Consider the following 41,598-nt stretch of genomic DNA (forward strand, 5'->3'; position numbering starts at 1 on the left):
GTCGGCGCCGCCCGCGGCGAGCATCCGGTGCGGGTCGTCGGCCCGCTGCACCGGCTCGCCTTCACCGACCGGGCCCTCACCATCGAACCCGGCGCCACCGCCCGGACCGGCCTGACCGGCTACGACGCCGACGGCTTCGACGCCCCGGTGGCCGCCCGTGACGTCACCCTCGACCACGACGAGGCCGTCATCGGCGTGACCGCTCAGGCCGACGGCCGCCTCACCGTCACCGGCGCCGCGACGGCCGACGGCAAGGCGACCGTCCTCACCGCGACCGTGAACGGAATCACGGCCCGGCTCACGGTGACGGTCGGTCTGGCCGACGTACCCCTGGCGGAGTTCGAACCGGACGAGACATGGACGGCGGTGGCCGCCCGCGGCACCGCGTCGGCCGAGACCGTGGCCGCCCCCGACCGCCCCGGCGCCGACGCCGGCAACCACGCCCTGCGCCTGACCTACGACTTCACCGGACAGGCCGGTACCTCCGCGGCCTACGCGGTGGCGGGCGCCCCGATCACCCTGCCCGCCGGCACCAGACGGCTCGCGCTGTGGGTCAAGGGCGACGGACGCGGCCACTGGCTGCGCGCCATGCTCCGCTCCCAGGGCACGACCAACGTGCCCTTCACCTTCACCACCACGGTCGACTGGACGGGCTGGCGCCAGGTCGTCGGGGAACTGCCCGACGGTTTCTCCGGGCCGGTCACCCTGCTGCGCCTCTACATCGCGGAGACCTCACAGACCGACAAGAACGCCGGCGCGCTGGAGTTCGACGCCCTCGCCGCACAGGTCGGACAGCAGCCGCAGCCCGCCGAGCCACCGCTGCCCGACCCTTACGTGGCCGGACAGTCCGGGCTGCCGCGCGGCCGGTGGACCTTCGCCGTCCTGTCCGACCTGCACATCAGCGCGGCGGCCGGCCCCGACTCCTTCGCCGGACGGCAGGCGGCCACCGCCCTGGCCCAGGCGGTCGCCGCCGATCCCGACTTCATCCTGGTCAACGGGGACTTCGTCGACGACAACGGCCCGGCCGACTTCGCCCTCGCCGACACCCTGCTGCGCGACCACGTACCGGCCTCGCTGCCCGTGTACTGGACCCCCGGCAACCACGAGGCCGGCCTGTCGGCCACCGGCGGCCTGGACGCCTTCAGGGCCGCCACCGGACGCCCCAACCGGCAGGTCTTCGACCACAAGGGCACCCGGTTCGTGCTGCTGGACTCGCACACCGGCGACATCCGGACCTCCGACTGGGACCAGGTCCCGGCGCTGCGGGACGCACTGGACAAGGCCGCTGAGGACACCCGGGTCACCGGTGTCGTCGTCGCCTTCCACCACCCCCTGACCGACCCCTCCGGCGCCGGTTCCTCCCAGCTCTCCGACCGGCTCTCCGCCGCTCTCCTCCAGCGCTGGCTGGCCGGCTTCCGGGAGACCTCGGGCAAACCCGTCGCCCTGTTCACCGGCCACGCCCACACCGCCTCCGTCACCCGTGCCGACGGCGTCCTGGAGGTGACCACCCCGGCCGTCGGCAAGACGCCGTACAGCTCTCCCGACCAGGGCGGCTTCTTCGGCTGGATGCACGTCGCCGTCGACCCGCGCCCGGCCCGGATCCGGAGCGGCCTGCCCAGCCCGGGCACCCGCGACTGGCTCCGGGCTGAGAGCCGCCCGCTGATCGACGCCGTCGAACTGTCGGCCCCCGCCGAACTGGCCGCCGGCGCCTCGGCCGCCGTCGCGGCCACCGGCGTCACCAGCGAGTACGGTCTCCGCTTCCCGCTGCGCCACCCCGCCAGTGTCGTCTGGTCCGGCTCCCCGGGGCTGGCCGTCGCCGTCTCGGCCGCCGACGCGAAGAGGGCCGCGGCGAACCGCCGGACCCTGGCCGTCCTCGACCTGACCACGCACACCCTCACGGCACTCCGCACGGGGCGGGTCACCCTGACGGCCACCGCCGGCGGCCGGTCCGGCTCGGCGACCGTCGGACTGACCGGCTGACGCCCGGGCCCCGGACATCCGTCGGGGCGCCGGGTTCCGCGCGCGGGCGTGCCGGCGCCCTCGAATCCGGCCACTCCGCGCCGGGGGCACCGGGCCCCCACAGGGCGCCGAGGTCCGGGCCGTGGGCGGTCCCGTCACCGGCGGGGACAGCCGCCCCGGCGCCCGGCGGGCCGCCTCGGCCCGTCGACGGCGATCACGGAACCCGCCGCCGGGAGACACACGGGTCGGCCCCCGAACCGGCGAGGCCGTCCTCGCGGTAGTCGCGCGGGGCCACGCCGGTCACCCTGCGGAAGGCCCGGCTGAAGTGGGAACGGTCGCGGAACCCCACCGCGCGGGCCACGCTCTGGACGCTGTCCTCGCTCGTCCGCAGCCGTTCGGCCGCCCTGCGCACCCGCAGCCGGGTGAGGTACTCCCACATCGTCAGGCCGTAGCGCCGGTGGAAGAGCTTGCCGAGGTGGTCCTCGCTGACCCCGGCCGCCTGCGCGAGCTGCCAGCGGGAGACGGGCCGCCGGTAGTGCTCGTAGAGGTAGACCAGGGCCTCGTCCAGGACGGCCCGCACCCGCGGCGGCAGCCGGCCGTCGCGGCCCGTCAGCTCCCGTACCAGTGCCGCCGCCTCGTGCGGCGCGAACACGTCCAGGTCCAGCAGGAGCAGCGCCGGGTGCGGACGGGCCCGCCGGGCGTCGGCCGCCGTGATCCCCTCGTGCCCGGCGACGACCGCGGGGCACAGCGCCCGGCCGCTCCCGTCGTGCAGCCGTTCCACGACGTCCAGGCCGTGCAGGTCGGCGAGAGAGGACTCCAGGACGACGAGCCGGGGTGTCTCCTCCGCGATCAGCGCCAGCACGGTCGCCGCGTCGGCCACCACCCGGGTCGGGTGGTCGGGCAGCGCGGCCTCCGCGATCCGCCGCAGCTCCTCCCGTGACTCCTGCGAGCGGCCCGCCACCACCACCGGTTCGGCCAGGCCGCTCGGCCGCAGCGCCCGCAGGGCGTCCCCCAGGTCGGTGCCGCGGGCGCCGAAGAGCACGAACGGCGTGTGCCGCAGGGCGGGGTGGTCGTGCAGCCGCTGCACGACCCGCCACTCCTGCGGCCGGTCGGGCAGCGCCTCCCACACCACCGCCCCGGGCCCGCGGTCCGCCGGTAACGGCACCGTGTCGTGGCCGCCGTCGGCGCGATGGACCATCACCCCGTGCCGCTCGGCCGAGTGCCGTACGTCCTCGGCCACCTCCCCGGGTGTGACGACGAGCAGCGGCCCGGTGCCGGAAGGGGGCCGGTGCGCGTGCCCGTCGGGGGACGGGAGGGGGAGTTCCAGGACGTACTCGGCGCGGTCCGGCCCCCCGGCGGGCCGCAGCGAGCCGCCGTGCATCATGGCCAGCCGGCGGGCCGTGGTCAGCGCCACGTCGAACCGGTGCGCCTCGCCGGCCGGGGCCGGTACCGAGGGCACGGCGACGACGACCCGCACCCCGGCGGGCGACCAGCCGGCCGACACCTCCACCGTGCCGCCCCGGGCCAGATCCGCGGCGGCGGTCAGGACGTTGCCGAGGACCTGCCGCAGCCGGGCGGCGTCGGCCGGGACCGACGGCAGCCGGTCCGGCAGCGCGACCGACCAGCGCGGCCGCGCCGGCAGCCGGCGCCCCGCGGCCGCCTCGGCACAGGCCCGTCGCAGCAACGGCAGCGGATCGAGCAGCCGACGGGTCAGTACGAGGTCGCCGGCCTCCGAGTGGGCGAGGTCGAGCAGGTTGGCGCTGAGGTGCAGCAGCCGGGCGGCGTCCCGGTGCACCTCCGTCAGGACCGCCTCCGGGTCGTCGCCGTCCCGCGCGAGCATGGCCTCCAGCGGCTCACGCAGTTCGGCGACGACATGGGTGAGCAGCCGGGTCTGGAACCGGTTGGCCTGCTCGGCCGCGTCCCGTGCCCTGCGCACCTCGTCGAACAGCCCGATGCCCTTCAGCGCCGCGCTGATCTGATCGCCCAGCTCCCGGTAGAGCGCCCCGTCCTGGTCGGCCGCCGTCTCCCCGGCGGTGGCGTCGAACACGGCCAGCCCCAGTTGCTGTTCACCGATGTGCAGGGGTTCGAGGACCAGCCGGGAACGCCGCCCGGCGCCGGGCATCAGACTGTCGGGGAGCAGCAGCGCGGCCGAGAAGGGCGGGCTGTCCAGCACCCCCGCGTGCCCGAGCCGCCGCGCCTGCGCCCGGGTGAGCAGCGGCCGGGCGATACCGCGCACCGGCGCCGTCGCCCCGGGCGCGGCCTGCTCGTACAGCACGATCCGGCAGGCCGGCACGCCGGGCTGGGCGAGGTGGCGCTCCAGGACGTCGCAGAGCCCGTCGAGGTCGACCACCGTGGTCAGCGCGGTACCGAACTCCCGCAGCCGCCGGGCCCGTACGGCCTGGGTCCAGCGTCCGTACTCCAGCAGCGCGCGCGACCGCTCCGCGACGATCAGCCGGGCCCGTCCGAACAGCGCCTCGGCCGGCCCGCGCAACTCGGCCGGGAGCGGGTCGACGGCACCGAGGCGGGCGCGCTCCAGCGCCTGGTGCCAGCGCTCGGCCTCGGCCTGGGTGCGGGCCCGGCCGCGCAGCAGCCGCTCCACCAGCGGCAGGAAGCCGCCCACGCCGTCGCCGCCGGAGCCCGCGCTCCGCGTCGTCTCCGCGGACTCCGCGGCGCCGGGCACGAGGTCGGCGTGGAAGGCCTCCGCGAGCCGGGTGCCGGCGGACGGTGCCAGCGCGTCCAGCGCGGCCCAGCCCCGCGGTTCCTCGGCCGCCCGGGGCACCGCCCGCGGTCGTACGGCGTACCGCGCCGTCGGGTAGGGGCATCCGCAGGAGCGGCGCGCGACGAGGGTGGCCGGGATGGTCGTACGGTCCGGCGGTCTGCCGCCCCGCAGCCTGGCCACCAGCGTGTCCACGGCCAGCGCGCCGAGTTCCGCGAACGGCAGGGCCACCGAGGTCAGCGGGGGATCGCCGAGCCGCGCCTCCGGCGAGTCGTTGAACCCGACGACGGCCACGTCCTCCGGCACCCGCACGCCCCGCCCGGTCAGCAGCCGCAGCGCGTCCGCGGCCAGCACGTCGCTGCACGCCAGCACCGCGTCGAAGTCCACCCCCGGCCGCAGCCCCCGCGCGTCGAGCAGCACCCGCATCGCCGAGGCGCCGCCCGCCGCGTCGAAGTCCACCGCCGCGCACACGTGCGTGGTCTCCAGCCCGATGCCGTGGTGGCGCAGGGCGTCGACGCAGGCGCGGTAGCGGTCCTCGGAGACCGGGTTGGCGACCGGGCCGCGGATGCACACCGGCCGTCGGCAGCCGTGCCGGGCGACGAGGTGCCCGACCAGTTTGCGCATGCCCGCGTGGCTGTCCACGGACAGGACGTCGGCCTGGTCGCCCAGCGGCTGGTTGAGACTGATCACCGGCAGGTGCGCCAGCCGCCGCAGCAGCCGCCGGGCCCGGTCCCCCGAGGAGGGCAGGCCGATGGTCGAGCTCCAGCAGACGACGCCGTCCAGCCGGGCGGGGCCCACGAGTTCGTACAAGGCGCTGCGGGGAGCGTCGCCGCCGCGCAGATCACCGCCGGGGAAGCAGACCAGGCCGACACCGTCGCGCTCGGCGGCGGCGCGGACACCGGACCACAGGGTGGCACCGACGCCGAGGTGGATGTTGGCGGTGAGCAGCCCGATGGTGAGCGGCCGGCGCGGGCCGCCGTCCGCCCTGCCGTGCGGGTCCGCGGCCATCGGCGCTCCCTCGGTCGGTTCCGGCCGGCATCTCCGGGGGGTGGAGAACCTAGACGAGGCGGTCGCACCCGGCAAGAGCCGTGACGGAACGGGCCCGCGGGGCCTGCGGGAAACCGAGCAGGACCGGTGGCGTGGGGGGGCCACCGGTCCTGCCTGTGCGCGGTGTGCGGTGTGCGGTGTGCGGTGGGCGGGGGCAGGTCAGATCTTGCCGACGCCCGCCCCGGCGGTCACGGTCGCCTTCACGGAGGACGCCGACTGCGCGGTGTAGCTGTACGGGATCGAGGCCACGCTGCCGCCGGTCTGCCCCGAGCCGGAGTTGACGAAGTGGTTGTTCCTCGCCACCAGCGAGCCCTCGTCGGAGTCGCCCTCACCGAGGTGGTACGGGTCCTCGGTGTTCTCGAAGTAGTTGGCCTCCACCAGGACGCCCGCGTTCTCGGTGGACGCGACGCCGTAGGAGCCGATGTCGCTGAAGTAGTTGTTCAGCACGTGCACCGGGTTGCCGAAGCGGACCCGCGGGTTGCGCTGGTTGGTGCCGTCGAACCAGTTGTTGACGTAGGTCACCTTCAACTTGCCGGTGTCCTCCGAGGAGTTGCTGTCGGAGTGGCCCAGCAGCATGTTCTTGTCCTGGTCGTGGGTGCGGTTCCAGGACACGGTGATGTTGGTCGAGGCCCGCTTGATGTCAACCGCGCCGTCACTGGCGCCGGAGATGTCGTTGTGGTCGATCCAGACGTTGGTGGAGTACTGGACGTTGATCGCGTCGTCGTTGGACCCCGTGAACGTCAGGTTCTGGATGATGACGTTGTTCACCTCGGAGACGTTCAGGCCGCTCCCGGTGATCCTGCCTGAGGTGCCGACACCGACGATGGTCTTGTTCGAGGCGACCTTCGTCATCGACGACAGCGCGATCGTGCCGTTGACCCGTACGGTCTGGGCGCTGCTGCTCTGTACGGCGCTGATGAAGGCGGAGGCGGTGGAGACGGTGACCGTGCCGCCGCCGGCGCCGCCGGTGGTGGCGGCGCCGAAACCGACGGGAGTGGTGGCGGCTGCGGCCAGCGGCTCGGCCGGGGCGGACCCGCTCGCCGTACCGACGCCTGTCGCGACCATGACAACGGCGGTCGCCGCGGCTCCGGCCAGGGTGAACCGTGCGCTCGTCCTGCGCATGTGGATCTCCGTCCGTGGGGGGATTCGGGGAGAGGGTGCTGAGGGGGAGTGCTGTACGACGTTCTGTGCGGACGTTCTGTGCGGACGCGCTGTGCGAATGTGCTGTGCGGATCTGCTGGGGTGCACCACCAGGGCCTCGAGGCCGGCTCTTGCCGAGGCTCACTGCGAGCGTAGGCAGACCGCTGTGGACTATGACGTGCCCTGTGTGGACTATTGCGTTCCGTCACGGCGGCCCTCCGGACACGCGCCTGTCCCCGGCACGCGCGGTGCCGGGGACAGGGTGGGCCGCCTTCCGGTGGGTCAGGAGGCGACGAAGCGGGCGATCCGGCCCAGGACGACCGTGTCGGCCAGGTAGCCGATGTGGGTCTGGCACAGCACGTCGTTGTTGGTCGCGCCGCTCAGCCGGGTGCTCGTGTACGGCAGGATGATCCCGTCGCACGTTGCTGTGGCCGCCCAGCACCTTCAGGTAGTACTGGCTGACCAGGCCGCCCATCGAGTGGTTGACGATCACGACCTTGCTCGCGCCGGTACGGGCCTTCACGGTGTTGACGAAGGACGCGAGGCCCTGGGCGTTGGTGACGTTGTCGCCGTAGGAGTTGTACTCGTAGGCGAACAGGGCGGAGCCGGACCAGCCGTTGAGCCGGAAGACGCTCATGGCGGTGACCCAGTTGGAGGCGTTGCCGGTGTAGCCGTGCACGAAGACCACCGGTATGCCGGTCGACAGCGGCTGGGCGGCGGTCCCGGCGGACCGCGCGGTGGCGGCGGGGGCGGTCGCGGTGCCGGTCGCACCGGCTGTCGAGGCCGAGGAGAACAGGGTGAGCGCGGCGGTGGCGGCCACGAGCACGCCGAGGAGCCGACGTGGGGGACGACGACGCATGGACCCTCCTGCGAGGACGCGGGGAAGCGGGTGCCTGACCCGCCCGGCGTCATGGCGTGAGGTGCCGGTGCCATCGGTGAGATCACCTGTGGACGCGACGGCGCCGGGCCCCGCCCCGCGCCCTTGCCGGGGGAGGGCCGTCACCGCACCGGCGGCTCATCCCCCGGAGGGCAGCCGCTACGCCCGTCCGGGCGAGGCGAGCCGGCCGAGCGCCTGCTCCAGGGTGAGCTGGGCGTCGTCCTTGCTGTCGTGCCACCGCCCCAGCGTGGTCGCCGCCGCCCGCAGCAACTCGGGCGGGAGCTTCGCCGCTTCGAGCGTGTCGGCGATCTCGTCCATCTCCGGCCCCCACCGCCAGGCCCGCGCCGCGGCCGAGGCCACGTACTCCGGCTCGGCCAGGTACGTGTCCGAGCGGCGCTTGGCGACCTCGCGCAGTTCCCCCTCGACGCCGTGCTCATGGGCCAGCGCGTAGGACAGGCCGACCAGGACCCGGCTGACCTTCTGGAAACCGGCGTAGGCGAGCTTCAGCGCCGAGGCCTGTCCGATACGGGGGCCCAGGACCTCGGCGTGTACGGCGGTGCCGTCGAACAGCCGGGCCACGGCGGTGGTCTGCGCTTCCGGTCCCGACAAGTACAGAGCGGGGTTGCCGCCGTTGACGGGCGGAGGGCCGATGACCCCGCCGTCCACGACGGTGGCCGGCGGCGCGAACAGCGCGGCGATCCGTGCCGTGCGCTCGGGGTTGACGGCGTTCGCCTCCACGTACACGCCGGTGTAGCCGTGCCCGGCGACCTCGCGGGCCAGCTCCTCGGCCGCGGCCGGCGGGCACAGGCTGATCACGATGTCGGCCCGGCCGGTCAGCTCCCGCAGGGCGGGCACGGGTTCGAGGCCGAACCGTTCGGCGCGGCGCGCGCTGGCCGGGCTCCGTCCGTCCGCGCACCACAGGACGGCGGCAGCGTTGGCCGCCGCGCAGGCGGCGACGGCGGCGCCCATGCTGCCGGGGTGGAGGATGCCTACGACGGGCTGCTGGGACACGTGCTACTCCAGGGAGTGGGCGAGCAGGTGGTCGACGGCCTCGGTGACGTCGTCGACGGCGTGGTGGCGCGCGGTCAGGCCCTCGGGCCAGGGCCGGCCGCGTACCCAGATGGCACGCAGACCGGCCGCCGTGCCGCCGGCGATGTCGGTCTCCGGGTTGTCCCCGGTCATCCAGTCACCCGCGGTCAGCTGGGTACCGCAGCGGGCCGCGGCCAGTTCGAACAGCCGCGGGTCGGGTTTGCGGACGTCTATGTCGCCGGAGGCGGCGATGCCGTCGATGAGTTCGGCGAGTCCGGTGGCGCGGACCTTGGCGCGCTGGACGTCACTGGCCCCGTTGGTGGCGACGCCGATGCTCCAGCCCGCCTCCCTGAGCCTGGCCAGGCTGTCCAGGACGGCGGGGCGGCAGGTGACGGCGGACGCCATCCGGTCGACGTAGACGCGCCAGAGATGGCCGGGGTCCTCGTCGAGCCCGAAGACGTCGCGGAGGCGGACGAAGTCCTCGCGGCCGGCCGTGTCGGCGAGTTCGGTCCGCAGCCACCGCTCGATCTCCGGACCGTAGGCGTGATCGTGGACGAGGTCGGTGACGGCGTCCGCGAAGGCGGCGCTGCGGTCGACCAGGGTGCCGTCCAGGTCGAAGAGGGCGAGGCGCATGGGGACGACCTTAACGCCGGGGCCCCGCCGCCCTCACCCGGTGCTCACCGCGCCCGGCCCGGGGCCGGCCCGAGGACGCCCGCCAAGTGCTCCGTTTCCCGGAACGGCGGGCCGTGCAGGGACAGTGGCGGTCTGTGAGCCTCCACCAACTTGAAGTCGCTGGTCAAGAGGCTGGTGTGCCAGCCTGTCTGGGTACTCACGCAGGTCCTGGGCGGCAGTATGCGGTGTAGATCATCTGCCTCTGCGGAGGGGTGAGATGTGGTTGGTCGGCCGTCAGCCGAATCGGATGGCGATATTCGGTGGCGGACGGAGTCGATGCGCACCACGATGCGATCATGGACTCAGGCGAGCGCAACAACGAAGCAGCGGTGACTCGGTGGACCCCTTCCACCATCTACCCCGACATGTGGGTCGATCCTGATGACGACCCGCGCGAGGCGGAAGTCGAGACGGTCGACGAGCGCGGCACGCTGCTGGAGAGCCTGCGCCGCTTCCGGCTCACCATCGAGATGAAGTGTGTGGGCCTGGACGCCGAACAGATGGCCCGGCGCTCCGTACCGCCGTCCACGATGTCCCTGCTCGGGCTGGTGCGGCACATGGCCGAGGACGAACGGCACTTCCGCCGGATGGCCGGCGAGCATTCGCCGAGGATCTATCGCACCGCTGAAGACGGTGACGGGGACTGGAACGGGGCGATCGCCGACCCCGCGGTCGTGGAGGACGCCTGGCGGCAGTGGCGGGCTGAGAGCGAGGTGACCGACCGCTTCATCGCCGGCTTCGCCGACCTCGGCACGCGAGCGGGGGAGGCGCCGCTTCGCGAGATCCTGGTCATGCAGATCACCGAGTACGCGCGGCACTGCGGCCACGCCGACCTCCTGCGCGAGCGGATCGACGGCCGAGTAGGCCAGTGATCACATCCCACCGTACGGATCCGGGAGGCAGGCTAAGTCAGCCAGTCTTGGCGGGTGTCCGGGCCGGACCCCTGTGTCGGCGAGATGGTAGGAACCGGGGCCGCTCTCCATGACCGTGCCGCGTGAAGGGGAGCTGACTGTCCGATTCTTACTCGCTGTGGCCGGTCGGCTTCTACGATCGGGTGCATGCTGGATCCCGAGCTGCTGGAACGGATCACCGTGCGACGCGCGGAACTGGACGAACTCGAAGAACAGCTGGCCAAGCAGTTGGCCGAGGTGCGGGCTGAGCGGGACGAATTGGCCGTCGCCGAACGTGTCCTTGAGCGGGTGAGTGCGCAGCTCGCCGACGAACGCGCCTCGGCTGCGCCGGCGCCCGGGCAGGTGGGCGGTCGGGCAGTGATGCTGATCCCACACCGCGAGTCGGGAGTGGAGGAGAACACGCTCCCGCCGGAATACCAGCGCATCCTGTCTGCCGTGCGGCAGGCCGCTGGGCCGGTCATGGCCCGGGAGGTCGGCGAGATGCTGGCGGTGGACGTCAGCGTAAAGAGCGAACTGGAACCTCTGCGAGGGAAGCTGGTCAGACTGACCGACCGCGGCTGGCTGCGCCAAACTGCCCGACGGCAGGTTCACCACCCGCATCTAAGCAGGGACGCAGCCGCCCGGGGAACGCGGGCGTAACCGGGTTGCCCCCGGCGGCCGTTGGAATTGTGTGACGAATACCAAAGAACGCGCCGAGGACACCTGCCCGCTGGTCTACCAGTGCCGTCTGCCGCTGTCCACGCGCACCGTCAACCACCTCGCCGATCTCCTCAAGCGCCACCTGAAGGCAATTCGGTCCCGATGGCGGATCCTGCCGCCTGGGAGGATCGCGGTGATCGTCCTGGCTGTACTGCGCCACGACCAGCGGTTGGCCGACATGGCCGGCGGAAATGACGTGTCCGAGTCCACCGTTCGCCGCTGGCGGGACGAGCTGATCGGACTGCTCGCCGCCCAGGCACCGCGCCTGGACCGCGCACTGAAGAAGGTCGCCAGGCAGGGTGGAGAATTGGTCCTGATCGACGGCACCCTCATCCGCACCAGGCGTCGCACCGGCAAGGCCGACCGACAGAACTACTCCGGCAAGCACCGCAGCCATGGCCTGCACTTCCTCGCCCTGACCGACGAGAGGGGCCGCCTGATCTGGATATCCGCTGCCCGGCCCGGCCGCACCCACGACAACACCGCCGCCCGCCACGACCACATCCTGGCCCACCTGCGCGCCGCCGGCCTCGGAACCCTGGCCGACCTCGGCTTCCGCGGCCTGGACAACGACATCCTCAACCCCGTGATCGTCACCGGATACACCGCCACCCGCACCCACAAGCTCACCCCGGGCCAGAAGAAGGCCAACAGGGTCCTCGCCATCGGACGCGCACCGGTCGAGCACGGCTTCGCCCACCTCAAGAACTGGCGGATCCTCACCAAACTCCGCACCGACACCGCACACGCCACCCGACTCCTGCGCGCTCTGCTCGTCCTGACGAACCTCGAAGTCAACCGCTGACGGATGATCTTCTCCGTGGACTCCCGCCCACGAGCAGCAAGAGTGCCCCGGAGACGAATCACACCAGCCCTTTGACCTGGGACTTCAGGTTGGCGGCAACTCTGTCAGCGCCACAGCCCGGCGGTGGCGAGGCCGACGGCGAACACGGCCAGGACACCCACGGGCTGGAACGACGCCTGGTTGAACACCGCCAGCGCGACCGGTGGCTCCGCGCGGCGCAGCAGGAGGAGGCCCGGGCGGACCACGGTGACGGCCGTGACCAGCACCGTGCCGACCAGACCCGGCGGGCCGAAGGACCGCAGCGCCACGCAGGCCAGGAGGCAGCTCGCCGCGCCGGCCACGAGGAGGAAGCCGAAGGCGACCGCCGCACCGGTTCGCGGGCCGAGGGCCACGGGCAGGGTGCGGACGCCGAGGTGGCGGTCCTCGTCGATGTCGGCGAGATCGTTGGGGATGTTGCGGCCGCCGATCTCCCACGCCGCCATCCACACCAGGAACAGGCCCAGCCGCAGCGGGTCGACGGAGGCGGACACCGCGAACCAGCCGGCCGCGGCGCCGACCGCCACCATCACCCCGCTGACCATGAACTTGAGCGGCGTCACCGTGGCCAGCCGGCAGTACAGGACCTGAAGGAGGGCGGCCCCGGCGAACAGCGCCAGACACCGCGGGCCGAGCAGCGCGGCGACGACGGCGGCGATCAGGCCCAGCCCGCCGATCCAGGCGAGCGCCGCCCGGCGGGACAGCCGGCCCCGGGCCAGCGGATGCCGTCCGCCGACACTGTCCAGGTCGGCTCCCTCGTAGGGCCGCACATGGGCGAAGCGCCGCCGGTCGACGTCGATGTCGAGTACGTCATTGGCGGCGAAGACGGCGAAGAAGGCGGCGAACGCGGCGAGGGTGGCCGCCGCCAGACGCGGCGGTGAGGGGCGGTCGTCGGCGAGGAGAGCCGCGATCAGGGGCTGGGCGACACTCAGAGATGCCTGGGTGCCGCGCGAGAGCGCGAAGAGCGCCTTGGCCGGGGCGGCCACGAAGGTCATGGCAGAAGTCCTGGTGTGTGGGGCGGGGGAGTGCCCGCGGGGTGGACCGGCACAGAGGAAGGGGACTGGCACAGGGAAAGGGGACCGCGCGCCCCCGCTCACGCCGGGGCCACGCCGGGTGCCGCCCACCGGTCCCGGCGGTCCCGGGTGGCCACGGCCACCAGATACCCCGGCGGGACGAAACGCGTGCGCACCACGACGGTCGGCGTACACGCGCCGGCCAGGGCGTGCAGCGCCTTCGCGCCGTAGAGCCTGCGCAGGCTGATCAGGCCGTCGTGGAGATGCGGCAGGCCACCGGTCAGCCAGAGCAGCGGCGCGACGGCGAGATAGGCGGGATGGCGCCAGCCGTCGATGATCAGCAGCCGTCGCGCGACGCGGGTGCCCTCCTCCAGCAGGGCCACGACGCCCGGCGCCGGCAGATGGTGCAGCGCCATGGTCAGCACCGCCACGTCGAAGGCGCCGTCGGGGGCCTCGATCGACGTGGCGTCCAGCACCGCGGGCGTCACCCGGGGGTGCGAGCCCACCGGGCCGCGCCGGATCCGCTCGACCACGTCGGGGTCGACGTCGCTCACGGTCACCCGGGCCGTGGGGTGCCGGTCCGTGAGGTACCGGGCGAGCCGGCCCAGTCCCGCTCCGAGTTCGAGCAGGCGCGGGTCGGGAATGCCGCGGGCCTCCGCGAGGGTCAGGCGGCAGAAGGTCCGGTAGCCGCCCGTCAGCCGCTGGAAGCGGTCCAGCGCGCGCAGCACCCGCCGCCCCTTCTCCGGGGTGTCGGGCCGGTCGATGTACTCCGCACGGCTCGTTTCGAACCTGCGGTCCCAGCGTGCCGCGTCAGGGCCACCACGGGGCATGTCGGCGATCATCGGACTCCGAGTCGGTCGCGGGCCGGGCCGGGGCCGTCGGGCACGGCACACGGCGTTCGCCGACAACAACGAGCAGCCGCCGCATCCGGCACCGGGCAGTGTCGCCCGCGGCACCGCCGGGCCCCGGCAACCGCACCACCCGGAGGTCAGGGTGCCAGGAACACCCGGTCCAGGTGGTGGCGCAGGACCGCGGCAGCCGACTCCGGGCCGCGCTGGCCGACCAGGACACCGGTGCCGAGCCCCGCGGACATGGCGAGCAGTCCGGCCGCCTCCATCCCCGGGTCCACGTCCGGCCGGAGCAGACCGTCCTCCCGCGCCCGCCGCAGCAGCCCGGCGAGCGCCTCCTGAGCCGCGTCGGGTTCCTTGATGAAGGGCTGGGCGGCAAGAGCCCGGTCCTTCACGGCCAGCACGGCGTAGGAGGTGTAGACGAAGTGGAACGTACGGCTCTCCTCGTCCGTGGGCAGGGCCGCCATCAGCAGCGCCTCGACGGCGGCGCGCGGCCCGGGGCTCTCCCCGGCGTCCCTGAACCGGGCGGCGACCCGCTCCCGGAACCGCTCCGTCAGCTGCTCCAGGCCGAACAGCAGCAGCTTCTCCTTGGTCTCGAAGTAGTACTGCACCAGCCGCAGCGACACACCCGCCTCCGCCGCCACGTCGCGCATTCCGACCGCGTGCAGCCCCTGCCGCCCGGCGACCCGGACGAGGGCCCGGGCGATCTGGGCGCGCCGCTCCGCGTGATCCACCTGCTTGGGCATCGGCCGTCTCTCCCGCTCGTCGTCCGCGCCGCCATGTCGTTGCCGGTCCCGGTGATGATACAGCCGTACCACGATGATGGTACGGTCGTATCACAACGCACACGAACCTGGAGGTGCCCGTGTCACAGACCGCTTCCCGTCCGCAGGCGACCGTCGGCCGCTATACGGACGATGCCCGGCGTGAGCGCTACTTCGCGGCCTGCGACGCGGTCTACGCCCTGGGCGCGCCCGCGCGGGGCGAGCAGACGGTGGAGACCTTCGCCGGTACCACCCACGTCTACCGGTACGGCCCCGACGACCCCGCCGCCCGGTCCCGCACCCCCGTCGTCCTGGTGCACGGGGCCGGCTCCTGCTCCGCCATGTGGTACCCCAACACACCGGCGCTCAGCGCCGAACGTCCCGTCTACGCCATAGACACCCCGGGCGATCCCGGGCGCAGCGTGCAGCGCGAACCCATCCACCGGCCCGAGGACGCCGCGCGGTGGCTGGAGGAGACCCTCGCGGGGCTGGGGCTCGACCGGGTCCACCTCGTCGGCACTTCGTACGGCGGCTGGCTCGTCCTCAACCAGGCGCACCGCGCCCCCGGCCGCCTCGCGTCGGTCACGCTCCTCGACCCCGGCGGCCTGGAGAAGGTGGGACTGCGTTTCTTCTTCTGGATCTTCGTGAGTCTCTTCGCGACCTTCGCGCCCCGGGCGCTGCGGCCACGGCTCGCGGCCTGGCTGGACCAGCCGGTCCTCGTCGTGCCGGAACTGCGCACGATGATCAGAGCGGCCACCCGCGCCTACCGCATCCGCCGTCCGGCCCCCGCGCCCCTGACCGACGACGAACTGGCCACCATCCGCGTCCCGCTCTACCTGGTGCTCGGCGAGCGCAGCCTGCTCGTGCACCCGCGGCGGCAGGCGGAGCGGGTGCCCAGGCTGGTGCCGGGCGCCCGCGCCGAGATCGTCGCCGGCACGGGTCACGGCCCGCAGATCGACCACGCGGACGCGGTCAACCGCCGGATGCTGGACTTCATGGACTCCGTCGACTGACGAAAACGATGTGGGGGGGCCGGTCCGACGCCGTCGGACCGGCCCCCCCACGCGGTAACAGGTCAGTCGGTGCCGGACTCCATCGCCGCGCGGTCCAGCAGCTCGTCCTCCCCGGAGACCTGGCCGCGGGAGGCGATCGCCTCGGCGCCGCCCTCCGGCATGGTGCCGATCAGACCGGTCGCGGCCGCCTGCGCCGCGCCGATGGCGGGACCGCCGGTGCCGATCAGGCCGATGCCCGCGTACTGCTCCAGCTTGGAACGGGAGTCGGCGATGTCGAGGTTGCGCATGGTGAGCTGGCCGATCCGGTCCACCGGTCCGAACGCCGAGTCCTCGGTGCGCTCCATGGACAGCTTGTCGGGGTGGTAGCTGAACGCCGGGCCCGTGGTGTCCAGGATCGAGTAGTCCTCACCGCGCCGCAGCCGCAGGGTGACCTCGCCGGTGACGGCCGCGCCGACCCAGCGCTGCAGCGACTCGCGCACCATCAGCGCCTGCGGGTCCAGCCAGCGGCCCTCGTACATCAGCCGGCCCAGCCGCCGGCCCTCGTTGTGGTAGTGGGCGAGAGTGTCCTCGTTATGGATCGCGTTGACCAGCCGCTCGTACGCCGCGTGCAGCAGCGCCATGCCGGGGGCCTCGTAGATGCCCCGGCTCTTGGCCTCGATGATCCGGTTCTCGATCTGGTCCGACATGCCCAGGCCGTGCCGGCCGCCGATGGCGTTGGCCTCCATCACCAGGTCGACGGCGGAGGCGAACTCCTTGCCGTTGATCGTCACGGGGCGGCCCTGCTCGAAGCCGATCGTCACGTCCTCGGTGGCGATCTCGACCGACGGGTCCCAGAACCGCACCCCCATGATCGGCTCGACGGTCTCCACGCCCGTGTCCAGGTGCTCCAGCGTCTTGGCCTCGTGGGTGGCGCCCCAGATGTTGGCGTCGGTGGAGTACGCCTTCTCCGTGCTGTCGCGGTAGGGCAGGTCGTGGGCGACCAGCCACTCCGACATCTCCTTGCGGCCGCCCAGCTCGGACACGAAGTCGGCGTCCAGCCACGGCTTGTAGATCCGCAGGTTCGGGTTGGCCAGCAGGCCGTACCGGTAGAACCGCTCGATGTCGTTGCCCTTGAACGTCGAGCCGTCGCCCCAGATCTGGACGTCGTCCTCAAGCATCGCCCGGACCAGCAGGGTGCCCGTGACGGCACGGCCGAGCGGCGTGGTGTTGAAGTACGCCCGCCCGCCCGAGCGGATGTGGAACGCCCCGCACGCGAGCGCGGCCAGGCCCTCCTCGACGAGCGCGGCGCGGCAGTCGACCAGACGCGCGACCTCGGCGCCGTAGGTCTTGGCGCGGCCCGGCACCGAGGCGATGTCGGGCTCGTCGTACTGGCCGATGTCGGCGGTGTAGGTGCAGGGGACGGCACCCTTGTCGCGCATCCACGCGACCGCGACCGAGGTGTCGAGACCGCCGGAGAAGGCGATGCCGACGCGCTCGCCGGCCGGGAGGGAAGTGAGGACCTTGGACATGTATTGATTATGCAGGGCTACGTATGAACATGCAAAGTCGCCCGGTCGGCGCGCACGCTAATCTGCGTACTCATGATGCGCGCCTGGATCCTGCCGTCGCTGCTGATGCTGAGCGGCTCGGCCGTCGCGACGGGGCTGGTCCTGAACGGGGACGCCGGTGAAGCCGCCGTACTCCTCCCGTTGTTCCTCCTGCTCGCCGGCGTCAACTCGCCGCTGGCCTTCCCGAGGCACATCGGCGCGCTGGAGGCGCGGCGCCGCAGCGAGACCGACGGCCGGCCGGTCGTCTACTGGCGGTCGGGCTGCAGGTACTGTCTGCGGCTGCGCCTCCGGCTGGGCCGTGACGCCCGTCGGCTGCACTGGGTCGACATCTGGCGCGACCCGGAGGCGGCGGCAGCGGTACGGGCGGCCAACGACGGCGACGAGACCGTGCCGACGGTCGTCGTCGCGGGCCGGCCGCACGTCAACCCCGACCCCGAATGGGTGCGCGCCCAGCTCGCCTCTTCCGCACCGGCCTGACCCCTCAGGACACGTCGGACGTCACCGGCGCCGCGTGCCGTCCTCCGGCACGCCGAGGATCTCGGCGAGGCTTCGGCGCTTGCAGAGCGCCGGCTGGACGGGGCCCGGCTCACCGGCGGCGGACTCGACGTACCTCCCGCCGAAACTCTTCGCCAGGGTCGGGCCCTGCTCGACGTGGAACCGCGTGCTCACCTTGACGTCGTCGGCCCCCAGCAGGAGGACGAGTGCGCCGATCTCCCGGGAGGCGGGCCCGGTGTTCTTCTGCGACGAGGTCGCGATCTTCCAGATCGTCCCGTCCGGGGCCCGTGCGACGGCGCCGCAGCCCCACAGGGACTTCTCGGCGGGCTGGGCCACGGTGATCGACAGCGAGAAGCCGCGGAAGCCGGTCGTCGGTGCCGGGGAGGGCCGGAAGAGAACCCGCGGTCCCGGTCCGAAGGCGACGCTGCGCAGGCGCTCGGCGGGCGCGGCGGCAGCACGGTCGCTCTCGGCTCCTGCGGCGACGCGGGCGACCTGGAGGCAGGACGCGTCCGTTGACATGCGATGCTCGTTCCCTGAACGTCAGAAAGGCCCCTGTCATGATCTTCATCACCGCCAAGTTCCGCGTCCGGCCCGAGGACGCCGACGCCTGGCCCGAGATCACCCGGGAGTTCACCGAGGCGACCCGCGCCGAGCCGGGCTGCCTCTGGTTCGACTGGTCCCGCAGCCTCGACGATCCCACCGAGTACGTACTCGTCGAGGCGTTCCGCGACGACGCGGCCGGCGCCGCGCACGTCGGCTCCGACCACTTCGCAGAGGCCCGCAGGACGCTGCCGCCGCACCTGGTGGAGACGCCGCGGATCGTCAACACGACCGTCCCGCAGGACGACTGGTCCGAGCTGGGCGAGATGGCGGTCCCGGCCGCGGACTGAGCCGGCCCGTGGGTCAGGGCGTCCGGTGCTCTCTCGTTCCGGACGCCCGACGGCCGGCGCTCAGCGCGCCGGCCGCCCCGCCCCGGTACCCGCGCACCACCTCGGCGTAGGCCCGCGCGCTGGGCTTGGGCCGGCGTTCGAAGGTGACGCGGTCGACCTCGTGCAGCCCGAGCTGCGCGCCGTACCCGAAGATCCACTCGAAGTTGTCCATGAGTGTCCAGTGGCAGTAGCCCAGCACGGGGGTGCCCGCGCCGGCCTCGGCGGCGAGCCCGTGGACCGCGGCCGGGACGAACGCGGCGCGTTGCCTGTCGTCCGGGGTCTGGATGCCGTGCTCGGTGACGAGGACCGGCACCCCCGACACCTCGTGGGCGTACCGGACCGCGCCGGCGAGGGACTCGGGCGCGATGACGGTGCCCATGCCGTTGAGTTCCCCCTCGGGCGTCACCTCGCCGTCGGGGCCGTGCACGATGCGCTCGTAGTTCTGTACGCCGATGAAGTCGTCGTCGCGCGCCTCGCGCAGCCAGTGCTCGTACACGGCGGCACGCTTGGCGTCCCGGCGTTCCTCGCCGCCGGGCAGGGCGACCTCGTCGGCGACGGCGATGGAGACACCGACCGGGAGGTCGCCGCGGCGCGCCTTGATCGCCTCGCGGGCGGCGCGGTGGGCGCGGGTGAAGGCATCCTGGAACTCCTCCTGCCGGTCGGCGGGGATGACGTTCGCGCTGGCGTAGGAGTCGCTCCCGGCGGCCCGCGCCGCGGCGGCGAGCATCCGCGTCTTCAGCGCCTCCGCCTCGGCCGGCAGTTTCGCGCCCGCCTGCAGCAGCTGTTCCAGGTTGGGTTCGTTGAGGGTGACGCCGTACGCGATCCGGTCGCCGAAGCGGGCCATGACGCGGTCGCACTGCTCGGCGAACCGGTCCGGGGCGTCCACGGCGGTCCAGGAACCGGCCGCCGCGAACCAGTGCGGGGAGGTGAAGTGGCAGAACGTCACGAGGGGCGCGAGGCCCCGGGCGAGGCAGCCGTCGACCATCCGCTCGTAGTGGTCGAGGGCCTCGGCCCGCACGAGACCGCGCTCGGGCTCGATCCGGGCCCATTCGACGGAGAAGCGGAAGGCGTTGAGGCCCAGTCCGGCGACCAGGTCGAGGTCCGTCTCCCACTGCTCGTAGCCCCGGCACGCAGGTCCGCTGGGTTCGCGGAACAGCGAGGGAGTGGTGTGCTCCAGGAACCAGGTGTCGGCGGCGAGGTTGTCGCCCTCGTTCTGGTGCCCCGCGGTGGCGACGCCCCACAGGAAGCCGTCGGGCAGGCTGATGTGTTCCATAGGTGTAGGTGTTCCTCGTAGTGGTGCGGTGGGCGGATCGGGACAGGTGGCCGGGTCGGCGGGTGTCACCGTGGGTCCGGCGGGAACGGGGTGTCGAAGGAATGCCGGCCGGGGCCCACCTCCACGGGCTGCGCGCCCGGGAGTTCGACCCGTGCGGTGGCCCCCGGCGGCACGAGGAGGTCGACCCGCAGCGTCCCGGCATCGAGGCGCCAGCCGGTCTCGGCCCGGCCGTGCGGAGTGTCGTGCGCGGCCCGCGCCCAGGTGAGGCCGGCGCCGGGACGGGGCCGGACCAGGAGCCGCCGGTAACCCGGTGCGGCGGGTGCCAGGCCGGCCACGGTGCGGTGGATCCAGTCGGCGACGGCGCCGAACGCGTAGTGGTTGAAGGAGGTCATCTCACCGGGGTTGACGCTGCCGTCGGGGAGCATGCTGTCCCAGCGCTCCCAGACGGTGGTGGCGCCCATGTCGACCTGGTACAGCCAGGACGGGCAGGCCCGCTGGGTCAGCAGCCGGTAGGCGGTGTCCACGTGTCCGGTGTCGGTGAGCGCCTCGCACACCAGCGGGGTGCCGAGGAACCCGGTGCCGATGCGGTGGTCGCCCTCGGCCACGAGGCCGGCCAGCCGGCGTCCGGCCTCGGCGCGCTCTGCGTCGTCCTCCAGCAGCCGGAAGCACAGGGCGAGGGCGTAGGCGGTCTGGGTCTCCTCCGTCAGCCGTCCGCCGCCGGCGTGGAAGCGGCCGCGGAAGGCGTCGCGGACGGAGTCGGCCAGGGCGTGGTAGTGCTCGGCGTCCTCCGGCTTCGCCAGCAGGTGCGCGGTGCGCGCCAGCAGCCGGCAGGAGTGCGCGAAGTAGGCCGTGGCGACCAGGGCGGAGGGGGTCATCGCCCGCCCGGGATCGTCCGCCGGGGCGGTGGGGTCCAGCCAGTCACCGAACTGGAAGCCCTCGCCCCAGATCCGGCCGGGGCCGGCCAGGCGGTCGACCGCGTCGATCCAGGCGCGCATCGAGGGGTACTGGGTGCGCAGCACCTCGGTGTCCCCGTAACGCTCGTACAGGACCCAGGGCACGATCACGGCGGCGTCGCACCAGCCGGTCATCGGGGGATTACCCGGCGGCAGCGGCACGGGAGTGATCACCGGGATGTCGGGGCTGAACACCGGCGGCACCCCCCGCGGGTCGTCGCCCTGGTCGGCGGCCAGGTCGCGCAGCCAGGAGCGCAGCAGGCCGCGGACGTCGTAGAGGAAGGCCGCGGTGGGGGCGAAGACCTGGACGTCGCCGGTCCAGCCGAGCCGCTCGTCGCGCTGCGGGCAGTCGGTGGGCACATCGACGAAGTTGCCGCGCATCCCCCACACCACGTTCTCGTGCAGCCGGTCCAAGGAGGCGTCGGAGCAGGAGAACCACCCCGTGCGGCGCAGGTCGCTGTGGAGCACCACGGCGGTGACGTCGGCCGGGTCCAGTGGGCCCGGCCAGCCGTCGATCTCGGCGTAGCGGAAGCCGTGGAAGGTGAAGCGGGGTTCCCACTCCTCGCCCTCCGGGGCGCCGCACAGGGTGTAGCGGTCGGTGGCGGTGGCGTGCCGCAGCGGGCGTGTGCACAGTTCGCCGTCCTCCAGGACCTCGGCGTGGCGCAGCGTGACGGTGCGGCCGGCCTCGCCGCGGACCCGGACGCGCAGCCGGCCGACGAGGTTCTGCCCGAAGTCGACGACGGTACGGCCGGCCGGCGAGGTGGTGACGGCGACGGGGGCGACGGACTCGATGCGCCGCACCGGCGGGCTGTCGGCGGGGAAGAGCGCGGCCGTGTCGAACTCCAGGACGCGCACCGGCTCCCAGGCCGAGTCGTCGAAGCCCGCTTCGCTGAAGCCGGCCTGCTCGCGGCGGGCGTCGTACTCCTCGCCCTCGTACAGACCGGCGGCGACGACGGGGGAGGGACCGCAGCGCCAGTGCTCCCCGGTCGTGAGGGTCTCGGCGGTGCCGTCGGCGTACTCGACGCGCAACTCGGCGAGCAGGCCCGTGTCCTTGCCGTAGATGTCCCGGGTGCCGCCGTTGAAGCCGAGCAGGCCCCGGTACCAGCCGTCCGCCAGGTGGGCGCCCCAGCCGTTGCGGCCCTCGTGGACCAGGTCGGTCACGTCGAAGACCTGGTAGCGGTGACGGTGGCGGTAACTGGTCCAGCCGGGGGCGAGCACGTGGTCGCCGACCACGGTGCCGTTGAGTTCCACCTCGTACACGCCGAGCGCGGTGACGCGGAGGCGGGCGGCGGCGACCGCGCCGCGCGCGGTGAACTCGGTGCGCAGCAGAGCGGCCGGCCGGGCGGCCGTGGCGGGCGGCTCCGGCTGTCGGCGAGGGGTGATGACGCGGGCGGTCCAGGGATGCGGCATGTCGAGTCCTCAGCGCGTGGGCGCCGGTGTCAGATGGGCGGCTCCGTGGGACGGAGATGAGCAGGCTCGATCATGCGCGCTAAAACCTAGTGAACGCTAGGTCTTCCCTTGTGTGATGTGGGTCACTGAATGCTCATCGCTCGCGGGGTGTGGCGTTCTCCCGGCCAACGCGGGATTTTTATAGTCATGAGCATGACAAGCGGTGAGAACGTGCTCGCGTCCTGCCGGCCTGACGGCTGCCGCTACAACCCCCGGCCGTCGGCGGAGACGGAGCGCATCAGCCGGTCGAGGTGGGCCCGCATCACCGCGACGAGGTCGAAGGACCGGCCGCAGGCGAGCCACTGCTGGCGCAGGCCGGCGTCCAGGGCCGCGCACTCGCGGGCGATGCAGTCGTGATCCAGGTCCGGTACGAGTTCGCCGTTGTGGCTGCCGGCGCGCAGCCGCTCCGCCAGCTCCTTCACGCCCTTCTCCTGCCAGCGGGCGAAGAACTCGTGGGCCGGATGGTCGGGAGCGGTCGCCTCGGCGGCGATCACCACGGCCAGTTCCACCATGCCCGGCATGGTGAGGGTCTCGGCGGTGTCCTCCAGGTGGCAGCGGAAGGCGTCCCGCACCGACTCCGAGACCCGCTGCCACTGGACGTCCATGCGTTCGTGCCAGTACTCGACGACGGCCAGCAGGAGTTGCTGCTTGTCGCGGAAGTGGTGCAGCAGCCCGGCGTCGGTGATCTCCGCGTCCCGGGCGATGCGGGCCAGGGAGGTCTTGCGGTAGCCGTCCTGTCCGAAGCGGAGCAGTGCCGCCTCGAGGATCTGGACGCGCCGGGCCCGGCCTGCCGTGTAGCCGCCGCGCGGCCCCCTGGGTGTCGCCATGACTGAACGGTACCGGGGGCGGTGCGGGGCGCCGGCGACAGGTCATCCACAGGCTCGGTCGGGTGACGTGGGTCACACTTCTAAAACCTAGCGTGCGCTAAGTGTTCGGGTCATCATCAACGTCACGCGACGACGGATCGCCGCCCGGTGACCTCCCCCGTGAACGCCGTCCGAACGGCGGCCGGTCTCTTCGCCCCCCTCCCCCCCACAGCGCCTCATCTTTCCTCTTCGGCACCTCCGTGAAAGGAGGGCTGGCATGACATCGACGTCGCCAAGCCCCTCACTCGACACCGCGCCCCCTGCCGAGCCGGGTGGACGATGGAACCTCCGCCTGGTCGCGGTGCTGATCGCGCTCGCCTGGCCCACCCAGTTGCTGGCCGCGGGCGGGATCCTCGGTGCCAACGCCACCGCGAGCGTCGCCCAGAGCTTCCACACCACCCAGGTCGCGTGGTTCGGTCTGACCCTCACGCTGGCGTCCACCCTCCTCACGCCGTTCGCCATCAAACTGGGCGACCTGTACGGCAGGAAGCGCGTCATGCTCGTCATGATGGCGCTGGGCGCCGGCGGTGAGGCCCTGGCGGCCTTGGCCGGGGAGTTCTGGCTGGTGCTGGTCGGCCGGGCCGTCGCCGGGTTCTACGGTCCCTTCGGCGCCCTCTCCTTCGCCGCGGTCCGGGACATCTTCCCGTCCCGGCTGGTCAAGTCGGCCAGCGGCATCATGGGCAGCAGCGTCGGCCTGGTGGCCCTCGGCACACCGTTCCTGGCGGGCTGGCTCGTCGACAACTGGGGTTACCGGGGCGCCCTCTGGTTCCTCGCCATCGCCACCGCCGTCGCCTTCCTGCTGGTCGCGCTGCTGGTGCCGCGGACACCGCGGTACGCCTCCGCGGCGGGCTTCGACTGGCTCGGCGGCCTGGTGCTGGGCGGCGGTCTGACCGCCGTGGTCTACGCCGTCGGCCAGGGGCAGAGCTGGGGCTGGGCCGACGCCAGGACGCTCGGCTGGCTCGCCGCCGGAACCGCGGCCCTGGTCGCCTTCCTGTTCGTCGAGCGGGCCCACGCCCACCCGATCCTGGACCTGCGGGTGCTGCGCCGCCGCCCCGTGGCTCTGGCGCTCACGGCGGGTGGTCTCGCCCAGACGGTCGCGTTCACCCTGCCGGGCCTGGCCATCCTGCTCGCCCTCTTCCCGCACATCCCCGGTGTCTCCGCCGGCCTGGGCTGGACGGCCCAGCACAACGCCGTGGTCAGCGTCAGCTGGAACCTGGTGATGTTCGCCACCGGTCTCCTGGTCAGCCGCTTGCTGCGGCACCTGGACCCGCGCAAGGTGTGGATCGCCGGGCTCGTGGTCATGGCGTTCGGCTACACGCTCGTGGGCTTCTTCCACGGCAACGAACTCGAACTGGCCCTGACGTCCTGCGTCGCCAACATCGGCTCGGGCGTCGTGGTCGCGGGAGCGCCGGTGCTCGTGGTCGGTGTCGTCTCGCCCGAGGAACAGGGGCTGGGCAGCGGCATGCTCAACATGCTCATCAGCCTGTTCGGCGCCATCGTCACCGCGGGCGCGTACGCCCTGCTCAACGCGCACAGCACCGTGGTCGACGGCACCGCCTTCTACCAGGACGCCGGGTACGCGTGGGTCTTCTGGCTCGGCGCCCTCGTCACCCTCCTGGCCCTGGCCCTCTCCTTGCTCATCCCCCCGCTGCGCGACCCGGAGGCCGACGACGCGGTTCCCGCCTGAGCGGAGCGGCCCCGACGGGACCGGCCGGCCCGGGAAGGGGTGGCCAGGCGCCACGGTGCCTGGCAACCCCGCGGGGACCGCTCCCGGCCGCCCGGCAGGGCGACGTCGTCCCGGTTCTCGGGGCTGATGTCGCCTCAGTCCCCGGGGCTGATGAGGAGGAGAGCGATGTCGTCGCCCGGGGTGGGGGCGTGCCGGACGAGGGAGTCGGCCATGACGTCGAGGTCGGTGGGGTCGGCCTGTTCCAGCAGGCCGGCCAGGGCCGCGGTCGCGTCGTCGGGATCGACACCGGGGGCCTCGACGAGACCGTCGGTGTAGAGGGCGAGCACACAGCCCGGCGGCAGGGGGAACTCCCGGGTCGGGTACTGGGAGTCCGGTTCGACCCCGAGCAGGAGACCGGGGGGAACGCGCAGGAGTTCGGTGCGCCCGTCGCTGTGGCGCAGCAGGGGCGGTGGGTGGCCGGCGGTGGCCAGGCACGCCCGCTGGGCGGCGAGATCCAGGTGGACGTAGACACAACTGGTGAACAGGCCGGGGTCGAGGTCCGTGAGCAGCCGGTTGGTGCGCGCCAGCACGCTGTCGGGGGAGACGCCCACGGTGGCGTGGGCGTGGACTGCGGTGCGGACCTGCCCCATGAGGGCGGCGGCGTCGACGTTGTGTCCCTGTACGTCGCCGATGGTGGCGCCGGCGGTGTGGGTGTCGAGGTGGATGAGGTCGTAGAAGTCGCCGCCGACGCCCACCCCTCGGGCAGCCGGAAGATAGCGGGCGGCGACTCGCAGACCGGGGACCCGGGGCAGCGTGTGCGGCAGCAGGGCGGACTGCAGGCGGTGGGCGAGGCGGTGTTTGGCGTCGTAGAGCCGGGCGCGGTCCAGGGCCTGGCCGACCAGTCCGGCCAGTGACATCAGCACGGCGCGTTCGCCGGGCGGGAAGACATGGCGCCGCCGGTAGGCGAGGAGGAGCGAGCCGATGGGACGGCCGGAGGCGATCAGCGGGAGAAAGGCCCACGACGCCATCCCGTCCTCGTGCACGGTGGACGGATGGGCGTTCCGGATCTCCTCGAAGCTCGTGAAGAACTCCGGTAGACCGGTGGCCAGGACCTTGGCGCCGGGAACGTCCGAGCCCAGGGGAAGGGCGTCGTAGCGGTCCATCAGCTCGGCACGGAAGCCGCGGTGCCCGACGATCCTGAGCCGGCCCTCCTCGCCGGTCATCAGCACCATGCCCTGCGCTCCGAGGGCGGGCAGCAGCTGGTCGGCGGCCTGCTCGGCCACGTCCCGCACCCCGACGGCCTCGGTGAGGGTGGAGGCCAGGTGCATCAGGTGGTACAGCACAGCGGCACGGCTGGGACCCGCGGTCGGCACGGGCCGTGCGGAGGCGGGGTCCTCGGACGGTCCGCTGCGCGTGATGCGGACGCTGACGCCGGAGGCGTCCGGATACAGCTCGAAGGCCAGCCACACATCCGGGGGGCGCAGGGCGGTGAACGCCTGTGGCTGCCGGCTGACCAGCGCGGCCCGGTAGCGGTCCTCCACCTGGGGGACGTCCATCCACGGCAGCGCTTCCCAGGGCAGGGAACCCACCAGATCGTCGGCGTCGCCGCCGAGGAGACCGGCGGCGGCCGGGGTGACGAAGGTGAAACGGCCGTGCATGTCCAGCGCGCAGGATCCTCCCGGCAGCCGGTCGAGGAAGGCCGCGACCGCCGACACCTCGGCGGGGGAGGGGGCGCGCCCGGCCGGGGGCGGCAGCAGGCGCGGCCGGTCGACGGGGAGCACCGGGTCACCGCGCTCCGCGGCCTGTCGCAGGAGGTCCCCCAGACGGTCGCTGCCGCTACGGACGGCGTCGCGCTCGTCCCGGCTCAGCCGCGGCGGGTGGTTACCGGAGAAGAGCAGCACCAGCCCGCCCTGGATCGCGGCGCCGGAGGCGACCGGAGTGGCGGCCAGCGCGAACTTGTACGGCAGGACGAGCGCGGGCCGGGGGTAGCGGCGTGCCATCTCCTCCTGACCGCCGACCCAGACCAGACGCCGTTCGCGTACCGCGTCCGCCACCGGCATGGGATCGGTCAGCGCGATCCGCCTCCACGGGGTGGTGATCTCATGCGGAGCCCCCGCCACCATCACCAGCCACAGCGCCTCCCCGTCCGGCGGCAGCACGTACAGCAGCCCGCCGAACGCGCCGCTCTCCTGGAGCACGGCTGTCATCGCGGTGTCCATCAGTTCCCCACCCGCCCCCGCACGCGTGGTGACGCGAAGGTCCGGACGGCGCGTACGGCATGCCGACGGCGCCGTACCGGCCGGCGCGCTGGACAGCGGCGGCGACGGCGGCCGCCGAGCCCGGCCGACTCTGGCAGGGCCGCACCGCACCAGCCGCACCGAACATCGCCCATATGCGGACACTACGCCCGAATCACTGCGGCGGCACATCACCTGGGACGGGGTCGAACGAGGCGGCGCGGGGCCGGCGGCTCGATGCTTCGCGACCGACGCCGTCCCTCCCCCGTGGTCGTCCGTGGTCGATCGCAACCGCCACTTCGCTTTCACCGCGCGAGGAGAAAGAATAAAGTAAAGGAAAAGGTGCGTTCTCTGATCTTCCCGACTCTTCCGGCCTTCATGGGCCGACGCCGGCAGTTGTCGAGTCGCACGGACACCCCGACCGGTGAGGGGCGCGTCATGGATCCCTGGCTGATCTGGTTGATCATCGCGGCGGGGCTGGTCGTCGTGGAGATCTTCACTCTCACCGCCGCGCTCGGAATGCTGGGCGTGGCCGCGCTGGTCACCGCTGGAATCGCGGCGACCGGGCTGCCGCTGCCTTTCCAGTTTCTGGCGTTCGGCATTCTGTCCGCAGCCACCTTGCTGTTCGTCCGCCCCGTCGCGCTGCGCCACGTTCGCCAGCCGCAACCGGCACGGTTCGGCACCGACGCGCTGGTCGGCAGGCCCGCCCATGTCCTGTCGGAGGTGACGGGGGCCGACGGCCGGGTGCGCATCGACGGTGAGGAGTGGACGGCCCGCTCCTACGACGAGACGCTGGTGATCTCGGCCGGAACGACCGTCGATGTCATCGAGATCAGAGGCGCCACGGCGCTCGTCTACCCCCGGGACTGAAGCGATGGATATCTCAGCTGCTCTTGTCGTCGGCCTGATCGTCGCCATCGTCGTGATCTTCACTTTGGTCCGGGCGGTACGTATCGTGCCGCAGGCGCGGGCCCGTAACGTCGAGCGGCTCGGCCGTTATCACCGGACCCTGAATCCCGGGCTCAGCGTCGTCATTCCCTATATCGACCGGGTGCACCCGTTGATCGATCTGCGGGAACAGGTCGTCTCGTTCAGACCGCAGCCGGTCATCACCGAGGACAACCTGGTGGTCGAGATCGACACCGTCCTTTACTTCCAGGTCACCGATCCGCGCGCGGCGTTCTACGAGATCGCCAATTTCCTGCAAGGCGTCGAGCAGCTCACGGTCACCACCCTGCGCAATGTCGTCGGATCCATGGATCTCGAAAAAACCCTCACGTCCCGCGACACGATCAACAGTCAGCTCCGCGGGGTCCTGGACGAGGCCACGGGCAAGTGGGGGCTGCGGGTCAACCGGGTGGAGATCAAGGCCATCGATCCCCCGCAGTCGATCAAGGACGCGATGCAGAAGCAGATGCGTGCCGAGCGGGACAAGCGGGCCGCGATTCTCGGTGCCGAGGGGCAGCGCCAGTCGCAGATCCTGACGGCGGAGGGTGACAAACAGGCCGCCGTCCTGCGGGCGGAGGGCAACCGGACGGCCGCGATCCTCCAGGCCGAGGGCCAGTCCCGGGCCGTCGACGAGGTGTTCCAGGCCGTGCACCGCAACGATCCCGACCCGAAACTCCTCGCCTACCAGTACCTCCAGGCCCTGCCGCAGCTCGCGCAGGGACAGGGCAACAACTTCTGGGTGATCCCCAGCGAGATCACCTCCGCGCTGCACGGGGTGTCCCGGGCCTTCAGCGAGGTGCTGCCGCCGTCCGCGGCCACCCGTGACAAGCCCTCCGACGGTGACACGTCCGCTCAGGCCGCGAACGACACGGCGCGGGCGGCGGAGGCCGCCGCCGAGGCTCTCGCCGACGCGGCCGAGGCCGATGGCGCCACACCGGCGGAGAGCTTCTCGTCCGGTCGCCCGCGGACGTCATGAGGAGGCCGGGGCGTACGGGTCGGGATCGGTGCCCAGGGCGCGGAAACCCTTGCAACCCTTGAACGGGTCGCTCTTGTGCACCGTGTGGCTGCCGGTGTGCTTCGAGTACGGCTCCAGGGCGAAGATCTCCTGCGCGATGCCGTCGTCGAAGAACCACGGGCCGGTGAAGTCGACCTTTCCGCTCGTGGCCCCGGGCGTCGTGGAGCCAGATCTCCACGGCTTCGGTGACACTGATCATCCATTGCACGCAGGCGCTGCCGGCCGAGGCCGAGGGCGCCGAGCCCGGCGTAGTAGCCGACGAGCGTGGACAGTTCGGGTGCGGACGGCCGACCAGGCGGCGTGTTCGAAGACATCGGTGGACCAGGGGCACCGCCCTCGCGCAGAACCCGCAGCTCCGCTTCGGTGAGCCCCACGGCCGTGCCCACCGCCTTATGGGCATACCGTTCGAAAGCGCTGTCCCATACGGCGGCGATCACCGGCATCGGTGGTCTCGCGCACCCGGGGCGGCGGCCCGGAGCCGAAGCGGATGGCCGAGCCCAGGGGCTGGAGCGCACCGCCCGGCCGGGGGCTGGTCAGCATGGCGTTGCGGCGCCGTGCGGGGAGCGCTGTTCGGGGAAGAGCCGGTCCAGGCGGAACAGGGCCGGCCGACCTGGGGGTGTCCAGTGACGTCACGACCGCGTTCCCGTCCCGTCGGCCACCTCGCGGGCCGGTGACGCCAGGTCCGCTTCGGTGAGCAGTCGGCCTTCGTGTGACATGAGCGCGCGGGCCCGCCGCGGTACCTCGTCCACCTGCCCGACCGCGGTGTCGCCCCGAGCGCGGGTGAAGGCGTTCGTGCCGGTCACAGGGTGGTTCACAGGCCAGGTGACATACCGTCAGCACTTCGCCCGTGCGGGCGAGCTACTGCGGGGGACCCGGCAACGCCGACCTGACCGCACCACGATGGCGTTCGAAACGCTGTACGACCGCCCTGAGCGCCCCACGTGGCGGTGGGACGCTCGAACCGGGACGTCAGGTGGGGGCCGCACACCGGTCACGGCCGCCGCCGGTCAGATCAGTCCCGTCCAGGTGCAACCCCATCCCGGCTGGCACTGCCAGCCTCTGGCGTCGCGGCCCGCGGCCGGGCCGGGATCACCGGTGACGGTTCCGTCGTAGCCGTACTGTGGCGGAGGGTCGCCGTAGAGAATGCCGGGAGCACCGGTCTGGGGGTTGGTGTACTCGCCCAGTTTGTGCAGGTAGGGCTCGTAGAAGTTCCACCTGCCGCGTTCGATCGCCGCTCCCTGGATCGGCAAGGTGAGTGACATGGTTGCTCCATCGTCATCGTCGTGTCGGAGGCGCCACGCGGTCCTTCTGGGTATCGCCCCTGACTCCTGACAGCCGTCACGGGACAGGCGGTGCCTGCGTCCGCCTCGTCTCGCGCGATCGCGTACCCACCGGTCGGAGGCGCCGGCGACGCGGCACAGGCTCTGTCGCCGACGCGCGACGATCCCGAAGGAGCACCTCGGAGGACGCCTGGGGGGAGTTCTCAGAGGAACAGCGACGCCAGACCCGCCAGGAGCGGGAGGACGTCTGCCTCGACCCCGGGGGTGTCCGTGTCGGCACTCGCGGGCACGGTCGCTGTGCGGTCGATCGGGGGGTTCTGCTGCGGCATCTGCAGCATGGCGGACGCCGGCTGGACCCCGTCTCGCGTGATCTGCTCATTCATGTGCTTCTCCTTCCATCGTAGGCGTGCCGGCCGGAAGGCAGAAGGGACGCTGTGCGCCCGGTGCCGCTGCGAGCAGAGGCACCGTCGCCCAGGGGTGTCCTTTTCGTTTCCCGGCGGGACACCGAGGTCACCGGGACGCCGGCGGTCCGGGAAGGACCCGAGGCCGCCGACGCACGACAACCTCACTTACCGGAGGCGAGCCTCACTACAGGAAGCTCTTGATGATGTCGAGCAGGCTGGCTGCCTCGACGCCTGCGGTGTCCGTGTCGGCACTCGCGGGCACGGCCGCTGTGCGGTCGATCGGGGGGTTCTGCTGCGGCATCTGCAGCATGGCGGACGCCGGCTGAACCTCGTCCTGCGTGATCTGCTCATTCATCGTGTTCTCCTTTCACCTTCTCCATGCCGGCGGGGAAGTCCCCCGCCCGCATGCTCATGAGCGGGCGGCACCGCGCTGGTTCGTCGTCCCGGGCCGCTACGCCACGATCATGGGGAACAGGCCGCCGGGCTTCCCCCATGGAGGCGTGCCGAAGCCGCTCCACGGGTCGTCCCAGAAGGGGTTGGCCACGATGTCGGCCTCGACGCCCCGGGTGTCGCCGCCGGCGCCCGGGGGCATGGCCGCCCGGTCGATCGGGGGTACCTGTGCGGGCATCTGCAGCATGGCCGGGACCGCCGTGTTCTCCAGGGGTTGGTATGTCATGGACCTTTCCTCTCGCCGTCAGGTCAGCAGGTGCGACCGTTGACCAGGAGGGGCGGACACGTTCCTCGTCGGGGTGTGCCGCCGTCATCGGCGCGTCGAGCGCCCTCAGAACCACCCCAGGAAGCTGGGCACGGCTTCGATGAGCTGACCGACCGAACTGCCGATCACTTCGTCGAGGGTTCCGCCCAGCGCCCCGAAGAGGTCGAAGTCCGCCTCGATGCCGGCGGTGACGCCGAGCGCGCCGACGGCCGCGGCTGTGGTGCGGACCACCGGAGGTTTCTGCGGGGGCAGCTGGAGAGCGGCCGGGCCGGTGGTGTCCGCCGGGGGCTGGTTGATCGTCATGGGAGTCTCCTCCCTGTGTCCGGAGGGGTGGGCCTGCTGTCAGGTGGTCAGCCCGTGCTGCTGGAGGTAGCACATCTGCCGGGCCGGCCCGGTCAGACTGCCGCAGCCCGAAGCGGCGCTTTCCACGCCGGCTCCGGCGGGCCGGGCCGCCTGTTCGGAACGGTCGTCCCGGTACACGGGCGGTACCTGCACCGGAGGGGTGATCGTTGGCCAGTTGTTCGAGTCCATGGTGTGACCTCCTTGTTCTCACTGCTCGGCGTTGGCGCACTGCTCGGCCGCGTTGGCCGGCCGCGTGCCTCAGGAGCCGATGAAGTGGTGCACGGGACCGAGGCTGACAGGGTCGTCGCTGACGTCGAAGGTGAACAGGTACGAGACCCTCGCTCGCCGGTCGTCCTCGGGGTCGAAGAAGTGGAGCGTGACGTCGTAGCACTCCGAATTGGGTCGGCAGTACGGACTCTTGGCGACGGTGATGGTGTCGAGGGTGTAGAAGTTCCCGGTCGAACCCGGAACGTGCTGAGCGGACATGATGCCCTCTTGGATCTGGGCTCCGACGAGGAACGCGTTGGTGCCGGCGGCGTTCAGGGCCCGGTCGGCGGCGCTCTGGCCGAGGTTGCGGAACTGCCAGTAGATCTTGTCCAGGAGAGCACGCACGGTTGTCCTGAGATCGGCCTCCCTGACCGCTGTCTCGGACTTCTTCTCGGCGTAGACCGTCTTGACCGCCCCGGCCACCGCGTCGACGAGCGCGGCCTCGTTCCAGGTGGCCAGTTGGTCGGTCGCCCGTACCCTGACCAGCGGAACCACCTGCCCGGAGTACAGACGCGTCGTGCGGCCCGTCAGCTCTCCGGGGATCGACACGCGTGAGACGTAGTTCGGGTCGTCCGGTGGCTGTATCTGACCCAGGATCGCGTCCCGGAAGATCCGGTGCACGTGCGAGACCGGCGGGTACATGAGTGTCTCGAGGGTCTGGGCGAGACCGGCAGTGTTCTCGGCGGTGGTCTTCGCCGCGGCTCCGACCTGGTCCGGCGTCGCCTTCGGGTTGCTGATCAGAGGTTGGTGCCAGTCCATGCCCATGGGCGTCTCCGCCTCGAGCGCGTAGATGGCCGTGCTGTCCAGCATCAGCGTCCAGGTCAGCTTGTCGCACATCCACGGCTTCTTCGCGAGGAAGGCGTACAACTGCCGTGGGTCGTAGATGTTCGGCGGGTTCTCGGTCTCCTTGCCGTCCCTGTTCGGCCCCGGGACCGCGGGCATCTGCTGGCGGAAGAAGTCCCTGCGGGCCTCGGTCTGGTAGTCGAAACCGATCGTGCCGATCGCGTAGATCAACTGGCGGCGCGTACCGTTGCCGCTTCCGCCGCACTGACAGCCGGATGCTGTAGTGCCCCCGCAGCCGCAGTCCGACGCGGGAGGCCTCTCCTGCACCTGGGCGTGTCCCACGGGCGCCGCGGTGGTGGGCGTCTCGGCCGCGTCGGCGGTTGCGCCGGAAGCGGCGGCGGTTGCGGGAGGGATGTCCATGGCATTGCTTCCTTCGCTCACGTGTGGCTCGGGAGACGGATCCTGGGGCGCGGACGTCTCGGTGGTGTGGCTGTCCGGCCGGGGTGACGCGGGTTCCGCCTCACTCGCGAGGAGCGCCCCGAGCGGTCGGCCGGTCGGTGCGTCGTCAGCGCTGCGGACCGTTTCACCCGCGCTGTCGACGCCCTCGCTCATGTCTGCTTGATCGGTGTGCATGGCACTGGTTCCCTCGTTCGGTACGGACCGGGGCAGGCCGGGCGACGAGGACTCGCCGGCGGCGTTCACCCCCGGCTCAGCGGAGACGGACCCGGCGTGCCACGCCGCAGGCCGCACGGTGCGGGGCGGGATCGGAGCCGGGTCGGGATCGTTCGCGCTCGCGCCTCGCGTGACGAGGCGGTAGGCGCCGGCGGCGTCGAGACGGCCGCCGAGGTACCGGCGGCACTCGGGTGAGTCGCCGGGGGAACAGGACGGGCTCGTCGCCGTGTCGAGGATGGCCTGTCCGGCCTCGAGCGGGGCGGCACCGCGTTGGGCCCGGAGTTGGGCCGCGACCAACAGCGCGGCGACCCCCGAGACCGCGGGAGTGGCGAAGCTGCTGCCGGTCAGCGTCCGCTGCCGCCCGCCCGGTGCCGCGCCCTCGATGTCCAGGCCGGGGGCGAGAACGCCGTTCTTGCCGTACGCGGCACCCCAGTTGTTGCTCTTGAGGGGTTCCCCCGTCGGCCCCGCCGCCCCGACGGCGAGTACGGACGGCGCCGCGGCGGGTGCCTGCAGACAGTCGCACCCGTCGTTTCCCACAGCGGCGACGACGAGGACCCCGTTGTCCTCACACAGCCGCAGCGCTCGCTCCAACATGCTCTCGGCGCGACCGTCGGGAGTACGCTCCCCGCCGCTGACATTGATGATGTGCGCGCCTTCCTGCACGGCTCGCTCTATGGCGCGCGCCAAGTCGAGCTGTGGCACCCGCCAGTCCTCGGAGTCCCGGAACACCGGGAGGATCAGTCCCCGGCACCGTGGGGCGACACCTGTCACAGGGCTGTTGGGCTGTCCGAAGAGCAGGCTCGCCACATGCGTGCCGTGCACGGACATCGGCCCCGCACCGGCCGGGTCCTGCACCAGGGTGTCCAGCCGTGTGAGGTCGGCGCCCGCGAAGCAGGGGTGCGAGAGGTCCACCGGTCCGTCGAGCACGGCGATGCACACCTCGGGGTCACCGAGGAGTTCCTGCTGTTGAGCGAGACCGTTGAGCACGGACCGGATGCGCATTACAGGTTTCCCTTCAATCTCCCGGAGCCCGGTCGCCGGTCACTCTTCGGCAACTGCGGCACGACCGGGACGAGACCGACTCGGGACAAGAGTCCCCCGCGTCCGTCTCCGTGGCGTGCCGCGCGATGTCGCGGGTGCGTCTTTCTGGCGTCGCCGGTGCGTTGCTCACGCGTTTGTGCACGCCAGAAGCGGTGCGGCAGTACCCGGCAAGGGTGCGTTGCGGGTGCGGTCGGCAGGTGCCGGTTGCACAGTGGTGGGTGTGTCCTGGAATGGCATCCACCTCGAACTCCTGAGGCCCTTCGAGCTGCTCCGCGCCGGCCGCAGGCTTTCCGTTCCCTCGGGGGCGCAGCGCCTGCTGGCGTACCTCGCGCTGCAGGAAGACGGAGCGCACCGGATGACGGCGGCTGAGCGGCTGTGGCCCGACTGCACTCCCGCTCGTGCGTCGGCGAACCTGCGGTCGGCGCTGTGCCACGCGCGGCGGATAGACTCGGTCGCCTCGATCGAAAGTGTCGGGCAGCGCTTGTCCCTGGCCCCGTCGATACAGGTCGATCTGCACCTGGTGCAGGATGCCGCTCGTCAGGTCATCGCCGGTCTGAGCCCGTTGCCGGCCGGGCCGGACCATCTCATCGGTGATCTGAGCCGGGAACTGCTGCCGGGCTGGGCCGAGGAGTGGCTGTCCCTGGAGCGGGAGCGCTGGGACCAGACCAGGGTGTACGCGCTGGAGAGTCTGGCCCAGCAGTTCCAGAGTGCGGACCGTTACCTCCCCGCTCTCCAGGCCGCGCTGGCGGCCATCGCCGTCGATCCCTTCCGGGAGACTCCTCATCGCATCGCCATAGAGGTGCACATAGACGAGGGCAACATCGCCAGTGCCGTCAAGCGCTATCAGGACTACCGGGCGTTCCTGCACAGGGAACTGAGGGTCGCGCCTTCTCAGCAGATGGCCCAGCTGATACGGGACTTGATGCCCACCTAAGTGCCGCGCCGTGGCGCCGGTGACCTTCCCGGCCCCATGCGGGACGAGCAGCGCCGTTCGCCACTGAGCGGCCGGGGACCTGCGACGGTGTGGCCACATGACACCGACGACGGGGAAGGGGCAGGGGAACCGGATGCGGTGCCCGTTGGCCGAGACCACCACAAAGACGGCCACAGGTCATCGCGCAACTGTCCGAAGCCAACGGGCGGTTCGCAACCCCAGGGCCTGCACGACGGCCTTGTCGCAGCGTGACCGGCTTCGCTGACTGCCAGGGCACACGGGGTCTCGCCGTGGTTCCACCGGACCGGAGCGGTGATCGCCTCTCGGCGACGTGGATCGGGCAGACCAGAAACGGGCGCGGAACCAGGCCTTGCGCGTGGTGTGGTACGTGTAGGCGCGCGTGCTGTGGGTCCGCCACCGTCACCGCTTCACCGGCCGCGGCGGGCCGGCAGGAAAGCCGGTCGCACTCCCCGCGCTTGACGAACCGTCCGTCTCACGGGACAAGGCCGGAGGCGCGCCGGACCACGAAGTACTGGGTTCAGGGCGGCCCCGAGGACTGGGAAGGACGGCTGCGTTGTCGCCACACATGGCCGGCACGCTGCTGGTGACCGCCGACGCGGCAGGGCGCGATCCTGTCCGACGCCACCGGACACCCGCCCTGCTTCCGGGGCTGCTGCGGCGACCGGCCCTCCGGCGTGGCGGCGGTCAGACCGGATCGAGCAGGGTGAGCCGTTCCATCGGTACGTAGTCGAGCAGGGTGGAGTCCCAGTGGGTCGCCCACACCGAGCCGTCGCGTGCCACGGCGAGCACCTCGACGTCGCCGGTGCCCTGGCAGCACGCGGTGACGACATGCGCGAGCTTCGGCGGCGTCCCGCCTATTCGCCGGAGCGCGGTCCACACGCCCGTCGCCGTCGACAGGAACGTGTTGTAGAGCATGCCGTCGAGGCCGATCACGAACACGTCGAGGAACGCGGACGACCGGCTCGTGGCGGCGATCCGGGACGAGGGTTCCAACGCCACCGCCCCGCCGCCGATCTCGCGCGTGGCGCCCCACAGCGACGCCGTGGTCCACGGAGTGCTGTAGAGCCGGAGCTTCGGATCGCCGTCGCGGCGCCCGATGAACGGGACCTCGATGAGGTCGGGACCGGGGCTGCACGCCGCGAGGTTCGTCATCGTGTGTGCGCGGACGAGAGGGTCGCCGATGGCGAAGGAATTGCTCCAGTTGCCTGGTCCCAGAGAGAAAGACGTGCGCGGCACGGAGTCGCTGCCCACCCAGAACAGGTCCAGGAGGCCGGTCTTGCGGCTCAGTGCGGCAAGACCGTTCGTACGGAGCACGAAGGGCGCGGCGGGCCCGGCCGGAGCCTGGAGGTGGTCGAGGACGGTCCAGGTCTGGGTGGTCCCGTCCCACCGGCTGCCCGCGATGTTGTCGGCCTGCCGGTCGTGAGCGAACACCTCGGGCGCCCCGCCCTTGCGCCGGGCGATCACGACACCCGCGAGCGGGTCGATGATCACCGTGTCGCTCTCGGGCACGTTGAACTCCTGCCAGGCCCCGGACGCGACGTGCCGGAAGGTGTGCACGTGCCAGGTGCGGTCGTCACCGCTGTCCCACAGGGCGAGCCCGGCGAGCCAGTCGGTCAGTGCCGACATCGGCGCGAAGGGGTTGAGGGAGGCCGCCGAGACGGGCCCGTCGAGATCGGCGTCGAGCGTGGCCGCGCCCGGCGACCAGGTCACCCGGGCGGCCTTGCCCCGGCGCACCGCGAACGCCCCGAGCCAGTCGGTCGTGCCGGGCGCGCCGACGACGGGCCCGCCGCGCACCTCGCCGGGCTGGCTGCCGCTCTCGGGGAAGGCGGGGTTGCGTACGACGGCGACATTGGCGTCGATGTTCGGGAACCCGGTGACGGGGCCTCCGGCGGGCTGCCCGATTCCGAACCGCCACTGCCGGGCGATGGCGTCCCGGTCCGGCGCCTCGCCGCCCGTGCTGTTGATCGGCGGCGTCGCGAGCTTCACGTTGCCGTCCACGAGCGTGATGCCGCCGGCGGACGCCGGAAGCAGGTTGACGTTCCACACGTAAAGGCCCGGGTACTCCTTGCGGAAGGCCAACGAGGACGGGGGGTGGCAGTAGACGCCGGGCCGGTACCCGAGTTCGGCGAGCCGGTGGAACCAGGCCGTGCAGTACTTCCTGCCCGTGTCCGCCGGCGGGCCGCCCGCCTCCCAGTCCAGATAGATCACCGACCCCTGCGGGAGTCCCGCGCTCGTCGCCTTCACGGCGGCGTCCTCGGCGTTCGCCACGGCGATCTGTACCCGGACATCGATCGGCCCGTCCTGGTTGTTCGGGTCCTGCTGCCCCCAGTAGATCGGCAGGAGCCCCCACACCGGCCGCAGGTCGAACCATCCGTTCATCCAGCCGCCCACGGGATTGGTGCCGATACCGCCCATCCGGTTGTGGCCGTTCACCGGCTTCGTGACCGGGATCTCGCCGACAGCCGGCGCAGGCGAATCGAGGTACATGCCCGTCCAGTAGATGTTGGAGAAGTCCCAGATCGCGTCCATCACGGACTTCCCCGGATACTTGCCCGTGTCCATTCCGGCGTAGAGCATGGCGGTGCCCTTTCCCCGCCCGGCCGTCCTGGGCGCGTGCGCCCGTGGCGCCAGGGCGCGTTGTGCTGTCTCCCCTTTCCAGCATGGCCCTGGGCTCACGCTCCTGCCATCGGAGGCACGCTCCGGCCCGGATCGCGGGTGCCGCCCCGCCCGCTCGGGCCGCGGGCCGGTGCCGACGCTGAACTGCCGTACGCAGCGGCCGGTTCGCCGGGGGACGACACTGACGGCCGGCGGGACGGGACGCCTCGCCCGGGAGAAGAGTGAAACCTTTCAGGGCATTACATGGGGAACCGGAGAGTCCCGGGTGAAGGGCTCGGGCAAGCTCACTGCTGCTCCGCCCGGTGCCGCGGACGCGGCGGCCGCAGAGCATCGTCCACGTGCCGCTGAGGAAGGGCCTCACCGTCGGCTTCCCCAGGGTGACACGGAGGACGGAGAGCCGGCACTGCCGGGCGGGGCTCCGAGATGGGGAACCTCACGCAGCAGGACGTCGACACCACTGCTCGGCGAACAGACCGACTGCGCGGGCGAGATCGCTGTCCTCTCCGCGGCGAAGAGTGCGACGAACCAGAACACCCGTATCGACATGAGGAACGAACCGGAGGCCCGCGGTACAACGACATGACGCTCGTCGAGACCGCCCACGGCGACGACAACGCCGAGAACATCGACGACTACGACTTCTGAGGCCCTCCGGACACCGGTTCGGCGCTCATGCCCGGGGTGTGCGAGCCGTCAGGAGCCCACCACGTCCACGAAGACCGGGTTGGAGTAGAACCAGGTGTCGGTCCACGGATCGCCGTCACCGGGGGTGTGCGCCACCGGCCCGTGCGGGTCGACGGCGGCGCCGAGCGGACCCGCCGCGTGCCGGTTGCCGTCACTGCCGCGCAGCCGGACGTAGAACGGCTCGGCACCGGCGGTCAGCGGGACCCGCAGGGTGTAGGTCCCCGTGCGGCCGGTGACGTCCTCGGTGCGTATCACCCGGGTGTCGGGTGCCCGCCAGTCGTCCCGGTCGGCGACCGGCCCGCGTACCGCACCCCGGACGACGTCCACGTGGGCGAGGTTCGGCAGTACCCCGTGCGGGTTGGGGCGTGAGGCGCTGGTCACGGTGATGTCGAGGACGAGCCGCTCACCGCGGCGCACCCGCAGCCGGCCGCCCAGGGTCACCCCGCGCCCGTGGTCCCCGGCCCGCCGTACCCGTACCTCCAGGCCGTCCAGCAGGTGCCCGTGGTCCACCCAGACCCGCCCGGCGCGCAGCCCCGCCATCACCGGCCGGTACCCGTAACGGCTCACACCGACGTGGGTACGGCTGAACTGGCCCGGCCAGAAGTCGCTGCCCGCCTGTGCCGTGCCCGTCTCGACCGGGTCGGGCAGCTTTCCGGTGTTGTCGAAGGTCTGGCCGGGAGCCCAGTCGCCGTTGCGCAGGGTGTCGTGGACGACGCGGTGGGCGTCGGAGTTGGCGGTGACCGAGAACAGCCGGCCCTCGGCCAGCATCGAGTCCCACAGCCCGCCGACGGTCGCGGTCGCCCAGTCGAAACCGCCGTAGGTGACATAGGCACTGGCGGGGTAGCCGGACCAGGACTGCGCCGACGGCTTGTTCTCGTACTCGCCGCGCACCGACGCCGCTCCGCGCAGGCCGGGGATGGCCGCGCCCTGGGCGCCGGGGGACCCCTCCATGCCGACCATGATCCCCTCGGCGGCGTCCCGCCAGGCGCGCAACTCGTGCGGGGAGTCGATGCCGAGGCGCAGCGGGTGGTTGGCGAAGGCCAGTACGTCGTCGACGTAGCCGGAACGGCGCTGCCGGGCCAGCCACTTCAGCGCCGCGACGGCGTGCGCCTCGTTGCGGGCGGTGTCGGTGTCGGCGGCGCCGCCCTTGTCGTAGCCGAGCAGTTTGCCGTCGTAGCGCCGTTCGAACCGGGTGAGCAGGTCGGCCTCGTGCCGACCCGGGGCGACGAAGACGGTGGCGTGCTCGGCGGCCGGGATGTACCACTCCAGGCCCTGGAAGATCAGCTGTCGCGGGTTCTCGGCCCGTGCCGCGAGGATCTCCCGGTGTTCCAGTGCCGCCCCGTACTCGGCGTGACCGGTGTTGGAGTGTTCGGTGAACACCATCCAGTCCAGGCCGTACCGGGCGCCCGCGGCGGCCAGTTGGGAGAACGTGTACTTGGCGTCATGGCTGTAGACGGAGTGGACGTGGTGGTCGCCGACCAGGTAGGCCAGGCGCGGATCCTCGCCGCCGAGCCGGCCCCGTCCGCCGCCGGCGGCCAGGGCGGGCGCGGCCGGCGCGAGGGCGAACGCGGTGCCGAACAGGCCCGCCCGCCGCAGGAGCCGACGCCGGGAGATGCCCTGCGCGTCGAGTCCGGCGGGGGAGACGGACGGGTCGGCCCAGGAGGGCAACTGCTGCTCGGTCATGAGGTCCTCTGCTGTTCGGATGTGCCGGTGCGGCGACGAAGGGGCGGGCCGGGCGCGGCCCCGCGTCCCGCGCGGGTGGCGGCGTTCCGCACCCGCTACGGCCGGGCACCCGCACACCCGGCCGGGCTCGCGTCGCGCACCCGCTGGACGATGCCGGGACCGTGGTACGGCCACGGGAAGCCGTCATGACGAACCGGCGTACACCAGATGGCCGGGCCATCCCCCTGAGCGTCCTCCGGCGGAGCCGTGCCCGGACCAGGGCGGCGGCACCCGCACCGCGGGGCATGCCCGCACCGTCCTCCACCGCGGGACGCGAAAGCCGGGCACCCCGTGCACGCAGCGGAACGCTGGAGGCCGCGCCTCGTCCCGGGCCCGCCCCGCTCAGGCACCGCCGGACGGACGGCCTCCTCCCCGCCCGTCCTCTCTACCCTTGGCCCCGGCCCCGGCCGGAGACATTGGCCGTGAGCAGTCGCAGCAGTTGCTTGGCCGTGGCGTCCTGTTCGGGCGTCAGCCCCATGGCGTCGCCGATGGCGAGCGGGACGTCGGCGGCCCGGTCCCGGAGGGCGGCCCCGGCGTCGGTGAGGCGGATGGCGACGGAGCGTTCGTCGTCGGTGCGGCGCTCGCGGCGCAGCAGACCGCCCGCCTCCAGGCGCTTCAGCAGCGGGGAGAGGGTGCTGGACTCCAGTTGCAGTGCCGCGCCCAGGTCCCGGACGGAGATCGAGTCCCGTTCCCACAGCACCAGCAGGACGAGGTACTGCGGGTAGGTCAGGCCGAGAGCGTCGAGCAGCGGGCGGTAGCGCGCGGTGACCGCGCGGGAGGCGGCGTACAGGGCGAAGCACAGCTGGTCGTCCAGGAGGAGGGACCCCTGCGGGGACGAGGGCGGTTCGGTCGGGGTCGTGCGCACGGTGCGGCTCCCGGGTCGGGCACGGTTCACAGCACGGACATCTTATCGGGTTTCTGTCGACCGCCAATGAGTTGCGCGCGACTAAATAGCGCGCTACTTTCCTGGGGTGCCGCCGCTTCCCGGTAAACCGCCGACGAGGCCCCGACGGCACACCTGAACCGAGGAGTCCGCCATGAGCGACGCCACCCCCGTCCGCCCCGTCCTGGAGCCCGCCGCCCAGGCCTTCGCCGAGGCGACCGCGAACCCGCCCTACCTGTTCGACCTTGCGCCGGCCGAGGGCCGCAAGGCGGTGGACGAGGTGCAGTCCGGTGACATCGCCAAGCCGGCGGTGGACGAGGAGTGGAT

The 41,598-nt window shown here is 72.3% G+C and carries 37 protein-coding genes and 1 pseudogene (1 of these 38 cut by a window edge); 13 read left to right on the forward strand and 25 right to left on the reverse strand.

What is annotated here, in order from left to right; genetic code table 11:
- A protein-coding gene (locus ACZ3IG_RS25405; protein WP_467434880.1) for a phosphodiester glycosidase family protein crosses the window boundary here: on the forward strand, positions 1-1,980 show its 3' portion. Its footprint begins 1,485 nt before the window's first position; only the last 1,980 of its 3,465 coding nucleotides appear in the window; its start codon lies beyond the left edge, outside the window; the stop codon is at positions 1,978-1,980.
- A 193-nt stretch (positions 1,981-2,173) separates the two neighbouring features.
- Here the strand turns inward: ACZ3IG_RS25405 and ACZ3IG_RS25410 are convergent, their stop codons facing one another.
- The 5 genes from ACZ3IG_RS25410 to ACZ3IG_RS25430 form a co-directional block, all read right to left on the reverse strand.
- Positions 2,174-5,683 carry a substrate-binding domain-containing protein gene (locus tag ACZ3IG_RS25410; protein WP_467434881.1) on the reverse strand — a complete coding sequence of 1,170 codons (3,510 nt, stop codon included), beginning with the start codon at positions 5,681-5,683 and terminating at the stop codon, positions 2,174-2,176.
- Between the two features lie 198 nt (positions 5,684-5,881).
- Positions 5,882-6,844: a pectate lyase family protein gene (locus tag ACZ3IG_RS25415; protein WP_467434882.1), complete on the reverse strand. Its 963-nt coding sequence runs from the start codon at positions 6,842-6,844 to the stop codon at positions 5,882-5,884.
- A 223-nt stretch (positions 6,845-7,067) separates the two neighbouring features.
- The gene (locus ACZ3IG_RS25420) at positions 7,068-7,721 is read right to left on the reverse strand and encodes an esterase/lipase family protein (RefSeq protein WP_467434883.1); all 654 of its coding nucleotides are present in this window, start codon (positions 7,719-7,721) and stop codon (positions 7,068-7,070) included.
- A gap of 177 nt (positions 7,722-7,898) precedes the next feature.
- Entirely contained in the window at positions 7,899-8,750 is an 852-nt protein-coding gene (locus ACZ3IG_RS25425) for an NAD(P)-dependent oxidoreductase (RefSeq protein WP_467434885.1), read from the reverse strand.
- A 3-nt stretch (positions 8,751-8,753) separates the two neighbouring features.
- Entirely contained in the window at positions 8,754-9,401 is a 648-nt protein-coding gene (locus ACZ3IG_RS25430; RefSeq protein ID WP_467434886.1) for an HAD family hydrolase, read from the reverse strand.
- Between the two features lie 335 nt (positions 9,402-9,736).
- Here ACZ3IG_RS25430 and ACZ3IG_RS25435 point away from each other — a divergent pair, with 335 nt between their 5' ends.
- From ACZ3IG_RS25435 to ACZ3IG_RS25445, 3 genes are all read left to right on the forward strand, one after another.
- Complete coding sequence (locus ACZ3IG_RS25435; RefSeq protein WP_467434887.1) at positions 9,737-10,312, forward strand: DinB family protein; 576 nt, start codon at positions 9,737-9,739, stop codon at positions 10,310-10,312.
- 186 nt (positions 10,313-10,498) lie between these two features.
- Complete coding sequence (locus ACZ3IG_RS25440; RefSeq protein WP_467434889.1) at positions 10,499-10,990, forward strand: hypothetical protein; 492 nt, start codon at positions 10,499-10,501, stop codon at positions 10,988-10,990.
- Positions 10,991-11,021: 31 nt separating this feature from the next.
- Positions 11,022-11,855 (forward strand): transposase family protein, encoded by an 834-nt coding sequence (locus ACZ3IG_RS25445; RefSeq protein ID WP_467434890.1) that lies wholly within the window; start codon positions 11,022-11,024, stop codon positions 11,853-11,855.
- Positions 11,856-11,959: 104 nt separating this feature from the next.
- Here the strand turns inward: ACZ3IG_RS25445 and ACZ3IG_RS25450 are convergent, their stop codons facing one another.
- From ACZ3IG_RS25450 to ACZ3IG_RS25460, 3 genes are all read right to left on the reverse strand, one after another.
- Positions 11,960-12,886, reverse strand: coding sequence for a UbiA prenyltransferase family protein (locus tag ACZ3IG_RS25450; protein ID WP_467434891.1), 927 nt, complete (start codon positions 12,884-12,886; stop codon positions 11,960-11,962).
- A 98-nt stretch (positions 12,887-12,984) separates the two neighbouring features.
- Positions 12,985-13,734, reverse strand: a complete 750-nt coding sequence (locus ACZ3IG_RS25455; protein WP_467434892.1) for a class I SAM-dependent methyltransferase — start codon at positions 13,732-13,734, stop codon at positions 12,985-12,987.
- Between the two features lie 158 nt (positions 13,735-13,892).
- Entirely contained in the window at positions 13,893-14,498 is a 606-nt protein-coding gene (locus tag ACZ3IG_RS25460) for a TetR/AcrR family transcriptional regulator (protein ID WP_467434893.1), read from the reverse strand.
- Positions 14,499-14,617: 119 nt separating this feature from the next.
- Between ACZ3IG_RS25460 and ACZ3IG_RS25465 the strand changes: the two genes are divergently transcribed.
- On the forward strand, positions 14,618-15,529 hold the full coding sequence (locus ACZ3IG_RS25465; RefSeq protein ID WP_467434895.1) for an alpha/beta fold hydrolase: 912 nt from the start codon (positions 14,618-14,620) through the stop codon (positions 15,527-15,529).
- Between the two features lie 62 nt (positions 15,530-15,591).
- Here ACZ3IG_RS25465 and argG read toward each other — a convergent pair whose 3' ends face one another.
- A complete protein-coding gene (gene argG, locus ACZ3IG_RS25470) occupies positions 15,592-17,037 on the reverse strand; it encodes an argininosuccinate synthase (RefSeq protein ID WP_467434896.1) in 1,446 nt (481 codons plus the stop codon).
- A gap of 72 nt (positions 17,038-17,109) precedes the next feature.
- On the opposite strand from argG, the gene ACZ3IG_RS25475 reads away from it, so the two are divergent.
- Positions 17,110-17,553 (forward strand): glutaredoxin domain-containing protein, encoded by a 444-nt coding sequence (locus tag ACZ3IG_RS25475; RefSeq protein WP_467434898.1) that lies wholly within the window; start codon positions 17,110-17,112, stop codon positions 17,551-17,553.
- Positions 17,554-17,574: 21 nt separating this feature from the next.
- On the opposite strand, the gene ACZ3IG_RS25480 is transcribed toward ACZ3IG_RS25475, so the two are convergent.
- Positions 17,575-18,090, reverse strand: a complete 516-nt coding sequence (locus ACZ3IG_RS25480; RefSeq protein ID WP_467434899.1) for an immunoglobulin domain-containing family protein — start codon at positions 18,088-18,090, stop codon at positions 17,575-17,577.
- A 38-nt stretch (positions 18,091-18,128) separates the two neighbouring features.
- Here ACZ3IG_RS25480 and ACZ3IG_RS25485 point away from each other — a divergent pair, with 38 nt between their 5' ends.
- Positions 18,129-18,461: a putative quinol monooxygenase gene (locus ACZ3IG_RS25485; RefSeq protein WP_467434900.1), complete on the forward strand. Its 333-nt coding sequence runs from the start codon at positions 18,129-18,131 to the stop codon at positions 18,459-18,461.
- A 13-nt stretch (positions 18,462-18,474) separates the two neighbouring features.
- Here ACZ3IG_RS25485 and ACZ3IG_RS25490 read toward each other — a convergent pair whose 3' ends face one another.
- The 3 genes from ACZ3IG_RS25490 to ACZ3IG_RS25500 all read right to left on the reverse strand — a co-directional run bounded on the left by ACZ3IG_RS25490 (position 18,475) and on the right by ACZ3IG_RS25500 (position 23,002).
- Complete coding sequence (locus ACZ3IG_RS25490; protein WP_467434901.1) at positions 18,475-19,773, reverse strand: family 1 glycosylhydrolase; 1,299 nt, start codon at positions 19,771-19,773, stop codon at positions 18,475-18,477.
- A gap of 65 nt (positions 19,774-19,838) precedes the next feature.
- The gene (locus ACZ3IG_RS25495) at positions 19,839-22,136 is read right to left on the reverse strand and encodes a family 78 glycoside hydrolase catalytic domain (protein WP_467434902.1); all 2,298 of its coding nucleotides are present in this window, start codon (positions 22,134-22,136) and stop codon (positions 19,839-19,841) included.
- A gap of 242 nt (positions 22,137-22,378) precedes the next feature.
- The gene (locus tag ACZ3IG_RS25500; RefSeq protein WP_467434903.1) at positions 22,379-23,002 is read right to left on the reverse strand and encodes a TetR/AcrR family transcriptional regulator; all 624 of its coding nucleotides are present in this window, start codon (positions 23,000-23,002) and stop codon (positions 22,379-22,381) included.
- A 256-nt stretch (positions 23,003-23,258) separates the two neighbouring features.
- Here ACZ3IG_RS25500 and ACZ3IG_RS25505 point away from each other — a divergent pair, with 256 nt between their 5' ends.
- Entirely contained in the window at positions 23,259-24,728 is a 1,470-nt protein-coding gene (locus ACZ3IG_RS25505; protein ID WP_467434905.1) for an MFS transporter, read from the forward strand.
- Between the two features lie 134 nt (positions 24,729-24,862).
- Here ACZ3IG_RS25505 and ACZ3IG_RS25510 read toward each other — a convergent pair whose 3' ends face one another.
- On the reverse strand, positions 24,863-26,926 hold the full coding sequence (locus ACZ3IG_RS25510; protein WP_467434906.1) for a SpoIIE family protein phosphatase: 2,064 nt from the start codon (positions 26,924-26,926) through the stop codon (positions 24,863-24,865).
- Positions 26,927-27,382: 456 nt separating this feature from the next.
- On the opposite strand from ACZ3IG_RS25510, the gene ACZ3IG_RS25515 reads away from it, so the two are divergent.
- Together ACZ3IG_RS25515 and ACZ3IG_RS25520 are read left to right on the forward strand one after the other, a co-directional pair.
- On the forward strand, positions 27,383-27,814 hold the full coding sequence (locus ACZ3IG_RS25515; RefSeq protein ID WP_467434907.1) for an NfeD family protein: 432 nt from the start codon (positions 27,383-27,385) through the stop codon (positions 27,812-27,814).
- Between the two features lie 4 nt (positions 27,815-27,818).
- Positions 27,819-28,868 (forward strand): SPFH domain-containing protein, encoded by a 1,050-nt coding sequence (locus tag ACZ3IG_RS25520; protein ID WP_467434909.1) that lies wholly within the window; start codon positions 27,819-27,821, stop codon positions 28,866-28,868.
- Here ACZ3IG_RS25520 and ACZ3IG_RS25525 read toward each other — a convergent pair.
- The 8 genes from ACZ3IG_RS25525 to ACZ3IG_RS25560 form a co-directional block, all read right to left on the reverse strand.
- Positions 28,863-29,099: a hypothetical protein gene (locus ACZ3IG_RS25525; RefSeq protein ID WP_467434910.1), complete on the reverse strand. Its 237-nt coding sequence runs from the start codon at positions 29,097-29,099 to the stop codon at positions 28,863-28,865. The genes ACZ3IG_RS25520 and ACZ3IG_RS25525 overlap by 6 nt on opposite strands.
- Positions 29,100-29,914: 815 nt before the next feature.
- Positions 29,915-30,169: a hypothetical protein gene (locus tag ACZ3IG_RS25530; RefSeq protein ID WP_467434911.1), complete on the reverse strand. Its 255-nt coding sequence runs from the start codon at positions 30,167-30,169 to the stop codon at positions 29,915-29,917.
- A 221-nt stretch (positions 30,170-30,390) separates the two neighbouring features.
- Positions 30,391-30,570, reverse strand: a complete 180-nt coding sequence (locus ACZ3IG_RS25535; protein WP_467434913.1) for a hypothetical protein — start codon at positions 30,568-30,570, stop codon at positions 30,391-30,393.
- A gap of 205 nt (positions 30,571-30,775) precedes the next feature.
- Positions 30,776-30,946, reverse strand: coding sequence for a hypothetical protein (locus tag ACZ3IG_RS25540; protein WP_467434914.1), 171 nt, complete (start codon positions 30,944-30,946; stop codon positions 30,776-30,778).
- 96 nt (positions 30,947-31,042) lie between these two features.
- Complete coding sequence (locus ACZ3IG_RS25545) at positions 31,043-31,267, reverse strand: hypothetical protein (RefSeq protein WP_467434915.1); 225 nt, start codon at positions 31,265-31,267, stop codon at positions 31,043-31,045.
- A gap of 105 nt (positions 31,268-31,372) precedes the next feature.
- A complete protein-coding gene (locus ACZ3IG_RS25550; RefSeq protein WP_467434916.1) occupies positions 31,373-31,609 on the reverse strand; it encodes a hypothetical protein in 237 nt (78 codons plus the stop codon).
- Positions 31,610-31,648: 39 nt separating this feature from the next.
- Positions 31,649-31,837, reverse strand: coding sequence for a hypothetical protein (locus ACZ3IG_RS25555; protein WP_467434918.1), 189 nt, complete (start codon positions 31,835-31,837; stop codon positions 31,649-31,651).
- Positions 31,838-31,906: 69 nt separating this feature from the next.
- Positions 31,907-34,372, reverse strand: a complete 2,466-nt coding sequence (locus ACZ3IG_RS25560) for a S8 family serine peptidase (RefSeq protein WP_467434919.1) — start codon at positions 34,370-34,372, stop codon at positions 31,907-31,909.
- 259 nt (positions 34,373-34,631) lie between these two features.
- Here ACZ3IG_RS25560 and ACZ3IG_RS25565 point away from each other — a divergent pair, with 259 nt between their 5' ends.
- Positions 34,632-35,345: an AfsR/SARP family transcriptional regulator gene (locus ACZ3IG_RS25565; RefSeq protein ID WP_467434920.1), complete on the forward strand. Its 714-nt coding sequence runs from the start codon at positions 34,632-34,634 to the stop codon at positions 35,343-35,345.
- Between the two features lie 705 nt (positions 35,346-36,050).
- Here the strand turns inward: ACZ3IG_RS25565 and ACZ3IG_RS25570 are convergent.
- On the reverse strand, positions 36,051-37,943 hold the full coding sequence (locus ACZ3IG_RS25570; RefSeq protein WP_467434921.1) for a glycoside hydrolase domain-containing protein: 1,893 nt from the start codon (positions 37,941-37,943) through the stop codon (positions 36,051-36,053).
- Positions 37,944-38,405: 462 nt separating this feature from the next.
- Here ACZ3IG_RS25570 and ACZ3IG_RS25575 point away from each other — a divergent pair, with 462 nt between their 5' ends.
- Positions 38,406-38,627 (forward strand): hypothetical protein, encoded by a 222-nt coding sequence (locus ACZ3IG_RS25575; RefSeq protein WP_467434922.1) that lies wholly within the window; start codon positions 38,406-38,408, stop codon positions 38,625-38,627.
- A gap of 48 nt (positions 38,628-38,675) precedes the next feature.
- On the opposite strand, the gene ACZ3IG_RS25580 is transcribed toward ACZ3IG_RS25575, so the two are convergent.
- Entirely contained in the window at positions 38,676-40,349 is a 1,674-nt protein-coding gene (locus tag ACZ3IG_RS25580) for a PHP domain-containing protein (protein WP_467434924.1), read from the reverse strand.
- A 424-nt stretch (positions 40,350-40,773) separates the two neighbouring features.
- Entirely contained in the window at positions 40,774-41,253 is a 480-nt protein-coding gene (locus tag ACZ3IG_RS25585) for a MarR family winged helix-turn-helix transcriptional regulator (protein WP_467434925.1), read from the reverse strand.
- A 172-nt stretch (positions 41,254-41,425) separates the two neighbouring features.
- Between ACZ3IG_RS25585 and ACZ3IG_RS25590 the strand changes: the two are divergent.
- Positions 41,426-41,598, forward strand: a pseudogene (locus tag ACZ3IG_RS25590) (esterase); the annotation flags it as partial.

The sequence above is a fragment of the Streptomyces sp. NPDC016677 genome, assembly GCF_055562815.1.

Bases quoted from the DNA above. Each gene is read 5' to 3' on its own strand.
- ACZ3IG_RS25420 (WP_467434883.1), bottom strand. From the start codon at position 7,721: ATGCGTCGTCGTCCCCCACGTCGGCTCCTCGGCGTGCTCGTGGCCGCC.
- argG (WP_467434896.1), bottom strand. From the start codon at position 17,037: ATGTCCAAGGTCCTCACTTCCCTCCCGGCCGGCGAGCGCGTCGGCATC.
- ACZ3IG_RS25550 (WP_467434916.1), bottom strand. From the start codon at position 31,609: ATGACGATCAACCAGCCCCCGGCGGACACCACCGGCCCGGCCGCTCTC.
- ACZ3IG_RS25575 (WP_467434922.1), top strand. From the start codon at position 38,406: ATGGGGAACCTCACGCAGCAGGACGTCGACACCACTGCTCGGCGAACA.
- ACZ3IG_RS25460 (WP_467434893.1), bottom strand. From the start codon at position 14,498: ATGCCCAAGCAGGTGGATCACGCGGAGCGGCGCGCCCAGATCGCCCGG.
- ACZ3IG_RS25480 (WP_467434899.1), bottom strand. From the start codon at position 18,090: ATGTCAACGGACGCGTCCTGCCTCCAGGTCGCCCGCGTCGCCGCAGGA.
- ACZ3IG_RS25580 (WP_467434924.1), bottom strand. From the start codon at position 40,349: ATGACCGAGCAGCAGTTGCCCTCCTGGGCCGACCCGTCCGTCTCCCCC.
- ACZ3IG_RS25430 (WP_467434886.1), bottom strand. From the start codon at position 9,401: ATGCGCCTCGCCCTCTTCGACCTGGACGGCACCCTGGTCGACCGCAGC.
- ACZ3IG_RS25515 (WP_467434907.1), top strand. From the start codon at position 27,383: ATGGATCCCTGGCTGATCTGGTTGATCATCGCGGCGGGGCTGGTCGTC.
- ACZ3IG_RS25555 (WP_467434918.1), bottom strand. From the start codon at position 31,837: ATGGACTCGAACAACTGGCCAACGATCACCCCTCCGGTGCAGGTACCG.
- ACZ3IG_RS25535 (WP_467434913.1), bottom strand. From the start codon at position 30,570: ATGAATGAGCAGATCACGCGAGACGGGGTCCAGCCGGCGTCCGCCATG.
- ACZ3IG_RS25500 (WP_467434903.1), bottom strand. From the start codon at position 23,002: ATGGCGACACCCAGGGGGCCGCGCGGCGGCTACACGGCAGGCCGGGCC.
- ACZ3IG_RS25455 (WP_467434892.1), bottom strand. From the start codon at position 13,734: ATGCCCCGTGGTGGCCCTGACGCGGCACGCTGGGACCGCAGGTTCGAA.
- ACZ3IG_RS25490 (WP_467434901.1), bottom strand. From the start codon at position 19,773: ATGGAACACATCAGCCTGCCCGACGGCTTCCTGTGGGGCGTCGCCACC.
- ACZ3IG_RS25475 (WP_467434898.1), top strand. From the start codon at position 17,110: ATGATGCGCGCCTGGATCCTGCCGTCGCTGCTGATGCTGAGCGGCTCG.
- ACZ3IG_RS25495 (WP_467434902.1), bottom strand. From the start codon at position 22,136: ATGCCGCATCCCTGGACCGCCCGCGTCATCACCCCTCGCCGACAGCCG.
- ACZ3IG_RS25545 (WP_467434915.1), bottom strand. From the start codon at position 31,267: ATGACATACCAACCCCTGGAGAACACGGCGGTCCCGGCCATGCTGCAG.
- ACZ3IG_RS25410 (WP_467434881.1), bottom strand. From the start codon at position 5,683: ATGGCCGCGGACCCGCACGGCAGGGCGGACGGCGGCCCGCGCCGGCCG.
- ACZ3IG_RS25450 (WP_467434891.1), bottom strand. From the start codon at position 12,886: ATGACCTTCGTGGCCGCCCCGGCCAAGGCGCTCTTCGCGCTCTCGCGC.
- ACZ3IG_RS25485 (WP_467434900.1), top strand. From the start codon at position 18,129: ATGATCTTCATCACCGCCAAGTTCCGCGTCCGGCCCGAGGACGCCGAC.
- ACZ3IG_RS25530 (WP_467434911.1), bottom strand. From the start codon at position 30,169: ATGTCACTCACCTTGCCGATCCAGGGAGCGGCGATCGAACGCGGCAGG.
- ACZ3IG_RS25415 (WP_467434882.1), bottom strand. From the start codon at position 6,844: ATGCGCAGGACGAGCGCACGGTTCACCCTGGCCGGAGCCGCGGCGACC.
- ACZ3IG_RS25510 (WP_467434906.1), bottom strand. From the start codon at position 26,926: ATGGACACCGCGATGACAGCCGTGCTCCAGGAGAGCGGCGCGTTCGGC.
- ACZ3IG_RS25540 (WP_467434914.1), bottom strand. From the start codon at position 30,946: ATGAATGAGCAGATCACGCAGGACGAGGTTCAGCCGGCGTCCGCCATG.
- ACZ3IG_RS25560 (WP_467434919.1), bottom strand. From the start codon at position 34,372: ATGCGCATCCGGTCCGTGCTCAACGGTCTCGCTCAACAGCAGGAACTC.
- ACZ3IG_RS25440 (WP_467434889.1), top strand. From the start codon at position 10,499: ATGCTGGATCCCGAGCTGCTGGAACGGATCACCGTGCGACGCGCGGAA.
- ACZ3IG_RS25435 (WP_467434887.1), top strand. From the start codon at position 9,737: ATGGACTCAGGCGAGCGCAACAACGAAGCAGCGGTGACTCGGTGGACC.
- ACZ3IG_RS25505 (WP_467434905.1), top strand. From the start codon at position 23,259: ATGACATCGACGTCGCCAAGCCCCTCACTCGACACCGCGCCCCCTGCC.
- ACZ3IG_RS25520 (WP_467434909.1), top strand. From the start codon at position 27,819: ATGGATATCTCAGCTGCTCTTGTCGTCGGCCTGATCGTCGCCATCGTC.
- ACZ3IG_RS25570 (WP_467434921.1), bottom strand. From the start codon at position 37,943: ATGCTCTACGCCGGAATGGACACGGGCAAGTATCCGGGGAAGTCCGTG.